Source organism: Streptococcus hyovaginalis DSM 12219 (genome assembly GCF_000420785.1).
GTDB lineage: Bacteria > Bacillota > Bacilli > Lactobacillales > Streptococcaceae > Streptococcus > Streptococcus hyovaginalis.
The window spans coordinates 1-57,671 of sequence record NZ_ATVP01000005.1 but is presented as its reverse complement, the minus strand read 5'-3'; the positions used below and the strand labels follow the sequence as shown (position 1 = coordinate 57,671).

The window sequence follows — 57,671 nt, the reverse complement described above, 5'->3', positions numbered from 1 at the left end:
CCTTTCCTTTCCATTTCTGCTATCAACTGACTTCCATAATTTAGGGTCATTATACTGCTTTTCACAGGAAGTTTCAAGCCCAAACTAATAGACCAACTCATTTGAAGCAAGCAACAGCTGCTAAAAATCAGTTGGTCTATCTTTAATCATTTGCCTTTATCAAAAACTCTCCAGCACTTAGCGCTTGAATTTTTCAGCTACATCTTTTGCAAGGGCAAAATTCCCTAGAGTTGCTGAACCGTTTTCAGCGACTGCTGGAGTAACAATATACTCTGTAACATCAGGAACAGGTAAGTAACCATTAAGCAGCGCTGTGAATTTTTCACGAACACGACGTAGCATATGTTCTTGAGCCATAACTCCACCACCAAAAACAATCACTTGCGGGCGATAAAGAACAGTAGCTTGAACAGCTGCCTGAGCAATGTAGTAAGCTTGAATATCCCAAACATCAGAGTTTTGTTCAATCAACTCCCCACGAATTCCTGTACGGGCTTCAAGTGACGGACCAGCTGCCAGTCCCTCTAAACAACCATTATGGAATGGACAAGTTCCTTGAAATTCATTGGCATAGTCGCGCGGATGACGAGACACATAAACGTGTCCTGCTTCAGTATGGCCAACACCGCCAACAAACTCGCCACGTTGAATAGCTCCAGCTCCGATACCAGTACCAATCGTATAGTAAACCAAACTATCAATACCCTTACGAGACATCACTTCTCCATAAGCAGAGCTGTTAACATCCGTTGTGAAATAAAATGGCACGCTGAATTCTTTCGAAATTAGACCAACCAAGTCAACATTAGCCCAATGTTCTTTTGGTGTTGTTGTAATGAAGCCATAAGTGTCTGAATTTTGATCGATATCAATTGGTCCAAAAGAGCCAATAGCAATTCCTTGCAAATCAGCTTCATAACGCTTAAAGAATTCAACCGTTCGTTCAATGGTTTCATACGGGGTTGTTGTCGGAAATTGTGTTTTCTCAACAACTTGAAAATGCTCATCACCAACAGCACAAACAAACTTTGTCCCACCAGCCTCTAAGCTTCCATATAGTTTTGGCATCTTATCTCCTTTATCTTGACCTTATTTTTATTCATTATAAGAGAAAGTTGTCCTTTGGGCAAGGATCTTTTCGCTTTTTCACCCTACAAAAGAAAATACCCTAATCAAGGAGCGACTAGAGTATTTTAAAATAGTAACGCTTATTTAACAGCAATTAAAGCATCACCCTTAGCAACACTTCCTGTTGCCACTGGACTTACTTCAGCATAATCTGCTGTATTGGTTACAATGATCATCGTTGTGCTATCAAGACCAGCTGCTGCAATTTCATTAAGATCAAATGTACCAAGCACATCACCTTTTTTAACAGTTTGGTTGGCTGTTACTTTTTGATCGAATCCTTTACCATCCATCGATACAGTATCAATTCCGATGTGGATCAAAATTTCAGCACCATCATTAGACTTGATACCATAAGCATGGCCTGTTTCAAAAGCAATCTGGATAGTACCATCCACTGGTGAATAGACTGTATTGTCGCTTGGTTTAACAGCAATACCGTTACCCATCGCTCCTGATGAGAAAACAGGATCGTTAACATCAGATAAAGCTACCACCTCACCGTTAAGAGGTGAGACAATTGTTTCTTCTGAAAGTGTTGCAGGTGCTGCTGCCACTACAGGTTCTGTTTTGACATTTTCATTAGCAGGTGCTGCTGCTTGAGCAACAGGCTCTTCATCTTTGTAACCAAAGAAGTAAGTAAGAACAAAGGCAAGAGCTGTAGTTGCTACAACCATAATCACATACTTAAGTACTTGACCATTGAGATACAAAAGTGTACCTGGGATAATTGTGATACCAAAACCAGTACCAGCAAGTTTGAACATTGATGCTAACCAACCACCGGCTGCACCAGCGATAAGACCCATGATAAATGGTTTACCAAAACGAAGGTTAACCCCGAAAATGGCAGGTTCGGTAATTCCAAGACCAGCTGACAATGCTGCTGGGAAAGCTAAGGCTTTCAATTTTTTATTTTTGGTTTTAACACCGACAGCAAGCGTTGCACCGGCTTGTGCTGTCATAGCTGCTGTGATCAATGCGTTAAAAGCATCTTTACCATCAGCTGCGATTAACTGTGCTTCAAGAAGGTTAAAAATGTGGTGAACACCAGTAACAACGACAACTTGGTGAAGACCACCGATAACAAGACCTGACAAACCAAATGGAAGGGCAAGCAAGAACTCAGTCGCAGCAAGTACATACTCTTCAACCACGTGGAAGACTGGACCAATCACAAAAAGGGCCAAGATAGACATGATCAAGAAAGTCAAGAATGGCACAACAAGCAAATCAAGAACATCTGGAATGACCTTATGAAGTTTCTTCTCAAGTTTTGCTCCCAATAGACCTACAAAGAAAGCTGGGAGAACAGAGTTTTGATAACCAACTACCGGAATGAAGCCAAAGAATTTCATTGGCTCTGCATCACCTGAAGCAACTGCCCAGGCATTTGGTAGTGCTGAGTTAACCATCATTAGTCCTAAAACCAGACCAATAACCGGATTACCACCAAAGACACGGAAAGCAGACCATGAAATCAAGGCTGGGAAGAAGGCAAAGGCTGTATCTGTCAGAACAACCGTGTAAGTATAGAAGTTAGAAGCAGAAAATTCTGCTGATGTTGTCCCAAAAAGACCTAAAATGGTATCGTTGTTGATGGCACCACGAATACCCATGAAGAGACCTGTCGCAACAATCGCTGGAAGTAATGGTACAAAGACGTCACCAAACGTACGAATGGCACGTTGGAAAGCGTTTCCTTGTTTAGCGGCTTCTTCTTTTTGTTCACCAGTTGATGATGTTGGAAGTCCCAAAGCAACAACTTCATCATAAATTTTATTAACAGTACCTGTACCAAAGATAATTTGATACTGACCTGAGTTAAAGAAGGCACCTTGAACCTTATCAATTTCTTCTGTTTTGGCTTTATCGATTTTTTCTTCATCATTAACCATTACACGAAGACGTGTCGCACAGTGAGCAACACTTTTAACGTTTTCACGACCACCTAGGGCCGCGATCACTTCTTCTGCAATTTGTTTGTTATCCATTTGCAAAAAGACTCCTTTATCCATAATTTCAACTTAAGTTACGTGAAAGCGTTTCACATCACACTATCTATCTTAACACGAAAAACGAATATGTCAAGCGTTTTGCAGAAATTGCTAAAAAACATGGTTAAACATTGCATTTTTAAGAGAAAACGTTTACTATAATAATGACATCATTTGACATAAAGAAATGAGGCAAAAAATGAATTTACCTACTGAAGTGCGTTATCGCCGCTACGAAGATTGGACAGAAGCTGACGTTCAGCGACTCATCGACAATAAAGCCAAGTCCCCTTGGTTAACAACCTTTCATATTGAACCTCAAACAGGACTTTTAAACGATCCTAATGGGTTTTCTTATTTCAATGGGCAGTTTCATCTCTTTTACCAAAACTGGCCATATGGGCCTGCTCATGGTCTAAAACAATGGGTTCACACAGTTTCAGATGATCTGGTTCATTTTAATGAAACTGACACACGCCTACTCCCCGACCATAAACATGACAGCCACGGTGCCTATTCAGGATCTGCCTATGCGGTAGATGACAAACTCTTTATTTTTTATACTGGGAATGTTCGCGATGAGAACTGGGTCCGTGATCCACTTCAAGTTGGAGCCTGGATGGATGAAGAGGGGCATATTGAAAAATTCAACAAGGTTTTAATCCAACAACCTGACGATGTCACTGAGCACTTCCGCGATCCTCAGATTTTTGATTATCAGGGGCAATTCTACGCTATTGTTGGCGCTCAGAACCTTGATAAAAAAGGATTTATTAAACTTTATAAAGCAGTGAATAATCAAGTGTCCAACTGGGAATTTGTAGGGGACCTGGACTTTGGTGGAACAGGATCAGAGTATATGATTGAATGTCCTAACCTGGTCTTCGTGGATGATCAACCCGTTCTCTTATATAGCCCGCAAGGATTGGATAAATCTGAATTAGATTATGACAACATCTATCCTAATACCTATAAAATCTATCAATCGTTTGATACAAATAAGGCAAAACTTCTTGATGGTACGCCAATTCAAAACTTAGACTACGGCTTCGAGGCCTATGCTACCCAAGGCTTCAACGCACCAGACGGAAAGGTCTACACGATAAGTTGGATTGGACTTCCTGATGTTGATTACCCTACTGATCAGTATGATTATCAGGGAGCTATGAGTTTGGTTAAAGAATTACACATCAAAAATGGTAAGCTCTATCAGTATCCAGTAGAAGCTATTCAAAATTTACGAACTAGCCAAGAACCACTGGCATCTAAAACAAGCACGCAAAATACTTATGAATTAGAAATCACAGTACCTGCGGGTGATAAAAGTGAATTATTACTTTTATCAGATGCTGAAGGAAATGGTCTAAACATTACTATAGATACTCAAGACGGACAAATCATCGTAGATCGTTCAACAGTCGGTGAACAGTATGCCATTGATTTCGGTCGAACTCGAAACTGTTCTATTGATAAAACCGATACTACCTTGAATATTTTCATCGATAAATCTATCTTTGAAATTTTTGTTAATAAAGGTGAAAAAGTCTTCACTGGGCGCGTTTTCCCAAATGAAAACCAAACTGGCATCACAGTTAAGAAAGGCCAAATTAGCGGTAGCTACTTTGAGTTGACATACTAATATGGTTGCAAAATTAACTGATGTTGCCCGTCTGGCTGGTGTCAGCCCAACAACTGTTTCACGAGTAATTAATAAAAAAGGCTATTTATCCCAAAAAACCATTGATAAAGTGCATCACGCTATGCGAGAGTTAGGGTATAAACCCAATAATTTAGCGAGGAGTTTGCAAGGAAAATCACCCCAACTTGTCGGTCTTATCTTCCCTAACATTTCAAATATTTTCTACGCGCAACTAATTGAGCACTTGGAAATTCAGCTTTTTGAAAAAGGCTATAAAACGATTATCTGCAATAGCCAAAACAACCCTATCAAAGAAAAAGAATACCTCGAAATGCTTGCTGCTAATCAGGTCGATGGGATTATTTCATCCAGTCATAATCTTGGCATTGAAGATTACGAAAAAGTTGAAGCTCCAGTAGTTGCCTTTGACCGTAACCTAGCTCCCAATATTCCCATTGTTTCATCTGATAATTTTCAAGGTGGGCGATTAGCTGCTGAAACCTTGCGAAAATCTGGCTGTCAAAATATCATTATGATTACCGGAAATGACCACTCAAACTCTCCAACGGGTCTTAGACAACTAGGTTTTACCTATGAGCTTGGCAAGCAAACAACCGTTTGCCATGTCCCAAGTGAACTTTCTACCCTTCGCAGAGAGATGGAAATTCGATCTATTATCGGTCGTGAAAATCCCGATGGTATCTTTACTTCAGATGATCAAACTGCACTTTTAACCCTCAATGTCATTAACAATCTAGGTAAAAAAATTCCCGAAGAAATTAAAGTAATAGGCTATGATGGCACAGCATTTATTGAAAATCATTATCCCCAATTAACAACAATTAAACAACCCATTGATGATCTAGCTGGGCTTATGATCGATGTGCTGTTAAAAAAAATAGCTGGTCAACCAACTAGTAAAGACTATATTTTGCCCATCAGTTTGATCAGTGGTAAAACTGTCTAAATTATTCTCTTTCACCTACCAAAGTTTGTATAGAACATCCATAGATATAGTATCAGGTACTCCACAAAGATCAAAATTTCTCCGCTAGATTTTCAGAGCCTCAGTAGGTCAACTTAATCGAGTAGGGACTAATTTCTTGTCCCTCTCACACCACCGTGCGTGCCGTTCGGCACACGGCGGTTCAACTAACTTTTAACGCATGTCGTTTTAGATAATAATCTAGGCAAGAAACCAGTCCACGTTTAGCGAGGACTGGTTTTGATATGGCACGTTTCAGTACAGACCTCTGAGCCACTAATTGATAATGGTCTCCCCAGCCAGATACTTTATCGCTATCCACTTCGGTACTCATAGTTTGAGAAGCCCCCATAGTCGTCTAGATTTCTTCTTCCATTGTTTCCAGATAACAACTCTTATTCGAGTTCTTAGTCGTTCATCAATGCTTTCCATGACTGATTTCATGTACGTCATAGAAAAGTAGTTTATCCAACCTCGGATTGATATACTCCCCATATAGTGGACAGTGAAAAAACAAAAATTTTCACTAGAAACTATATGGGGAGTTTTATTATGTCCAAAAGAAGTCCAAAATCTGTATCTGATAAACTATAGGTTATGACTACCTTTTTCTGAGCCACCTTGTCCGCTATATACGCCTTCGTATCACGTTTCTATTCGTAGTGCCACGATTTCGCTATCCCTTCCTCTGACGGTCTTGGTTTCTAGCGTCAGACTTAAAACAGTCTCTCCCCAGACCGTTTTAATCCACTACCTCACGATAGTCAGGCTTGGGAGTCGCTATTGGGTTCACCGGTAGCGGGTGCCCGCAGAGGACTTTCACCTCAGATGTACGACATGCCCGTCGTACTAAAAAACAAGTTGGCACAAGACCAACTTGTTTTTTAGTATTTAATTAAAAATCGATGTTCTGAAGTCATTTGTAGAGTTCATCAAGGCTTGATAAACTTTCACTTTGAGTGCATGAACACGACTGTTGTTCAAGTTGAGGCTGTTCGCTTGGATATCTGCGTCCATAGCTTCTTTCATCAAGGATTGCAACTGTTCAAAGCTTGTTACAGTAACTTCCTTGGTTGAGTCAGCAACACCAAGTTCATACTGCATGGTAAACGGTTTGAGTTGGCCTGCTGCTGCTTTTTCCAAACGCTCAGTAAACATGGCTTTCTTGAAGTCAGCCCATGAAGCGTATTGACCTTGGTAGATATATTCAAGAACATGATCATCTGTAATCAAACCAGTGTCCTTCTTATTCCAAGTATCATAGATAATTGAACCATTAGCCATTGCATAATCTGAAAGTTGCGCTGAAGCATACGGTACAAAGCCATCTGTATATCCCTTATCAGCAATCAATTCATAAGCCATACGACGGAACATGATGTCACCTGGTGAACCGTTTGAGTTTGAAAGGGCTGAGAAGTTAGCCGCAAACATCGGAACGCTGACATAACTGTTTCGATCCCACTTCTTGCTTGTGTTAGTTGGATTGTTGACATATTGGCGTTGAACAATAATGCTCTGATCAATCAAATCATTGAAGGTCTTCAAGCTTGCAACTTCGTCATCTGTCAATGCACGCGCAGAGTTTCCAGCATGGGTATCAACACCATTATTTTGGACATAGTAGTTTTCAATCTTACGCAACCATGCTTTCTTCGCTGCATCCGATTGAGCCAAGATGTTTGTACCTTCTAGGTAATCCAGCAAGTAAAGCACATCGAACTGGTTATGGTAATACTCATTGAAATCAGCTTCGCTATTGAAACGTGCAACTGGGTCTCCGACATGGACACGGTTGGCATCATCGCTATTATAGACAGCGTTGAATCCAAGGTTCATCTCAGTAACATTGAAGACATTTTGCAGAAGACCTTGAGCGTAAACTTCCATACCTTGACCAATACGGCGACCATAGCCTTTCAGATAAATATCGCCATCTTGATTATGGACCATTTCGTGTGTATAAAGAGCTGTTCCGTAATCCGTCAACATATCGTAAGTAATATAGTAGGTCTCACTACCATCTGCAAAGGCAGTCTTGATAGATGGATGCTCACGATACAACTTGTTGACAGGACCGTAGAAGTCTTGGATAGCATCAACATCAGCAGTTAAGTTACGATAAGCCTTGGTACCATCTGGACCATACATCACATAACCTTCGTTATTGAGGACAGATCTGAAGAGCTTGTCACGGTTGGTTTCATCCAAAATCTTGTACCAGAAGTCCGCATTATCACGTTGTCGTTCTGCCGCCAAATCAACCATCTGACGAACCTTATCACGATTTTCCACTGTCGAATAATCATCTACGTAGTGTTCGTATGAACCAATTGCGATGGTATTCATGTTAGTGATAATAAAGATATTTTCTTGTGGCAGGGTCAAGAGTGGCAAGAGCATATGGTTGTACTTCCAAGTAGGGTTGGATACAGTATCATTTACAATCTTGCTATAAGCTCCAACATTGTACTTGCTATATGTATCTGTCGTTTCCTGCTTGGCAGCTACTTCTGGAATCAAGGATTTACCTTCAACAACATAAGCCTTGGTTGTTTGCTTGAACCATTCATTGTTGGTCATTTCTGGCAAGAAGAGCTGACGATAATCTTCCAGCATATCGAAAAGATTGGTCTGATTATTTTGTTTACCAATGATAGATGCAAAAGTGGTCACGTTGTTGTGGGCACGAAGAACATCATAGCCACCATTACCAATTGCAAGAATCATATCAAGGGCAGATGCCGCATCATTTCCGAAGAAATCAGGTTCAAAGATGGTCAAATCTTTGGTATTCATCTCTCCGAAGTTGATGTCATACCAACGGTTCAAGTAAGTCAAACCGAGTACAAAGGCTTCTTTGTTATTGGTGATTTTCTCTTTGATGTAGTCTTCAGAAGCCTGACCTTGACCATTTAGACTAGCCACTAAAATCTTACGAACGTTGCTTTCTAGGTTGGCCATCACTTGGTTATAGCTTTCACCAAAGTAGAAGTCTTTAGCTGTGCCAGTCTGAGTATTAGCATCCAAAGTCATTGGATAATTGATAACCGCCTTCATAGCACCCGAGTCGAGGACAACAGAAGAAAGGCTGTTTACCAAGTCATTGACAAGGGCACTTTTGTCATTCAAGAATGATTCTGGCGTGTAAATCAAGTCCGTACCTGAAATGGTGTACTCGACCACATGATTGTTCTTGAAGTCTTCTAGATAAGAAACAGTCTTGTAATCAACCGTGCCATCTGCATAGTGAAGCATAATCTTATTGATTGTAGCCTTCTCTGCGTAAACATCTACAACAACATCCTTATCCTTCATTGGTACAACATCAAGCAGGCGAACTGTATTTAGCTTATCGTCTGTCGCAATCTTATTTCCATAATAGACAAGAAGTTCCTTGTTGTAGAATGGAAGGATTTTCTCCATGTTGTAGTAGGCGATTTCATGATCAACCTGCGCCTTATCCAAGGTTAGATAATCTACTGAATATTGATTGAGATTAAGTGAAACAGAATCATCAATTGTCGCTTGAATAGCCATAGCTTCCACTTTTGCTTGCGCTTCTTCATCGGTGATAACAGTGACATTGGTCAAGCTATCAGATGTTGTAGTGAAACCGTCCTTAATCTTACCAGTTGGGTTATCTGGTAGTCCGATTATGCTCGTGGTACCAGTCATATCGCTGATAACATTATTAACATTACCACTATATGGAGCATAGGCACCCGTTACTTGGTTGGCACCTGCGATTCCGCCGACTATACCACCTGTTTCTGTCTTCACTATAGAGCCCGTTGCGTATGCATTATAGACACTTCCTGGTACATCGTAGACAAGCATGGTACGTCCGACAATACCTCCAGCTACTTGGTTTTCTGTACCTGGAAGAGTAATGGCCGCATCAACCTTGGCATTTCCAACACTTGCCATCGTACCGTTACCCAAGATACCACCAGTGAGGCTTGCATCAGTTCCAGTTACTTCAATACTACCCTTGAAGGATACATCCTTGATAGTAGAGTTGGTTGCAGAATGAACTAAACCAGATACGTTTTGCGTTCCTTTAAGTGACGCTTCTACTGCTACGTTCGTGATAGTTGCATTGTTGGCATGAATCGCAATTGTAGCAAGTGGGTTCTTAGACGTTGTATTTAGACTAGCATTCTTGATATCCAAGTTTTGAACCTTACCGTTGAGGTTAAAGAATAATGGTGCCTTCAAGTTGCTGATTGAGAAGGCATAACCGTCATTTACCCCATCCAAGGTACCACTAAATCCAGTCACATAAGATGGAATATCTCCAACAGGGACTTCACTTGCGTCCAAATGTGCACCTAGTTTGAAGGTACCACTTGGATTTGCCTTCATAGCGTCGATCAAGGCTTTAAATGAAGTATAGGTATTTGCATCAGTCGCCATCTTAGGAATGTAGAATTCACGGTTGGCAACGTATTGGGCATTCTTGTCCTGTACCAATTCATCAAAGGATGAAACTAGTTTGAAGACTGCCTTGCCATTCAAGGTTGTTTCTTCAATACTTGACACAGGTAGGTATACTTCCTTGAAGCGGTCTGAAGTCACCTTGATAAACAATTCATCGGTGGATGCTGGCAGTTCTTCCAAGAATTCTTGACCGATGTATTTACCATTCTTACGACGGTAAGCAGTCACCGCATCAAAATCCTTGATTTCAATCTTCTTGTAGACCAAATCAAATTTGCGCATGCTTTCAAGAATAGCTTCTTGTTCGGAACTTTGTTCCTGTTCTGCCATTGTGTAGAAAATCTTCGTCTTAACAGTGTAATCTGTGTAGAAATCAAGATTTTCAAGTATCAACTGGCCATTTGGATCCGTAATTGCCTGGTCCTGTACCAAGGCACCTGTATTATCATAGAGGAGAGCAACAGCTCGTTGGAAGTTAGCAGTTTCGTCTGTTAACTTGTAGCTGACCGTCGCTGATTTTGCATCATCATTTTCCACTAAATCTGTGATAATCACTTGTGGTACTTTCTCAACTTTTGTACCACGTGCAATCACTTCATTTACAGGTTGCTTAGTAATTTCTTCTGTTACAGTAGGATTTGCCTGACGAACACCCTTGATGGTTTGATAAGTTGTGGTTACTGTCTTAGAACCATTTACACCGGTAGTCACAACCTTAGTCTTACCAACCAAGAGTGTTGGATCGTCTACATATTCTGTCTCAAATGGTATTTCAACTGGAGTTGGGGTAGCCGTTTTCGTACCACGTGCAACTACTTGAGTCACAGGCTGAGTCGTCACAGTTTCAGTCACTGTTGGATTTTCTTGACGAACGCCATTTACAAGAGTGTAGGTTGTTGTAACAGTAGCAAGTCCATTTTGACCAGCCGTAATAATTTTTTCTTCACCAACTGGAAGGGTCGCATCGTCTTGGTAGCTGATTTCAAATGGAATGACTTTTGTAGCTGATTCCGTCTCAGTTGTGACTGTATCAGCTGTCTTTGTTCCAATACGAACAATTTCAGTTACTGGTGAGCTTGTCACTGAGCTTGAAACCTGCTCAGACTTGATCAAGACACCGTCAGCATAGTAATTCTTGGTAACTGTCGTCTGAACCCCCGCTTTACCAACTTGATCTACATTTCGAGTTCCCTCAGCCAGAGTAGCATCATAGATAATTTGGCTTTCAAAAGGAATGGACTCGGCGTTGGTCATCGTATCTTCTGTCAAGGCAACTTCTGGTACTTCATGCGTCGGAGCTGTATTTGGAAGAGCAGTAATTTGTTTTGTACCAATTTTTACGATTTGATTAACAGGAGCTTGGCTAACCGCTTCGGACACAACCTCAGACTTCACCAAGACATCACCGATAAATGTTTGTTTGGTTTCAATTGTCTTTTGACCTGCTTGTCCAGACTGCACAGTCAATCTAGTCCCATCTGGAAGAGTATCATCATAGACTTCCTCAGTTTCAAAGGCAATCGATTCTGTATGCAAAACAACTTTCTCTGTAACCTCCAAGGCTGGATTTTCGTGCGTTGGTGCTGTATCTGGAAGACCAGTTACGATAGACTCTTCAGCCTTCTTTGTCCCAATTTCAATAATTTTTGGAGTAGCAGTTTTTGTAATTTCGGATGAAACTTCCTCTTCCTTCAGAACCTGACCGTCTATAAGTGTTTGCTTGATGGTAATGGTCCGCTCGCCATTTTGACCTTCTTGAACAATTTTTTCTGTTCCCTCGGCCAAGGCTGGATTTTCAACCGTTTGAGTCTCAAAGGCGATGATTTCCATCTTTGTGATAGTCTTCTCAGTAATATCAGCTGCTGGTAGCTCATGACTTGGAGCAGTATTTGGAACTTCGGTTACGATTTCTTGGTTCCCATTATCAGCTGGTTTCCCCTCCTCTGCTGGAAGCTCTTCTACCGCCTTGCTATCTTTAAAATAGCCCACATAAACATAGCCTTCAATCTCAGCTGGAGCTGGTAAGACCTGACCTGCAGAACGTTCCACCGCATGGTTGAATTGAGCCAGAATATGGCTAGTTAATGCTGAACCTGTCGGTGCCAAGAAACTTGCACCCGTTGCGGCAAGAATGATTACTCCCGCAAATTCTTTCTTCCCTTTTTTGCCTAATTTTACAGCAATAACCAGGAGAGATAGACCTGCAACAACCATCGCACTATTTTCCAAGACACCTGTTTCAGGTAAGATTTTTGAATCAGAACCTGTAGACACTACAGGACGATAAACCAAATAGTAGGTAGAATCCGTTGCTTGTGCCAAACCTGGCAAGTCGCGAATAATCAATTCTTTTTCCGCAGCAGTCAACTCTTCTTCGGTCACATAGGTGTAATTGATAGACTGCGCACTGACTGAAGAGGCAGTAGCAATAGAAGTCAAAAAAAATAGACTTGCTATGGTTGCAGAAACAAGTCCAATTGATAATTTACGGAAAGCAAATCGTTCTCGCTTTTCACTAAAAATGTTTTTCATATTTTCTCCAATTATCGCTAATTATACATACAATTATACCGTCTCATAATAGTTCGTACAATTTTTTTGTTTATTTCTTTTTCTCTTAAGAACTTTAAAAATTTTGAGGCTGGGCATAAAGCCCAGGGTCGCTTCTCAGAGTTCGCGTCAACATCTCAGCGCAGTGGTTGATTGGCTTTAACAGTCTGGGAGACTGTTAAAGGTAGGAGATAAGATTTGCACAGCAAATCTCAGCAGTTCGTATTTTACACTCCAAATCTAACCTAATCAACTGTGCGGGGTGGGAGTGAAACAGTCTGGGGATAGACTGTTTCAGCTCAACAACTGGAAATAAGGACTTGTTGACGAACTCTTTTTATCTTGGTCGAGTTCTTTCCCACTCCCAATCGAGATTATTGACCTCGATTAACAAGTAGTCGTATTATACCATCCATTACAATTTTTTACCTTTTGAAAAATACTGCCGTGTTTCCTTGATAATAACTGGTGATAAGACTAACAAAGCAATCAAGTTAGGTAGGGCCATGAGACCATTAACAATATCTGCAATCGTCCAAATCAAGTCCAACTTCAGGAAACCACCGAGAGCTACCATCAATACCTTGTTATTGGGCGGTTACAAAAGACTATATTAGAAAATAATAACAAAAGTAAGTCTTTGTATCACGTTTCTGTTCGTAGTGCCACGATTTCGCTATCCCTTCCTCTGACGATCTTGGTTTCTAGCATCAGACTTAAAACGGTCTCTCCCCAGACCGTTTTAATCCGCTACCTCACGATAGTCAGGCTTGGAAGTCGCTATTGGGTTCACCGGTAGCGGGTGTCCACGGAGGACTTTCACCTCAGATGTACGACATGCCCGTCGTACTCAAAAAAGGTAGCTGCGCAAAAGCGCAGCTACCTTTTCTAGCCTTCTATAAATTGACTCAATAAGCCATTAATAAATTTAGCTGAAGTTTCATCCGAATACTTCTTAGCGATTTCAATAATCTCATTAAGTGCTACGCGATCAGGGGTCTCATCAAAAAATTTGATTTCATACAACCCTAATCTCAGCATCGTACGATCAGACAAGGTTAAGCGATCCAAGGTCCAGCCTGGTCTCAGTTTTTGAGAAATCAATTGATCTAATTCTGACTGATTATCTTTAACACCGTTAACCAAGTTTAAAAGGAAAAGAGGGAGCTGAACGGCTTCTCCAGCAGGATCACTTTCTTTATCATGTAAATAAGCAGATTCTGAAGCTTGCAGTAACTCACCACCAAACTCCATACTAAACAAAGCCTGGTAAGCACGCTCACGTAAATCGCGTCTTGAGCCACTAAAACTATTATTCTTGCTCATTCAAAAAATCCTCACTAAAGAGACTATTTAAATCTGGTTTTGGTGTCTTCTCAGGAACAATTCCCACAACATGAACATTAACCTGAGATACCGACACCTCTGCCATATCATGAACAGCCGCTTTGACTGCCTTTTGAACAGCGATAGATACTACAGGAACATTGACACCATACTGCAAGTAAACATAAATATCTGCAATAACATCGCCATTTTCATCGTTCTTGAGATAAACACCACGACCGAGACTAGCCTTGCTCAAGGTATCAGCTGCTTTTTTGTTGTGCAATGAATAAACGCCTTCAACCTTTGCAGCAGCAATCCCTGTAATAACTTCCAATACGCGGGGAGAAATTACAATTTCACCAATATTTTCAGTTGTCATAACATATCCTTTCTGTCAATACTTCGTTTTTAGGAAGCCATCTGCTCCTTACAAAGTACTACAATTAATGATTAGGCGCGTGAAACATAAGTCCCTTCAGCTGTATTAACAACTAATTTTTGACCAACTTCGATAAAGTCAGGAACGTTAACAACAAGACCAGTTTCAAGTGTTGCAGGTTTACCTGAACCAGTAACTGTCGCACCTTTGATAGATGGTTGTGTTTCAACGACCGTCAACTCAACTGTCGTTGGTACTGTCACACCAATAACCTCTGAGCCGTAAAATTGAATCTTAACTTCTTCGTTTTCTAAGACGTAAAGCAATTCATTTTCAACATTTGCTACTGGAATTTCGTATTGATCATAACTTTCAGTATCCATGAAGAAAGCTGTGTCATCCATTTTGTATAGATACTGAGCAGGGCGTGTTTCAATGATCGCTTGTTCAAATTTTTCATCTGGACGGTAAGTAGTGTCAAAGGTTGATCCTGAACGAACATCACGCAACTTCATACGCATGATTGTGTTTCCTTTACCAGGTTTATGGTGGCTAGCGTCTAAAACTTTGATTAATTTACCATCAGTTGTCACAAAAGTCATACCAGCTCTGAGCTTGCTTGCTTCAATCATTCTTTAATTACCTCTTTGTAAAAATATTTATCATCTCATTTTATCATAAGACAGCCATATCCTCAAATCTTTTTACAATTCTTTCAACCCCATCAAGGCTCCAAGACAAATAGCAAAACCATATAAAATGTTAAATTGCTACGAAACCGTTTCAGCTTTCATGCCACTAACTGTCATAACGGACAGTACGCCGCTAAGGGCTACTAGCAGAGATACTTTCAGCAAATACCACTTCTTTTCAACTCTCTCCTAAATGCAGACCTGGCACATCATGTTGGATATAAGCGACACCTTTTTTCTCTAATAGTTCAATGGCAAAAGCATGGGGACGATAATTAGCTTTATAAGTAATTTTCTTGATACCAGCCTGAAGCAGCGCCTTGGTACAGTTGAGACAGGGAAAGTGGGTCACATAAATTTCCGTTCCATCCGTCGATATGCCTTCTTTAGCACACTGAATCAAAGCATTCATCTCTGCGTGTACCGTACGAATACAGTGACCATCCTCCATATAATGACCAACTTCATTACAATTATCAGTCTCTGAAACGCCACCATTATAGCCTGTTGCAATGATGCGGTTATTTTTAACTAAAACCGCACCGACAAAAGCCCTATCACAGGTTGATCGTTTTGAAATCAACTCCGCATTTGCCATAAAATAATCTTGCCACGATAAACGTTCCATCCTATTCTCCTAGTTCAATACAATCAATTCCTTAGGTGCCTTGGTCAGCACCTCACATCCCGTTTCTGTAATAACCAGGTCATCTTCAATACGAAGCCCATATTTATTAGGAAGGTAAATTCCTGGTTCATCTGTTACCACCATACCTGGTTTCAATGTTTCTTCTGACCCACGGAAAAATGGGTTTTCATGAATATCCAATCCTATCCCATGCCCAATGCCGTGTGTGAAGTATTGGCCATACCCCGCATTCTCTAACACTTGGCGAGGAATTGCATCAAAGTCTTTATGAGTCATGCCAGCTCTAGCTTGATTAATCAAGGTTTGGTTTGCATCAAGTACCAAGTCATAAATCTCACGCTCTTCATCTGTGACATGGCCAATGTGAACGGTGCGCGTCATATCGCTAACATAATGCTTGTAATAACAGCCGAAATCAAGCGTTAAAGATTCTCCCTTTTCAATCACTTTATGGCTCGCCACACCATGTGGCATGGCTGAGCGATAGCCAGAGGCAACAATCGGTTCAAACGAAAGTCCTGACGCACCATATTCCCTCATTCGAAAATCTAGAAAATTAGCTACTTGTAACTCCGTCGTCTGACCAGGTTTGATAAAATCCAAAACATCGATAAATGCTTGATCAGAAATCTGACATGCCTGACGAATCGTAGCAATCTCTGCCTCATCCTTAATCACGCGTAAGTCTTCCACAAAATCCGTTTGGGCCGACCAATCTAGACCAGGGAGCAAGGTCGTCAATTGTTGGTAAAAATGATATGAAACCTGGGCATCAAATCCCACTTTAGTTAAGCCATCTGCTTTCACCGCTTTAGATACTTCTTCTAGTGGCGTCCGTGTCTCAACAATGTCAAAATCTTTAACCACTTCCTTAGCAATCAAACTATACCTGGCATCCGTCATAAAAAGACGACGACTACGCGTTATAAGGACCGTACTCTCCGTTCCCCAAAAACCCGTTAGGTAATAGATATTATTCTGCCCTGTTACTAAAAAAGCATCCAAATCTGACTGCAATAACTTATCTTCAAAACGAACAACCCTAGACTCCATGAAAACCTCCTGAAATAAACTTACCTTATTTTAACAAAAAATCCCCGAAAAACGGGGAATAAATCGTTATTTTAATGTAGCTGTACGTTCTCGATAAGATTGCGCAAACTTATTGTCCACTTGCTTAATCTCATTCAATTTTTTAAAATTTTCGTTTGTCTTTTCTTACATGGCCTAGTCCTAGTAAGCTCAAAATACTCATTCCAGCTAGTAAAAAGACATTATTTTCTTTACTTCCTGTTTCTGGCAAGTATTTTTTCTCATCATTTACTCGTGATATGAGACCGTGACTTCGCGCTTTATCAGATGAAACAGTAAGTAATGTTGGATTTTTCTGTTGACCGTGGTTTGGCAATACCTTAATAGAATCAAGCTTTGATGGGGTTAAGATAGGGTTTACAACAATATCTTCACCAAACATCCCTAAATAGCTTTTAGCCAAAACAAGGTTATCTTTAGCTAGTTTTAACTCAAAGTCAGCTGATACCTTTTGTTTCTTAGCTAATTCGTAGTCTGATCGCAATGTTGCTAATTGAGCTCTTAATTCCGATAACTTACCATCTGATGTTACCTTTTTAGCCGTCAAAGAAAGCAGGCGCTTTTTCGCATTCTCTAAATTAGTTGATGCATCTTCTGCTGCTTTCTTAGCAGTATTTAATGCTGTTAAAGCATCAGAAAGACTTGAATATTTGGCACTAACAAGTTCCAGATTATTTTGAACATCCTGTTTTTCACTTACTGCTTTTTGTAAATCAGCTTTTGCAGCCAGTAATGAAGCACCTGCATCCTTAACTTTCTGTTCAGCAGTTGGAACTAAAGTTGGATCTACATTGTCCTTAGCTGTTGCCAACTCTGCTTTAGCAGCTGTCAATTCTGTTTGTGCGTTTGCCAATGCGGTTTTCGCTGCTTGAACTTTAGCTGCTGACGCATCAAGTTGTTTTGCTGATGATGTTTTATAATCATCCAATGCTTTTTGTGCAGCTGCTTTTGATGGGTTAGCCTTCACCGTTGTTGTGGTGTTAACCATATTAAACGTATAATCAGGAAGGAACACTGGTTTTTTACCGTTAATTGTCGTATTAAGCTGACCATTAGCGTCTTTAACCTCATCATAGTTATAAGTTGTCACCATGTAACCAAAATCTTTGTTTTTATCAAGATTGATGAGATCATATGCAAAATAACCATATGATTTAGTCTCGTTCAAATCGACAGCCACACCAATTTCCCCATTATCAAACAATAATGAGTTACGGTGACCATAACCACCCGATGTTGCATCATCAAACCAACCATATACCATGAAATAAGCCATAGCCTGATCACTAAGGATCAGTGGGACCATACCCGTTTCAACATCACCCTTTTCGGCCGTGGTATCAAGCATTCCAGCCCCAATATTTTCACTTTCATATGGTAAATCAGACGCGTGAGACAATTGGTTATTGCGCTCCATCTCAGCAGTACGAGCTACAGCAATTTTGATCGCTTCTGAACTTGCTGTGACACGTTCAGAAATACCATTCAAACGACGTAATTCATTGACATAAGTTACAACCCATTTAGTGATTTCTTCACTGTTAGGCGTGTATGTAAATTCACCTGTTCGTGCCAATTCTTCTTTTTGAGCTTTTGTCAATTCGATGTCAATAGTTTCTGAACCTGATAATGTAAGAGGCTCGTGTTTAACACTGTAGTCATTGAAATATTTGATAAGGTCAGTGAAATTTGAAGTTGCTACGACCTCAGATTTGGTTTCTGTAATACTTGTACCAGTATTATTAACGGCATCTTGAAGTTCAGCAGTTTTAGCAGTTACCTCAGATTTCAAAGCCGCGTCTTTAGTTTCTGCACTATCAAGAGCTGTTTGAGCCGCATTAACATCAGTTGTTTTAGTTGCCACTTTAGTCTCAGCATTTTTCACATCTTGTTGCTGTTTAAGAGCTGTTGCTTTCGCTGCATCTAATTCTGTATTCGCCGTATCGACTGCGGTTTGAGCATCTGAAACCTTTTGATTAGCTGCCGTTTCCGCTGCTGTTTTAGTAGCTACCGCATCTTGGGCTAATTGAATATCCTGAGCTGCTGTTGGATTTTCAGCTGCTACTTTATCGTAATTTGCCTGAGCAGTTGTTACTGCTGCATCATTATTAGCCACTTGTTCTGATAAATTAGAAATATTTTGTTGTTCCGTTGAAATGTCGGAAGCTAATTGAACATTTTGATTTTGTTCTGCTGACAAGTCCTGATTTGCTGCAGTTACTTGATTTTGCAAAGTTGTCTGATTAGTTGTTGCCTCATCAGCTGCTGTTTGAGCTGCATTAACTTTAGTTGACATCTTGTCAACCTGATTTGTTGCTTCTGCTTGATTTGTTGGCACAACAACCGCAGTCGTGCTATTCACCTGTGTATTTGCAGCTGTTTCAGTCACTTGAGTGTTCTCTTCGGCTGAAACACTATTAGTTGCTAAAATGGCAACTGTCGCCAGCGATGTTGCTGAAATGATTTTTACTTGTTTGTTCATGGCATTTCCCTCTTAATAAAATTAATGGTAATCTACATAATTACTCTATTTTCAGTATAAAAAATAAACAGACATATCCTGTCCGTTTATTAATTTTTTTAAAAATTCAACTAATTATTTTTTAGTGTAAGTAACTGATAGATTGACTGTTGAATAATCTACACTACCACTACCTTGCCAGTATTGCGGTATCAATGTTCCGTTTTTATAGACAAAACCTTTTTCTTCAATAAAATTTGGACCTGTTCCGCCAACTCCCATTACACCAAACGATGACCTTAAATCAACAAAAGCATAAGTATCTTCAGCAACTTTCTTTATAGTAGAAATATTACCTGACTCACTCATTGCATTGTAAGAACTAGAATAACTACCATCAGCATTAATGGTAATCGTATGTGGGTTAACCATGCCATCAGCATTCGTCGAAGCCCACTCGCCAACCAATTCCTCTGGAAAACTGATTGTTTCCCCAATAGAAAGGTTAGTTAATTCAGAATCAGATGAAGTCGTCTCGACTGCTTCAGTAGATTCTCCTGTCAGTGAATTCCAGGTCAAACTATTAAGATCTAAGGGTTGAGAATCACTACTATCAATTTCAGATAATTCCGAATCACCTTTTAAAATATCGTAGTATCTTTCCGATTGATCTGTTGCACCACTGCTACCTTTTAAGTAAAATGTTCCATCATCGAGTGGTGTCAAAATAGTTCTTTCTCCTATAAAGTCTAACTGATTAGTTTTATTTGTTAAGCGTACAACTGCTTTACTCTCATCAATGGTGTACAAATCAAGAATAGTATTGACAGGGTATTGTCCATCAAACTTAGAACCGACCACAAATTCATCAATACCATCGTTATTAAAATCAAATTGTGCTACTTCGATATCATTCTTAGTTAGAGCAAACATATTGATATCTGCTTGGTTATCCTTTGTTTCAATGGCACTTTGATATTTTTGAATAACACTTTGATATATTTTTTCTGCATCCTCAGATGATACACCTGTTTCTTTTGATGCTGAACTAACTGTACTTGAAGATTCTTGTGTCTTGCCTTTTTTATTTGAATACGACTTAGTTACTTTTTCTTTTTCAGAAGTTCCCTTCTGTGCTTTTGTATCTTCGTGACATGCTGATAAAATTAAAGTACTGATTAATAGTACGACTAGGGACTGTTTTAGTTTCATAATAATTCTCTCCTCTTCTCTTCTCTTCTCTTCTCTTCTCTTCTCTTCTCTTCTCTTCTCTTCTCTTCTCTTCTCTTCTCTTCTAATGGTAGACTATTTTGATAATATGACAAGGTTTTTTGTAGATTTTCTACTAACCAATTTTTTAGATAGACTGGACTAATGATTTTTAACATGTCACCTTGCATTGATAACCAAAGTTTTATTCCCTCACCATCATTCGATATAATTTCGATACGACTAACTCCATTCTTTGTCCAAAGTAACCTAGAATTTGGGAAACGATCTAGTACGTAAGCAGGCTCATGATAAAAATCAATAACAACTTTTATTTCTTTGCCAAAATAAGCAAAAGCTCCTGTTTGGTTTCTCATGACTCCTACTTGAAATCGATCATTATAATCTCTCTTTTTCCCTTGCCCTAGAACGGTTAGATTATCCATATTATTAACTCTAAACTTCGTGAGATTCTCCATATCGTCACGAGTTTGAGAGTACAAATGATTACTACTAGAAATATAAAAATACATATCAGAATAAAAAAGCATATCTGGTGTGAATTCAAAATGCTTTTTTTGAAATAGCTTTTTATAGTCGAAAGATATAATCAATCCATTTTCAATCGCCGTCATCAATGTGCTTATCTTATCAACTATAGAATTACTTGGTACTCCTTTATAGTGATATAACTCATTTTGAATGAATTTCTTAACCGAATTACTATCAGTTGATAAACTTAAAATTTTTTGACTTAATTGATTTACTTCCACATTAGATAATCCTCTTGTTGACATTATCATATCCAACAAGACGAGGGCTTCAGTCTTAGAAAAATGCGAATGCTCTTTTCTCTCAATAGCACTCTCTATAAAGTAGGTTCCTCTAACATCCCTATTTATCAGACTTTTAGCTACTGTATCATCATACTTTTGACTATAGTAATTCATATTTCCAAGATTTTCCGTCAATTTCTTATCAATAACTTTATCAATAATCTCCATATCTCTCTGTATGGATTTTCCAGAAACTCCAAATTCTTCTTCTAATTCTTTTTTTTTTAATTTTTGTCCATGTAATAAATTAATAAAAATACTAAGAACTCTCTCTTGACTATTCACTTTAGTAACTCCACACTAACATAAAAATAATAACTAAATAACAGTATACCTCAAACTTGGACGTATTATGTCTGTTTATAAGGCAATTTATTTAAAATTCTAAAAAATATTATCTTTTTTAGTGGATAGTATTAATCTAATTCTCTATAGTTATAAAAGCTACGTCGTTGAGAAATCATCTAAAGAACTACATTGCTCCAGTAACACCAGGATTAGACTAACGTACTTCAAAGAAATACCATATGAACTTATAAGCAAGGTAGTAAAAATGGCTCTAAATTCCTTTCACTGTAATTGAAAATATATTTTCTATGCATAATAAACAGTCTTCATCTCATCACTTTCGATATTGAGCTTACTTATTAAGATAAAACCGCAGACAATTACATGTACCCTATGACTCCTAAAATTTAAAAATCTGCTTCAAGTTATCATTTTTCTATTTTCTATAAAAACTATCCTCCGCTTACTCGGAGGTAAACGAAGGATAGTTTGAATATTTTATCAATATAGTCAAAAAGATTATTATTCAGCTTCTTGATATTTGAACACTACTTGTGTCTGATAAAGGTTGATTAATTTATCAAACACAACGTAGGAAACAAATGATGCAACCGCTGGGATAACAAGCCAAGCTAAGACAGTTACCACAAGTGAGTTCCCTGCTTTGAGACCAGCCAATGGTCCAACCAAGCCGACTAAGCCAAAACCTGCAGAAGCTGGTGTTCCTGTAATGTTAAAGATTGGAATAGAGAGACTTGAGACGATGGCTGTTGTTACAACCGGAAAGAGAATGACCGGATATTTGAATAGATTAGGCATCATCATTTTCATAGATCCCATCGCTATACCAAGAGTCACACCTGAATTGTTGGTTTTCCACGAATGAACAATGAGTACAAGCGTTGTACTAGCAACTCCCATAGCTGAAGCTCCAGCAGAGAGCCCGAAAAGTCCGACTGCAATTCCAATTGACACCGTTGAAACAGGTGAGATGATCAAAATAGCAAATGTCGTTGCTATAAGCATACTCATCAAGTAAGGCTGAAGTGTCGTAAAGTAGTTGATCATCGTGCCAATCGCTAAGGTCGCTGAACTAACTGTTGGAAGGATGTAGAGACCAATAAGACCTGCGACACTCCCGATAACAAGCGGTGTCAAAACCAGTTCTGCCGACCCAAACCGCTTTTTGATCACTTTAACCATCACTATTGCAATAGCTGCTGTCAACATGGTATTGGTAATATTCCCTTGACCATTACCAATCAAAAGCGTCGCAGCTTCTCCTGTTTTATCAAAATAAGTTTGACTATCTTGCGTAATAACACCTGACCCAACAAAAGCTGTTCCAGCAACGGTCATGCTTCTAAGGGAATCCAATTGAAACTGATGAGAAATAATGGCACCGATAATAAGCGGTGTTGCCAGTTGAAAAATTTTGACAACAGTCACTAAACTAGCACCCAGGGCAAATCCAGGAAAATATTGCAGAATGGTCGCTAAAATAGCGTTGGGAATCAGACCAATGATAATACCTAGCGCTGTACCATTCAAGACTCTAAAAAAGAAATCTTTGGGCGAAACTTGAGAAAACTGTGCATCCATATGCATACCTCCTTTTGCCCCATTTCCTGGGATGTGATATACATTATAGCTTCCGAATTTGTTAAAGTCAACACAATTTTCTGACTTTTTTGTCTATTTAGACAACTTAATGAAATGTAAACGTTTTAAAATAAAATAAACAAGAGACCAACAAATAAAACGAGAGAGCGTTCTGTTCTTTCCCGCTCCAAACCACTCGATAGGGCATTACGTTATTCTTTATACCCCTATAAAAAGAGACCAGACTTTATGTCCAATCTCCTCAGTTTACAATTTTGTTTTTAAATAGTGACCTGTGTAAGAAGCATCAACTTGCGCCACTTCTTCTGGAGTGCCTGTAGCGATGATTTGACCACCTCCGACACCACCTTCTGGACCTAGGTCTATGATATGATCCGCAGTTTTAATGACATCAAGATTGTGCTCAATCACAAGAACGGTGTTGCCCTCGTCAACAAAGCGATTCAAAACCATAATCAAACGGGCAATATCGTCCGTATGCAGTCCAGTTGTTGGCTCATCCAAGATATAAAAAGATTTACCAGTTGATCGTTTATGAAGCTCACTGGCTAATTTCATCCGTTGCGCTTCTCCACCTGAAAGCGTTGTCGCTGGTTGCCCTAAAGTGACATAACCTAGGCCAACATCCTTGATGGTTTGCAACTTACGTGCAATCTTTGGAATCGCAGCAAAGAATTCAACAGCATCGTCAACGGTCATTTCAAGCACATCAGCGATATTTTTGCCCTTATAATGCACTTCCAAAGTTTCTGAATTATAGCGCGTGCCATGACAAACTTCACATGGCACATAGACATCGGGTAAGAAATGCATCTCTATCTTGATGATTCCATCTCCCGAGCAGGCTTCACAACGTCCACCCTTGACATTAAAGGAGAAACGCCCTTTTTTGTAACCCCGAATTTTGGCTTCATTGGTCTGCGCAAAAAGGTCACGGATATCATCAAAGACGCCCGTATAAGTCGCTGGATTAGATCGTGGCGTTCGACCAATTGGGCTTTGGTCAATGTCAATCAAACGTTCGATATACTCGATCCCTTGAACTGACTGGTGCTTGCCTGGTTTGTCAGTATTGCGATTCAGCTTTTGAGCGATAGCTTTCTTGAGAATGCTATTAACCAAGGTTGATTTCCCAGAACCAGAAACTCCTGTCACAGCAATGAATTTCCCAAGAGGAAACTTGGCATCAATCTTCTGGAGATTGTGCTCACTGGCGCCTTTGACTTCGATAAAACGCCCATTTCCTTGACGGCGTTCCTCTGGGACAGGAATAGTTTTACGCCCAGATAAATACTGGCCTGTGATGGATTTCTTAGATTTTGCCACTTGCTTAGGCGTTCCCGAAGCAACAATCTCACCACCAAGGGCACCTGCTCCTGGTCCCACATCAATTAGCCAGTCGGCTTCCATCATAGTGTCTTCATCATGCTCTACCACAATGAGCGTATTGCCTAAATCACGCATTTTTTTCAAACTAGCAATCAGACGGTCATTATCCCTCTGGTGAAGTCCAATTGACGGCTCATCAAGGACGTAAAGAACCCCACTTAAATTGGAACCAATTTGTGTCGCCAAACGAATTCGCTGACTTTCGCCGCCCGATAGGGTCCCTGCCATACGTGACAAGGTCAAGTAATTGAGACCGACGTTATTTAAGAAGGTCAAGCGATCCGTGATTTCTTTGAGAATGGGACGCGCAATCATTTCCTCATTTTGCCCAAGACTTAAGCTTGAAACCTGCTTAAGATGATCTTCAATAGAGAGCTCTGAAATCTGTCCGATATTCATTCCATCTGGTCCACCCACGCGAACAGACAGTGCCGCATCATTAAGACGATAGCCATGGCAGGTAGAGCAAGTCAATTCATTCATGTATTCACGCATGACGCTACGTGTGTACTCAGAATTGGTTTCATGGTAACGACGGTTGACATTGGTCACGACACCCTCAAAAGGGAGATCAATATCACGTACGCCACCAAAATCATTTTTGTAATGGAAATGGAACTCGCGGTCACCAGAGCCATAGAGAACCAGGTCTCTATCCTCATCAGATAAATCTTTCCAAGGCTTATCCATATCAACACCAAAACTTGTCATAGCCTGCTCTAACATGGTTGGGTAGTAATTTGATGAAATGGGGTTCCACGGGGCAAGCGTGCCTTCTCTGAGTGTTTTTGAGTCATCCGGAACAATTAAATCTAGATCGACGACCAATTTCATGCCCAAACCATCGCAAGTCGGACAGGAGCCAAATGGCGCGTTAAAGGAGAAGAGACGCGGTTCTAACTCAGGAACTGTAAAACCACAAACAGGACACGAATAGTGCTCAGAATAGAGCAGCTCATTATCATCCATAGTATCAATCATGAGGTAACCATCTCCTAGGCGCAGAGCGGCTTCAACCGAGTCAAAGAGCCGCGAACGAATGCCCTCTTTGTTGACCAAGCGGTCAATAACCACCTCAATGTCATGCATCCTGCTTTTTGACAATTCTGGAACTTCAGTCACATCATAAATCTCACCATCAACGCGCACCCGGACATAGCCATCCTTTTGAATACGTTCAAAAATAGTCTTATGTTGCCCTTTTTTACGCCTTACGATAGGAGCCAGAATCTGCATTCGCGTACGCTCAGGCAAAGCCAATACCTCATCTACAATTTGCTCCACCGAGGAAGCCGAGATAGCACCGTGACCATTGATACAGTAAGGCGTCCCAACACGCGCATAGAGCAGACGGAGATAATCATTGATCTCCGTTGCCGTACCAACTGTGGAACGAGGATTTTTACTAGTGGTTTTTTGGTCAATGGAAATAGCTGGGCTAAGACCATCAATAGAATCCACATCAGGTTTTTCCATATTTCCCAAAAACTGACGAGCGTATGCTGATAAACTTTCCACATAACGCCGTTGCCCTTCTGCATAAATGGTATCAAAAGCCAGTGATGACTTCCCAGAGCCAGATAATCCAGTCACCACAACCAACTTATCTCGCGGAATCTCCACATCAATATTTTTTAAATTATGGGCACGCGCCCCATGAATCACTAATTTATCTTGCATAATATAAGATACTGGTACTTTCCCAAGTCCAGCTCAATCCTTTCATAATACCTAACGAAAAGGAAAATAGCCGTTTGCTGTAACATTAAAAAGTTTCAATCTCAGTCATTTTCTCTTTTGTTGTAGTAGGCCCTCCGCCAACAAATCTTATCCCAACATTTAAATACTGATTTGTTTTGATCCGCCTAAACGTTACTCTATTATAACAAAATCAGAATTTTTTACGGTAAAAACAATCGTCAAGCCCCACTTTTTTTTAAGGCTAAAATAGTTTATAATAGACAGGTATGACTAGATTCTAATACAAGGAGGGTTCTCGTATGAAACAAATGTTTCTGTCAACAGGCATTGACTTCAAAGAAATTGATACATTCGAGCCAGGTGCTTGGATAAATTTGGTTAACCCTTCCCAGGAAGAATCTCATCAAATCGCTGAACGCTTCAATATCGACATTGCCGATTTGCGTGCACCACTTGATATTGAAGAAACCTCACGTATTACGGTTGAAGATGATTACACTCTGATCATCGTCGACGTTCCTACCTATGAAGAGCGTAACAATAAAAATTACTACATGACTATTCCGCTTGGCATTGTGGTCGCAGAAAATGCTGTTATCACTACTTGCTTGGAAGACTTGTCTATTTTTGACCCATTCAAAGCCAGTCGTGTCAAGAATTTTTACACCTTTATGAAGACACGTTTCATCTTCCAACTCTTGTACCGAAACGCTATGCTCTACCTAACAGCCCTTCGCTCCATCGACCGTCAAAGTGACCGAATTGAAGCTCAATTAGAAGATGCGACCCGTAATGAACAACTGATTGACATGATGGAATTGGAAAAATCTATCGTCTACCTTAAAGCATCCCTCAAGATGAATGAGAGGATTGTCAAAAAGCTATCCAGTAATACATCAAGTCTCAAGAAATATGTCGAGGACGAAGACCTTTTGGAAGATACCCTTATCGAGACCCAACAGGCCATTGAGATGGCTGGTATTTACGAAAATGTCTTGAATGCTATGGCAGAAACCTCTGCTGCTATCATCAATAACAACCAGAATACCATTATGAAAACCTTGGCGCTTATGACCATGGCACTTGATATCCCGACAGTAATCTTTTCTGCCTATGGTATGAACTTTCAAAATAACTGGCTCCCTCTAAATGGACTGCCACACGCTTTCTGGTATGTTGTTTTCATCGCTTCAGTCCTCAGTATGATGGTTGTGGTTTACTTCATCCGAAAAAAATGGTTCTAATCTACTCTAGGCATTATTACCTAATCACGACACACAGCTCTTACACTCTTTTATAACATAATCAATATTAACCTTACTTGAAAGGACTATTATGAACTTACATCAGTTAACCAATAAGAACCAAGAATTCATTCACATTGCGACCAAGCAACTGATTCAAGACGGCAAATCTGATGCCGAAATCAAGGAGATTCTGGAAGGGATCTTACCAAGCATCGAAGAGAATCAAAAAAATGGAATTCCTGCTCGCTCTTTTTTAGGAGCCCCAACAACTTGGGCAGCGCAGTTCACCCAGTCTCCTGAACAAATCAAAGAAGCAGCCGCAGCCAATAAAAATACCAATCCTTGGTTAATGTGGGCAGATTCCTCGCTCTTCTGGTTTGGCCTTTTGGGATTAATCACTGGAATTTTATCTTTAACAAACAGCAATTACCCCTCTTATGGTCTATTGTCCTTGATTGTCATTGGACTCGGCGGTGGTGCTATTCTCTACGCCACCTATTATTTTGTCTATCGTCATATTGGCAAGGAAAAATCGCAACGCCCAAATATGTGGAAAAGCATCGCCATTTTGGCCGCTCTCATGATTGTATGGTTGGCTCTCTTTAGTGCTTCATCATTCTTACCTGCTGCTATTAATCCTTTGCTGCCACCACTAGTTCTTGTTATTATTGGAGCTATTGCATTAGCAATTCGTTACTATCTCAAAAAGAAATACAACATTTTGAGTGCCATGTCAGCACAGGCTGCTCGCAAAGCATAAGTGTCCAAGAATCCTTCCTAGTAAGAAAAGTCGGTAATTTAAGGATATTATTAGTAATATTCAGGGAGAAGCGTTTAGCTTCTCCCTTTTTCATATACAAAATCTCTCAGCTAAAAAACATTTCTTTCCTCAACGAATAAGTATCACAGTGATGCTTCGCACAAAATATACCAATCACTTTAAATACAAAAAGAGAGTAGGCTCAAGTCGACAGATTTAAAATAACTTCGTCATCAAGTCTTAAGAGTTGTTATTGACTTAAAATGGTCTATACCCAGACTGTTGGTAATAGGAGATAAGGCGAGCCTTGTTTGCACCAAAAAGAATCACTTAACCTTTTTAACCAATCAACCACTGCGTTGGTAAATTCTTCTAATCAAAAAGTGAGAGGTTAAAGTTTATGCCTAACCTCAAGGCATTAGTAACAAATCACCGCCACAGCTGAAAATAAAGCAATTAAACAAGCAACATTATAAAAGGCTGGGCATAAAATGCCCAACCTTTTTCATATTAATCTTCGTTGACGTAAGGCATAAGAGCCATAACGCGAGCACGTTTGATAGCTGTTGTTACTTTACGTTGGTTTTTAGCTGACGTTCCTGTTACACGACGAGGAAGAATTTTCCCACGTTCTGAAACGAAACGGCTAAGAAGTTCAGTATCTTTGTAGTCAACGTATTCAATTTTATTAGCTGCGATGTAATCAACTTTTTTACGGCGTTTGAATCCGCCACGACGTTGTTGAGCCATGTTAATTTCTCCTTATATTATTTTATAATGTTCATCCTAGAACGGTAGATCGTCATCTGAGATATCCATTGGGTTCGAATTGCCAAATGGGCTCTCATCGCGACCAAAGTTTGGTGTTTGTGATGAAGATGAAAAAGTGTCATTTGATGATTGGTTATTATAACCACCATTATATGAACTTTGTGAACCACCTTCACGTGTAGCACGACTTTCCAACATTTGGAAATTGTCTGCAACAACCTCTGTTACATAAACACGTTGGCCTTGTTGATTTTCATAATGACGTGTCTGAATACGACCAGTAATTCCAACTAGTGCACCTTTTTTAGCCCAGTTAGCAAGATTTTCAGCCGGTTGACGCCAGATCACACAATTAATAAAATCAGCTTCACGTTCACCATTTTGACTCTTGAAATTACGATTAACTGCTAGAGTAAATGTTGCTACAGCAACTTGATTAGGTGTGTAACGAAGTTCTGCATCTTTGGTCATGCGACCAACAAGTACTACATTATTTATCATAAACTACCTTCTTACGCTTCGAGGTTAACGATCATATGACGAAGAATGTCAGTGTTGATTTTTGAAAGACGGTCAAACTCATTAAGAGCAACTGCGTCTTCAGCTTCAACAGTAACGATGTGGTAAAGACCTTCGCGGAAATCTTTGATTTCGTATGCAAGGCGACGTTTTTCCCAATCTTTTGACTCAACGATAGTTGCACCGTTGTCAGTCAAGATAGCGTCAAAGCGTTCTACCAAAGCTGTCTTTGCTTCTTCTTCAATGTTTGGACGAATAATATAAAGAATTTCGTATTTAGCCATTGATATTTCCTCCTTTTGGACTAATGACCCCTAACCTTCATTAGGAGTAAGTGAGGTATGCTCACAAGATATAATTATATCAGATACAAGGCAACATGACAAGGATTTTCTTCAAATTAGAAGCTCTGCCTCTCTCAGTCCCTGACAAAGTTGATTTATTGAGCTAAAAAAGAAGGGCTACCTGCCCTTCTTCTCTTATCACTAAGTGAGTCACGTGACTAATTTCTAGCTTCTTTTCGATATTGCTCTGCTTCCGCTTCTGTAGCAAGTACAAAATGTCCTGGAGTAATTTCATGCATAGTGCGTTCTTGACCATCAAGTTCTGCAGATGGATCGTACATCTGATGGACACGGGCACGCTCTTTCTCAGGATCTGGTTCTGGAATCGCTGATAGCAAGCTCTTGGTATAAGGATGAATGGGATTATTATAGACATCTTCAGATGTTCCAATTTCCAACATTTTACCCCAATGCATAACCCCTATACGATCAGAAATGTATTTCACCATAGAGAGGTCATGTGCAATGAAAAGATATGTCAATCCTTGCTCATGCTGTAATTTTTGCATCAAATTCACAACTTGAGCTTGGATAGATACATCCAATGCTGAAATCGGTTCATCGGCAATGATAAATTTAGGTTCTACAGCCAAGGCACGAGCAATACCAATCCGTTGTCTTTGACCACCTGAAAACTCATGCGGATACCGCGTCAAATGGTCCTTATTCAAACCAACTAAATCAAGTAAATGCTGTACCTTTTCATCACGTTCAGCCTTTGAAGACACCAATTTGTGGATATCCAAACCTTCGGCAACAATATCCCTAATTTTCATACGGCCATTTAAACTGGCTTGAGGATCCTGGAAAATCATCTGAGCCTGTTTTCGGAAGTCATGTTGTGCCTTACCTTTAAGATGAGATACCTTCTCACCATTAAAAATAATCTCACCTTCATTGATATCATAAAGTTTTAAAATAGCACGTCCGACAGTTGTCTTTCCTGAACCAGACTCCCCAACCAAACCAAATACTTCGCCTTCATAAATATCAAAACTAACATTGTTGATGGCTTTTACTTCGTTTGATTTCCCTTTATTGAAGGTTAGGGAAACATTTTTTAATTCAACTAATTTTTTCCTGTTTTCCACTAGGCATCTCCTCCGTTAATTGCTCTCCATTTATTCCAACGTTTTAGAATTTGTGGTGGAGGTGTCACTTCCGGAGCCCTTTCATCTAACAACCATGTAGCCGCATAATGCGTCTCAGAGACTTTAAACATCGGTGGTTCTTCTTCATGGTCAATATCGAGCGCAAACTCGTTACGAGCAGCAAAGGCATCACCTTTAGGTGGATTTAATAAATCTGGAGGTGTCCCCGGAATGGATTGCAAACTACCTGAAGCTGTATCTGTTGTTGGCATCGAATTTAGAAGTCCCCAAGTATAAGGATGTTGTGGATTGTAAAAGACTTCATCAACTGTACCATACTCTACAATTTTACCAGCATACATGACCGCTACACGGTCTGCCATACCAGCTACAACACCTAAATCGTGTGTGATAAAGATGATAGAGCTCGACCGTTCCTCTTGAATTTTTTTCATCAAATTCAAGATCTGTGCCTGAATGGTCACATCAAGAGCTGTTGTAGGTTCATCAGCAATTAAAATTTCAGGATTGCCTGCAAGGGCAACTGCGATAACAGCACGTTGACGCATCCCACCTGACCATTGATGAGGGTAATCATTAATGTGTTCTTCAGCATTCGGGATACCAACGCTTTTCATCAACTCTAAAGCACGATCCAAGGCTTCCTTCTTGGAAATTTTCTCATGGAGCATAATAGGTTCAGCAATCTGCATCCCAATCTTCATGGTAGGGTCCAAGCTGGTCATTGGATCTTGGAAGATCATAGCAATTTCGTTACCACGAATCTTAACCCACTCTTCTTCTTTGAGTTCGTTAAGGTTGCGATCTTTGAATAAAATTTCACCGGAAATATCAGCATTCTTAGCTGATAAGCCCATCAAGGTTTTGGTTGTTACCGATTTACCAGACCCTGATTCCCCTACAATAGCTAATGTTTCACCTTTTTTAAGATCAAAATTGACTTCACGAATCGCTTTGACTTCGCCTGCGTAAGTATGGAAATCAACATGAAGATTCTTGACTTGTAAAATAGTTTCTTGTGTCATCTTAATTTCCTCCTTTAATCATTACTTGATTTTGGATCAAATGCATCACGCAAACCATCACCGAGCAAGATAAATGCTAATGAGATGACAACAAGGGCAAGTGCTGGGAGCAATACTTGATATGGATAGTATTGTAAATTCTCTTGAGCATCTGAAATGAGTGATCCTAGAGAAGCTGTTGGCGGCTTCACACCCAAGTTAATGGCAGAAAGCACTGCTTCATACATGATCGCACTTGGAACAGTCATCATAATTTGAACAATGATGATCCCTGAAATATTAGGGAAAATATGTTTAAAAGCAATTTTTCTACCACTTTCACCGAGGGAACGAGCCGCGAGAACAAATTCACGCTCCCTGTAGGACAAGGTCAAGTTTCGGACTTGTCTCGCCATTGATGTCCATCCCACAAGACCAATTGAAATGATAATAGATAAAATACCATTTCCAAGTAAAAGGCCGAGCATGGTTACAATAACCAAGTTAGGAATTGATGACACCACTTCGATAATCCGTTGCATAACTGTATCGACCTTACCACCAACGTAACCTGAAATCAGACCATAAGTAACACCAATAACCAAGTCAATCATAGTTGCAGCCAAGGCCACCAACAAGGAAATTCGAATACCAACAATGATCCGTTTTCCTAAACTACGTCCCAAAGTATCTGTTCCCAAAGTAAATTTTTCTCCTTTAGGGACACTCTGATCAGCGTAAGCATCATTAGGTTCCGTATTACCAGCATAGGTGATTTCACCGTTCCAAAAAGGAAGACTATCACTAATCTTAGGTGGTAGATTACGGTAAATGGTCACTTCTTTAGAATTAAAAGAATTTGCATCTTTTTGTTTTACAAATAAGGTTGAAGCAAGTGAAAAAATCATCAAAAAGATAAGGAACCACATTGCAACTACAGCTAATTTATTTTGCTTAAGTCGGCGCCAAGCGTCCTGGAAGAAGGACAGCGCTGGCTTTTCAATTTTCTCTTGGGCGCTAGATGATCCAGCACCAACAAGTTTAAATGTTCTATTTTTGTCTGCCATTTTGCTCTCCTTACTGCAAGCGAACACGAGGGTCAACAATACTAATGATAATATCCGTTGCCAAGATTGCCACCATCAACATCACTGAATAAACAATTGTTGTTCCCATAATAACAGGATAATCCTTTGTAGGGATAGCTGTCACAAACAACTGACCAATTCCTGGAATTGAGAAAATACGCTCCATCAGTGCAGATCCTGTTAAAACACCTGCTGCCAATGGTCCTACTAGGGTTAAAACAGGAATCATTGAGTTACGATAAGCATGTTTTGCTGTCACTTGACGAACAGTAAGCCCTTTGGCACGAGCCAATTGGATGTAATCTGAGTTTAACGTTTCGATCATTTCGCTTCGGAAAAAACGCGTTACTTGGGCGAAGATTGGGATTGCTAGACCAAGAGTTGGCAAGATGGACTGTGCGAATGTTCCCCAACCAGAAAGTGGTAAGAGTTGCCATTTAAAACCAAGGTAATCGAGCAATAACAAACCGATGATGAAAGATGGTACAGAAATTCCTAACGTTGAAACAACACTAAGAAAACCATCAATTTTGTTGTTCTTATTACGTGCAGAGATGGCTCCGACAATCAAACCACTTCCAATCCCGATAACGAGGGCCTGTAAACCAAGTTGGATAGATACGCCCAAACGTTGACTGAGCATACGAGCAACGGGTTGATTGATAGATTGGTAACTTGTTCCAAAATCTCCTTGAATAATATCGAAGAGGTATTTGAGATACTGTTGCCAAATCGGCTTATCCAAACCATATTGTTTATTCATCAATGCGATCATCTCGTCTGTAAGGCGAGGGTTATTATACGGTGTCCCTGGCATAACTTGCATCAGGAAGAAAGACAAGGTAATAACGACCCACAGAGTGACAAGCAGGATAGCAAGACGTTTTAGAATGTATTTAATCATAATAGTTCCTTTTAATACTTTTGCTTTTATTGCAGGAAAAAATTTTTCCTGCAATAAAAGCAAGAATTGGGGTTGCCAATTCTTGCTGCTATATAGGCATTCTAGTGTTCTAAATTACTTTTTGTAAGCATGTGTAAAGTCTGTACTCAAACCAGTTGAATTACGAACAAGTCCTGTAAGATCTGGATTTTGCAATGACTCTGTGCTACGGAAGTATAGAGGATTGTAGTATGCATTATCGTAAAGAGCTTTTTCTGCAGCTTTATAATTATCAGCAGCTGCTTCTTTATCTAAAGCATTTTCTCCGATAGCTTGGTTGTAAGCATCATCGTATTCTTTACTTGTAAATTTACCATAGTTGTATGAAGCATCTGAAGTGAACATACCGTAGAACGTTGAACCTTCTGGATAGTCACCACCCCAAAGCGCAATAGCTACGTCATAGTTTTGATTTTTCGTATCTTCCAAACGTTGTTTAAATGGTACAAATTTTTCTTCAACTGTAAGACCTGGTAGGGCTTCTTCCCAAGTTGACTTGATGTAGTCAACTGTATTTTTAGCTGCTGGACTATCCGCATCAGAAGTAATCGTCAAAGTAAGTTTTTCTTCTCCGATTTCTTTCAAACCTGCTTCAAAGAGTTTTTTAGCTTCGTCAGCATCATATGAATAACCTGGAGCAACGTATTCTGTCAAGTCTGTTCCGTCCGGAAGAGTTGCTAAACCAGTTGGTGCCAAGGCTGTGGCAGCTTTTGATCCAGTATCAACAGCGGCTTTTACAACACCTTCACGATCAGTTGCCAAGTTAAGAGCTTTACGAATGTTAGTGTTAGCCAAAGCTTTGTTTTCACCTGTTTGGTTATAAACCATATAAGCAGTTGTTGCTTCAGGAACGGTTACAAGCTCATCGCTGTTTTTGTTAGCGTTGTAGATGGCAGTTGTGTTTGAGATATTAGCAGCATCCAAATCACCTTGTTTATACATTTGAACAGCTGTGTCTGGTTTTTTGACAACTTGAATGTTTACAGTATCTGTCTTGACGTTATCAGCATCCCAATACTCCTCGTTTTTAACCAACTTGAATTTGTTGTTTGAGCCATTCCAGCCTTCAACTTTGTATGGTCCTGAATAAAGGGCTGAGTCAGAGTTTGTTCCGTAATCTTTACCAGTTTTTTCAACAAATTCTTTTTTCTGTGGCATGAAGTTTGTGAAAGCAAGATACTCCATAAACTGTGGCGTTGGACTTGTCAATGTGAAAATAACTTTGTTGCCATCTGCTTTAACACCAAGTTTACTGAAATCTTTTTCTTCACCTGAGTTGATCTTCTCAGCATTTTCCAAGTGAGATTCCACTGCAAGGTAAGCATATTCTGATGCTGTCGCAGGATCAACCATACGTTGCCAAGAATAAACAAAATCTTCAGCAGTCAAATCACTACCATCCGACCATTTTAAACCATCACGTAAGGTTGCAGTATAAGTCAAACCGTCTTCAGAAACATCAACTTTTTCAGCAAGATCTGGTTCTGTACCACCTTTACCATCTAAGCGAAGCAAGTTACTTCCTGAGTTACCGATCGCAATGTTTGAGTAACTATCAGTATTTTTTGATAAGTCTAAGGTGTTGATTTCAGTTGGAATTGACCAATTAATGACATTCTTATCTGAAGAAGATGAAGATGAGCCACCTCCACTACATGCAACTAATACAGCTGTTGAGGTTAGAGCTACCGCTCCTAGACCAACACGCTTCCAATTACGTTTCGAAAACATTGACATATGATGTCCTCCTATACGAAGCATTTTTTATAAAGAAAATTATACCATAACTTTTAAAAAAATGGAAAGCGCTATATAAAAAAATTTTCAGAATTTTTTGCTTTTTGGTTATGTTATAATGTTTAGAAGATAGAAAACATCTAATATTTCAGGAGTGTAAAGACTAAATTGTTAAAAAAAGGAATACTAGGACTAGTAGTGCTTTTAGCCTTATCATCTAACCATGTGCAAGCTGCCGAAGAATTTGAGGCCAAGGCAGAACATGCTATTGCTGTAGAAGCTGACACAGGTAAAATACTGTATGCGAAGGACGCTAAAAAACCTGATGCGATTGCCTCGATCACCAAAATTTTAACCGTCTACATGGTCTATAAAGAAATTGACCAAGGTAATCTCACTTGGGATACCAAAGTGGATATCTCCGATTATCCCTACCAGCTAACAGTCAACCCAGACGCTAGTAATGTTCCAATGGAAGATCGTAAATATACTGTCAAGCAACTAGTCGATGCTGCAATGATTGCTAGTGCCAATAGTGCAGCTATTGCCCTTGCAGAGCATATCGGCGGTAGCGAACCAAAGTTTGTCGATATGATGACTAAGCAGCTAAAGGAATGGGGAATCACAGACGCTAAGCTGGTCAATGCCTCTGGGTTAAATAACGCTACCTTGGGAGATAATATCTATCCTGGCTCCAAAAAAGATGAGGAAAATATGATGAGTGCCCAAGATGTTGCTATCATCACTCGCCATATTATCGAAGAATATCCAGAATTAGTAAAAGTCAGCCAGCAGACTAGCGCTAGCTTTGGGGACACCCTCATGACAACCTATAATTATATGCTAGAGGGTATGCCTTTCTACAGAGCAAGTGTAGATGGTTTAAAAACAGGAACAACTGTAAAAGCTGGTGCCTCCTTTGTAGCAACTTCAACAGAAAATGGCATGCGGATCATCACGGTTGTGCTGAATGCTGACAAAGGTGAGGAGGACGTTTTAGCTCGCTTTATTGCAACTAACGAAATCCTCAATTACGTGACGGCTAATTATGAAAAAGTGGATATCTTGAAAAAAGGAAAGGGAACCACAAAGAGCAAAGTCACTGTTTCTGATGGCAAAGAGACATCTGTCAAGGCGGTCGCAAGTAAGAAGTTAACGGTCATTCGTCCTATTGCTGAGAAATCAGCCGTGCGTTTTAAAGCTAATAAGAACGAACTGACTGCACCGATTCAAAAGAAAGATAAGATCGGTACCTTTACTTATGAAGATAATCACCTGGTAGGTGATGGCTACTTAAACAGCGAACCAAGCGTTTCAGCACAGGCATCCCAGGATGTCGAACGTAGCTTTTTCTTAAAAGTTTGGTGGAATCATTTCGTTGATTTTGTTAACACTGAACTTTAACACGTTTCCTGTTAACAGACTTTTCCAAATCTACAAAACAATATTGCCTTCAACTAAGCTGGAGAGGTGAGACTACTGTCGTCACTTTGATAGAAATAATCCCTGTGCAAAATCTCACTTCTGAAACCTTATAACTTCTTTATCTCCTCCTGTCAGTACATCCACTTCTTTTCTTTTTTTGATAATAAAGATGAATCACCAAGTAGCCTAATAAGACGGAAAGCTATCAACAACCTAATTAAGAGATACATACAGACTATTCTAAACCAGCAAAAACTAAACAAGAACTGAACATCAAAACGGATAAGCTACCTTTCCCAACAACAGGGAGATGGCTTATCCGTTTTCTTTTTTGAGTGCGTGTTTCCGAGCAAACCTACAGGTTATTCAAAAACAAACTGGTTGTGGTAGAGTTCAGCATAGAAGCCATTGAGCTTCAAGAGCTCATGATGGTTGCCCTGCTCGATGACCTGACCATCTTTGAGGACAATGATTTCATCTGCATTGAGGATGGTTTTGAGGCGGTGGGCAATGACAAAACTAGTTCGTCCAGCGATAATAGCTTCCATAGCCTTCTGGATTTTTGCCTCTGTTACCGTATCAACGTTTGACGTTGCCTCGTCCAAGATGAGAACTTGCGGATCCGTCAAGAGAGTACGCGCAATCGAGATCAGCTGTTTCTGACCAGTTGAAAAGACATTTTCATCATCGGTCACATAGGTTTCATAGCCGTCTGGCAAGCTCATGATAAAGTCATGGATATGAGTTGCACGCGCAGCCGTTTCTACCATTTCCTGTGAAATAGTCTCGTCACCAAAGCGAATATTGTCCGCAATGGTACCTGAAAAGAGAACGGATTCCTGCAAGACGATACCGACCTTGTCACGCAAGCTATCCAAGTCATAGTCGCGAATATCGCGACCATCAAATGCCACGCTGCCCGCATCCACGTCATAGAAACGGTTGATTAAATTCATGATGGTCGTCTTACCAGAGCCAGTCGGACCAGCGACGGCCACCATCTTGCCTTTCGGAGCTGAAATAGACACATTATTTAAGACTTTTTGACCCGGTAAATAACCAAAGTCGATATTCTTGATTTCCACGCCTTCTTTCAATTCCGTGAACAATGGCGCATTTTGTGGACGAACTTCCTCTGGCTCATCAAACATTTCCTGTACGCGGTGGGCGCCAGTAAAGGCCAGCTGCAATTCTGCCCAGCTAGAGGCAATTTGCATCATGGGCTGATAATATTGTTGTGAATATTGAACAAAGGTTACGACCAGACCTAATGCAACTGCTGTGTCTAAGGATTTGTCATTGAGAACGATAGACGAACCAGCGAAGATAACGATAGCGGTGTTGACTAAGCTCATACCGTTCATAAATGGGAAGAGAATTCCGCCGAAGAGGCGTCCCTTGAAGGTTGTCCGACGCACTTCCTCATTGAGCTCCAAAAAGCCGTCAATCGTTTCTTCCTGTACGCCTTGGACAATGATGGCTTTCTGACCAGAGATTTTCTCATCCATGTAGGCATTGAGCTTAGAAACAGCTGCTTGCTGGAGATTGGTGTACTTGCGTGCTAGATGAATAATAATCACTAAGGCAATCAAAGCAACTGGTGTCGACGCGATCGTAACCAATGCCAAGCGCACATCTTGACGGAACATCATCCAAATCATCCCGATATAGAGGGCGACGTTGGTTACGACCTGGGTCATGGATTGATTAAAGGTGTTTTGAATATTATCCAAATCCGAAGTGAAACGCGATAGAATGTCCCCATCCTTATGACGGTCAAAAAAGGCGATGGTCAACCGTTCCAGCTTACCAAAGAGCCCCTTGCGCATCCTACTGGTTGAATTAGCAATGATTCGCGTAAATAGCAAGCTGTAAATCAAATTGGCAATGACCGTAGAAGCGTAAGCTAGGAACAATTTGAGCATGACGCTATTGAAATCCGCTAAATCTGGTTTAAAGCTAGTCTGTCCCATCTGCTTGGCTACCATGTAAGATTGACCAACTTTCCCCATCTCAGCAATGGCATCTCCCAAGAGGACAGGCGTTTTCACCTGCAAATAGGTCGCTGTCACAATGGCCACAAAAATCACAGTAAAGGATAGTTTATAGCGTTTAAAATAGAACCAAAAGAAACGTAATGTTTTCATTTTAATCTTCTCTTCCTTTCTGTGTTTCATAAATTTCGCGGTAGACGTCATTGGTCGCTACCAACTCTGCATGGGTACCTTGTCCAATCAAGCGTCCTTCATCGAGTACCAAAATCTTATCTGCTTTGACCACGGATGAAATCTTCTGAGCAACGATGACCGTCGTTGTATCTTTTAGGTCATTGTTCAAAGCCTCTTGCACCAATTTCTCAGACTTTGCATCCAAGGCCGAGGTCGAATCGTCCAACACCAAGACTTTAGGATCACCGATAACCCCACGTGCAATAGACATCCGCTGTTTCTGACCACCAGAAAAGTTATTACCCCGCTCTTCGACTTGGCTTTCATAAGTATCATTCAAACGGTCGATAAATTCCTTGGCTTGAGCAATACCTGCGGCCCACTCCAGACGTGTCAAATCCGCCCCAGACGCTCCTTGACGTAGGTTATCTGCGATAGTTCCTGAGAAGAGAATAGCCTTCTGCAAGACGATAGAGACTGTGTTGCGAAGGGTATTTTGATTGACCTCCTTCAAATCGCGACCGCCAATTGAAACTGTCCCTTCCTGTGGGTCAAACAAGCGCGGAATCAGCTGCGCCAGAGTCGATTTCCCTGCCCCTGTCGCTCCAACCACTCCGACCATTTGACCAGGCTCAATCTCAAATGAAATCTGTTTTAGGGTAGCCTCTGTATCGTTTGGATAGGTAAAGCTAACATTGTCAAAGACAATCCGGCCGTCGAGTTCTTCATCGGCAACATCTTCAAAGGCCATGGCCGGCTCCGTATCCAAAATTTCGCTGATACGCTTGATAGAAATGGCTGCACGAGAGGCTTGCATACCCATAAAGCTAGTCATAACGATAGCAAACATGATTTGCATGAGGTAACTCATGAAAGAGGTAAAACTCCCCACCACTTCGACATCTGACTTGACCATTCCAGTAACCAAGTAAAGCGATACAAAAATCGCCATGTAAGAAATAAACATCATCAAGGGTTGCAAAATTGAGAAGCCGTAGCCGATAAAGAGATTCAAATCCAGCAATTCGTTGGAGACTTCTTTAAACTTGTTGTACTGAGTTTTTTCCTGCACAAAAGATTTGACCACGCGGATACCACGCAAATTTTCCTTGGCAATACTGTTCATTTTTTCCATTAGGGTTTGAAATTTACCAAAACGAGGTCCCATTTGGCCCATCACAACTGCCATAATAGCGACAATTAATACAACCATAACGATAATCATCCACCAGAGTTCTGGCAAAGTACGAACGGCCATGATAAAAGCTCCGATAAAAAGCAAGGGAACCCGCATTAAGATAGTGAAGAGCATCATGGTCAAGTTTTGAATTTGCGTCACATCGTTAGTCATACGGACGACCAAGTTCCCCGCATTGAACTCCTCAATATTGGCATAGGAGAAACTTTGAATTTTGCGGAAGGTATCCTCACGCACATCCGCAGAAACTCCCTGCGCAATTTTGGCAGCATTGACAGTATTGGCAAGCCCAGCCAAGAGACCGATTCCTGCGATAATCAAAAGAATTTTTCCGACTCGAAAAATCTCATCCTGGTCATTTAAAAGCACAGCTGTCAGCACATCTTTTAAATAACTAGGTTGTAATAAAGTTGTCAAAACAACTATTGAAGTGAAAACAACCGACGTTAAAGCATGCCACTTATAGCGCAAAATTGCTTTTTTATACATCATTTTTCTCCTTAACATCAAGATATAAAAACCATAAGAAAAGTAGAAGATAGTGGTTTGATACCCTATACCAACACTCCTTCTTTTCAGAACTTGCAACATTATGGTGACACAACCGTTTAAGCTTTCCTACTAGATAACAGCAGTCTCCCACTATTTAACACACATTTTAAAGCTCATCTATGCTTGGGTTCTACAGCATAGCGACATTACAGATTGTAGTCAACCCTCTTTCCATATTCAAGAAGAAGGAACTTAGAACAAGCCACAGCCCCTCACCTCCAACAAAGCCTCCTCTGCCAAAACGATGTCACCTTATCATTTTGTAAAAGATAAGCTACACTTGACGCTTAACTCTATTATTCAGGGCTGATTGAAGGGTACTCGCTTAGTAACTTGTCATTAAAATGGTGTAAACATGAAAGCTATTATAGTTTTCTAGAGAACTACTGTCAAGTGACGCGTTTACTTTCTAATATCTAATCAACCATTTCTGTATCAATCGCTCCAAACTAAAAGAAGGAGAGCCCTGCTCAACTTCTTGTTTACAATCCATTAGAATAAGTTTTTCTGAAAGATAATAAGATTCGCTGACCTGCAAGACTCTCCCAGATTGTATTTAGATGTGAAATTATCATAACTAAATATCTTAGAGCACTCCTCAACTTTTATCTATTGAGGATATTTTTCTACTCTAGCCAACAGATCCTTCCATTTCATAAGAAATCAATCGGTTCAATTCGACGGCGTATTCCATTGGAAGCTCTTTAGTGAAAGGTTCGACAAATCCCATGACAATCATTTCCGTCGCTTCACTTTCAGATAAGCCTCGGCTCATTAAATAAAAGAGTTGTTCTTCTGAAATCTTTGAAACTTTAGCTTCATGTTCTAGAGCCACTTGAGAATTATGAATTTCATTAAATGGAATCGTATCTGATTTAGATAAATCATCCATCAAAATCGTGTCACACTCAATATGGCTGACAGACTTTTTAGATTTTTTATTGAAAGTAACCTGTCCACGATAATTAACGGCTCCCCCACCTTTAGCAATGGATTTGGAAACAATCGAGGATGAGGTATGAGGAGCATTGTGAATCATTTTAGCACCTGTGTCCTGGTGTTGACCTTTATTGGCAAAGGCAATGGATAACATAGTCCCACGCGCACCTTCTCCATCCAAGTATACGGATGGGTATTTCATGGTGGTCTTAGCACCAAGGTTACCATCAATCCATTCAACTGTTGCGTTCTTAAGGGCTTTGGCACGTTTTGTCACTAAGTTATAAACATTATCAGACCAATTTTGAATAGTTGTATAACGCATATAGGCGCCTTCAAGAGAAAAGATTTCAACAATCGCGGCATGAAGGCTATTTGACGAATAGGTCGGTGCTGTACAACCTTCAACGTAATGTACGCTAGCCCCTTCATCAACGATAATCAACGTACGTTCAAATTGTCCAGTATTTTCGTTATTGATACGGAAATAGGTTTGAAGAGGAATGTCACATTTGACCCCTTTAGGAACATAGATAAAAGTACCTCCTGACCATACTGCTGAATTTAAAGCAGCCAATTTATTATCAGTCGGTGGAACGAGTTTAGCAAAATACTGTTTGAAAAGATCAGGGTACTCTTTCAAAGCAGAATCAGTATCCGTAAAGATGATACCCAACTTTTCAAACTCTTCTTTCATATTATGATAAACGACCTCAGATTCATACTGCGCTGCAGCTCCTGCGAGATAAGCACGTTCTGCCTCAGGAATACCAATTCGATCAAAAGTTTCTTTGATTTTTTCAGGCACATCATCCCAAGAACGGGCCGGCTTATCTGATGGTTTTTGATAATAAATAATATCATCAAAATCAATATCTGATAAATCAGGTCCCCAATCTTGCATTGGCATGTTATTGAAAGTTTCCAGTGATTTGAGACGGAATTCTAACATCCATTCTGGTTCACCTTTGGCGGCAGATAATGCTCTTACCACTGCTTCACTAAGACCTTTCCCCGTTGACAAGATAGGTTCCACATCATCGTGAAAGCCAAATTTATAGTCACCTAAGTCAATCGGTTTGGGTTGTACGGTTTCATTTTTTTCTGACATAAAAATACCAATCTTCTCTTTTGTTTTACTCTTAAGCCTAACACTTTATGACGGATTCACCCTATTCTTCAGATAGGACTTCTGTTAAGGCATTCCAAGATAAGGTAGCACACTTAATCCGTTGAGGAAATTTGGATACCCCGGCTAAAAAAGCGGCATCTCCTAATGCTTTTTGACGATCATCTTGTTGTCCTTGAACCATTTCTGAAAAAATATGAGCAAGCTCTAACGCCTCTTGCTTCGTCTTATGCAAGACAAGATCTGTCATCATACTCGACGATGCCACTGAAATACTACAGCCATGTCCTTCAAAAGCAATGTCACTGATGACGTCCTGATCGTATTTCAGCGATAGGAAAATCACATCTCCGCAGGTCGGATTGTGTAGGGAAATAGTTTCCCCCTCAACCTTACCATAATGGTGAGGTGCTTTTGAATGTTCTGTTACAACAGCCATATAAAGATTCTGTAGTTTAGAAAGTCCCATTAAAAAACTCCTTTGTTGCTCTAATCGCTTGAATCAACTTATCGCAATCTTCCTTAGTGTTGTAACAATATAAACTAGCTCTTACCGCTGATTCAATGCCCAGGTAATGAAGCAAGGGTTGCGCACAGTGATGGCCTGCTCTGACTGCAATCCCTTGGTAATCTAAGGCCGTCGCCACATCATGTGGGTGTAAGCCTTTGAGATTAAAGGAAAATACAGCTACACGTCCCTGGCTGTTATTTGGACCATAGAGTTCTAAGCCGTCAATAGCTTTTAATTGTGGCAAAAGATAATCTACCAGTTCTTGCTCATGCTTTTGAATAGCAGACATACCCAAATGCTCGAGATAGCTTATTGCTTGCGCTAAGCCTATCGCTCCTGAAATATTGGGAGTTCCGGCTTCAAACTTCCACGGCAAAGCTTTCCAACTGGCTTCTTGCTCCCCTACAAAATCAATCATTTCACCACCAAATTCTATCGGAGGCATTTTTTCTAAAATAGCTTCTTTACCATATAGAACACCAATACCTGTTGGCCCTAACATCTTATGACCAGAAAAAGCTAGAAAATCACAATTGATGTCTTGAACATCAACCGCTAGATGCGGAACAGATTGAGCACCGTCGACGACGACATAAGCCCCAAATTGATGAGCCAAGGCTGCGATGTCTTTTATGGGATTGACACAGCCCAATACGTTAGACACATGAGTCAAACTGACAAATTTCGTCTGTTCTGTCAGTTTATTCTTCAAGTCCGCTAAATCAAGCGCATCATCTTTGAGATAGATGTAGCGTAACTCCGCCCCCGTTTGCCGACAAGCTTCTTGCCAAGGTATGATATTGGAATGATGCTCCATAATAGAGATAATGACGTTATCACCAGGTTGTAAAACTGTTTTCGCAAATTGTGCCACCCAATTTAAAGCTGTCGTAGTCCCCCGCGTAAATAAAACTTCCTTGGACGATTTCGCACCAATGAAGTCAGCAACTCGTTGACGACTTGCCTCATACTTGCGAGTAGCTCTTTCTGCTAAGGTGTGAACTCCTCTGTGAACATTGGCATTATCCCATTGATAGTAATGAGACAGACGATCAATAACCACTTGAGGTTTTTGGCTTGTCGCTGCACTATCTAGATAGACCAAGGATTCATCATTAACGCGTTGATTTAATATCGGAAAATCCTGACGTAGGCCATTAAAATCTATCAAAATATTTCCTCCTTGCGCGCTAGGCGCTTCTATCTCTTCAAAAACGATATTCTTCACTTCGGGTTATAGACTAACTTTTATCCAGTTTTTTATCTAAGACGACAATTAGGTCTCGGCGTACCTCTTTACTTGGAATCTCTGTAATCACTGCCCCTAGGAAACCACGAATTACTAAACGCTCAGCCGTTTCTTTATCGATACCTCTACTCATGAGATAATACATATCTTCGGCATCTACTTGACCAATTGATGCCGCATGACCAGCTGATACCTCATTTTCATCAATCAAAAGAATAGGATTAGCATCTGAGCGTGCCTTATCAGACAACATCAAGACGCGACTTTCTTGTTGAGCATCAGCGCCTTTAGCCCCTTTGACAATATGGCCAATGCCATTAAAAGTCAACGTGCCACGTTCTAAAATAACACCATGTTGCAGGATATGACCAACAGAATACTTGCCGTAGTTGGTCACACGTGTATCGATCCCTTGAATTTGACGTCCTGACGAGACTGCAATAACCTTAAGATTGGCATGACTTCCCTCACCATAAAGATCTGAATCAAAATCACCAATAACCATTCCTTCATTCATAACCCCCATAGCCCAATCAACCGAACTATTATGGTCATGTTTAACACGACGACTGATATAGGCGGTAACGTTTTCACCAAGTCTATCAATAGCCGAATAGGAGATTTGGCTACCACTACCTGCGATAATTTCGACAGAAATATTGGCACTTGCCTTTTCCGAGTATTCTCCGATACTTTCAAAGCGTTCAATGTAACTAAATTTGGTATTCTTACCTGCGATGATTAGCACATGCTTGTTAAAGGGTACGTCACTGTCACTATCCTGGAGATAAATTCCTTCTAGAGGCTTCTCAATTTCCATATTATCGGGAACATAGAGAACAGCAGCACTATTAAAATAGGCATAGTTGTAAGCTGACAATTTATCTTCGTCATAAGCCAAAGCCGATCCAAAATATTTTTCCACAACTTGAGGAATCTCCTCCAAAGCCGACTGCAAATCTGTAAAGACTAAACCTTGTTTAATCAAATCTGCCGGAAGTTGTTCAAGAAGCGTTTGCGTCCCTACTTGAACTAGTTTAGGATTGTTCCCTAAGGCTGTAAAATCAGGAATATTAGCCGTAGCATCATTTTCTGAAATAGTGGCATCACCCAAATTCCAACGATGAAATCGCACCCTTTCAATGGAAGGTAAAGGTAAGGTTTCGATTTTATCAAAGGCAGCTAGGCGACGTTCTTGTAACCAAATAGGCTCTGCTTTTGCTTGAGAAAAGTTTAGAATCGCTTGTTTACTCATAAGAACTCCTTAATCTAACTCTTCGTGGTACTCGATACCTAGCTCGTCTGCAACTTTGACATATCCTTCTTTTTCCAAACGTTCTGCCAACTCAGGTCCACCTGAAAGCACAATACGGCCGTCCATCATGACATGAACAATATCTGGCGTAATGTAGTTAAGAAGGCGTTGATAGTGCGTGATAATCATAGCACCAAAGCCTTCGCCACGCATTTCATTGACACCTTTTGAAACAACTTTTAGGGCATCAATATCAAGACCAGAGTCAATCTCATCAAGAAGAGCAAATTTAGGTTCAAGCATGAGCAGTTGTAAAATCTCATTACGCTTTTTCTCGCCACCTGAGAAGCCTTCGTTGAGGTAACGCTCTGCCATTTCCTCTTTCATTCCCAGAAGCTCCATCTTTTGATCCAATTTAGTGATAAAATCACGGACAGAAATTTTATTCTCATCTTCTTTACCAGCATTCATAGCCGCACGGATAAACTCTGCATTGGTGATTCCTGGAATTTCAGATGGATACTGCATAGCTAAAAATAAGCCTAGCTGGGCACGCTCGTCCACTTCAAGATCCAAAATATTTTGGCCATCAAAGAGGACTTCACCCTCTGTAACGTCATAATTGGGGTTTCCCATAATAGCAGCTGATAGGGTCGATTTCCCCGTTCCGTTGGGCCCCATAATTGCAGCAATTTCTCCTGTTTTTAAGGTCAAATTGAGCCCTTTTAAGATTTCCTTATCTTCGATAGACACATGAAGGTTTTTAATTTCAAGTACAGACATGGTTGCTCCTTTTTGTATACTTTTAATGCTCAGCTAAGAAAACTAAACATCATTTTCAATCCATTTTATTGTAACAAAAAAAGCCAATAAAGGGCTTTCTTCGAGATTTATTTTTTCTTTTTATCCTGCCACTCTTTCAGAGTTGTTTGTCGATAATCACTATTACCAATGAATTTAAGCACGTTAAACAAGGGCGTGCGATGTTCTCCCCATATTTCCAAACTTTCAATCAGAACTTCTAAGGCAAATAGGAGACCTGTTATCAATAAAATACCACCTAATCTACTTGAAATATTCAATAAGAGTGCAATCAAAGAAAAAATAATGGCAATCCCATAGACCACAAGAACAGCCCCACGATGGGTAAAACCCATCGCTAATAAACGATGATGGAGATGCATCTTATCAGCATCTGTGATCTTTCGACCCGATAGTTTGCGACGTACGATAGCCACCGCGGTGTCAACAATAGGAACCCCTAAAATAATTACAGGAGTCACAACCGCTACGGCCGTTGCATTTTTCAATCCTTGTAAGGACAAGACTCCTACCATAAAACCAAGAAAAAGGGCACCGGTATCCCCACCATATATGATCGCAGGATGATAATTGTAAGGAAAGAAACCTAAGATCGCCGCGATTAACAGGAAGATTGTCATGGTCAAAAACAAATCAACTTGTGGCAAGAAGAAATAGGAGACAAGCCCCATTGTTCCTAAAGAAATCATGGAGACACCTGTCACTAAACCATCTAAACCATCAATTAAATTAATCGCATTGGTGATGGAAATGATCCAAAGTAGTGTCAAGATAAAAGTCACTATCGGTCCAAAAGACAGCATAGGGCCCCCAAAAGGAATCTTGAAACTATCAAAATGAAAATCTGTAAAAACCCAAATAATAAGCGCTCCGACAACAATACCTAACATTTTCGTTTTAGGTGATATTTCGAAAATATCATCAAAATAACCCGTTAGAGTGACAACTGTTGCACCAGCAAGAACGGGGAAAATATAGTCAAAGTAAGGGATCTCGCTCTTTACACTGACTGTGAGTCTCGGCAAGACGAATAAAGCAATGATCAAAAAAGCTAAAAAAATAGCCAATCCACCCGCACTAGGCATGGTTACCTTATTAATCCGCCTTGCATTAGGCTCATCAACAGCACCTACACGAAACGATATAAAACGGACCAATGGTGTTAAAATTAAGGATAACAAAAAGGCGCCAATAAGGGCTAGAACAAATTCCAATGTAAATGGTAACATTAGTTCACCCTAACACCCTCTAATATTTGGATAGCAGTCCCTTCCAATAAACGAACACCATGTTCTTGGAGGTAAGCACGTGTTTTTAAACCTTCGCGACTATATTCTAACAATCTTGAATGAATCAAGTCAGCATAATAAGCAGGTTTGTCCTCGAGACCAACTAATACTGTCATATAATACTGCCCAAAAAGTTTATACAATTCAGAAGCTTCAACCTCAAAATCAATCGCTTTTGAAAATCTAACAGCCTCTTTAACTGTTGAAAATATCAGAACATAGTGAGTATACTCCGGTGTATCCAAAGCATCGTCCTCTTCGGATACGGGATCAGAGGTTTGTTCAGATGCTGCCATAGCATCTGTCATTGCTGACTCAACCATATCTTCCATTTGTTTTAGTTTTTTATGGGCATCTACATCCCCTTTCTCCAACATCGACTTTTCCAATGTCTTAAAAAATTCTTCCGGTGACATTTGCGAAACATCGCCAAGATCCGCCAAATCTTCAAAATTAAGGTCTTTATCAATCTCAGACTTTGTCACAAAAACATCTAAGCGATCCTTTTTGGGCGTCACCCTGAAACTGAGCATGCCACTGTTTTTAAAATTATCGGGCAAATCCAACTCATCCATAACGGTATAAAAAAATTCTTCCGTTTTTTCTTGTGGAATCAAGAAATCTTTCAACTCCATTCCCCGTTCTTCTAAGTCTTCCATACTAATTGTAATTTTTAGCGTCGTTTCGCTAATTTGTTTCATTTCCATTTAAGATACCTCATACGTGTATTGCTATCTATTATACTAAAAATAAGCACTCTTTTCAATTTTCCTCCAGACACAAAAAGAATTCGAAACAAAAGCTGTTCCAAATTCTTCATTTAATATGTGGCATAACTAGTCCCTAGCAACAGCACACCTTACAGTATGGTGCGTACAAGGACATAAGCAATGAGAACCAAGCCCAAAACAATCCGATATTTCCCAAATACAGTGAAATCATGTTTCTTAACATAGTCTGTTAAAAATTTAATCGCATACAAACTCACTAGAAAGGCAGTAACACTAGCGACAAGTAAAATCAGAACTTGCGACCAATTCAAAACGTTGCCGTCTAGGAAAAATTTAACCGCTTTGAGTCCACTATACCCAAACATGGTAGGAATTGCTAAGAAAAAGGTAAAATCAGCTGCTACAGATCGACTCATTCCTAAAATAATGGCACCTAGAATCGTCGCCCCTGATCGACTGGTTCCAGGCACAATGGCCAAAACCTGAAACAAACCAATAAAGAGAGCCGTTTGGTAGGTCATGGCAGAAAGATCTGTCACCTTAGGAGTGAGCCCGTGATTGCGACGTTCAATAACAATAAAGGCAATCCCGTAAACAATAAGTGCCATTGCCACGGGCACCATTTTATTAAAATGCGCTTCAAACCAGTCGTCAAAAGGTAGTGCCACCGCTACAGATGGGATACAGGCAATTGCAACTTTCAACCATAACTGCCAAGTACTCTGTACCTGTTTAGCTGTTTTTCCGGGTTGAAAAGGATTCAATCTTTCAAAATAGATTACAATAACAGCTAGAATCGCACCCAATTGGATAACGATATTAAACATGTCAATAAAGTCTTTAGACTGATTAAATGTAATGAATTCTTGAACGAGAATCAAGTGCCCCGTACTTGAAACAGGTAACCATTCCGTTAACCCTTCTACAATACCATAAAAAATAGCTTTTAGTAATTCAATAAATAACATGATAACTCCTTTTAGGATAATTTCCTTATCATTATATCAAAACTTGGAAAAAATAGAGTAAACCATTCTATTTCTTAATCACATCTTTGCATATTTATTCCGAATCTAAAGCACTTTCATATTGAAATAGGGTCTTCTTTCTTGTAAAATAGGTAGATACAAATAAAAAAATAGGAGTCTTTTATGAAAAAGATCTTTTTAGTTTGCTTTGCAACGCTGCTCCTCTTATTTACAGGAGCTACTCAAGCACAAGCAGATGAATACCTACGTGTCGGCATGGAGGCTGCCTATGCTCCTTTTAACTGGACACAAGAAGATGACTCAAATGGTGCTGCCCCTATCGAGGGAACCAATCAATACGCCAATGGTTACGACGTCCAAGTGGCGCAAAAAATTGCCGACAAGATGGGGAAAAAACTCCTAGTCGTTAAAACCAAGTGGGAAGGACTCGTTCCAGCTCTTACTTCAGGTAAAATTGACATGATTGCTGCTGGGATGAGCCCTACAGAAGAGCGTAAAAAAGAAATCGCCTTCTCTGATAGCTATTACACTAGCGAACCTGTTATCGTTGTTTCTAAAGATGGTAAGTACGCTAATGCTAAAACACTCAACGATTTCAAAGGGGCAAAAGTAACAGCCCAGCAAGGTGTTTGGCACGTTGATTTACTTCCTGCACTAGAGGGAGCTGATCCTCAAACACCGATGGGAGATTTCTCTCAAATGCGCCAAGCCCTATCATCAGGGGTTATCGATGCTTACATTTCTGAACGTCCAGAAGCCCTAACTGCCGAGGAAGCCAATAGCAACTTCAAAATGCTCGTTCCTAAGCCAGGTTTCGAAGTCGAGGAGTCCAATGCTGCTACCGCTGTCGGTATGCGCAAAGGGGACGATCGCATCGTACAGGTCAATCAAGTTTTAGCAACAATCTCTGAAGAAGAACGTATCCAACTCATGGATCGTATGATTGCTGAACAACCCTCTGAAACATCGGATGCACAAGCGCCAAAAAGTTTCTTTGCTCAAGTTGCTGACATTGTCAAAAACAACTGGAAACAACTTCTTCGAGGAACTGGCATTACTCTCTTAATTTCAATTCTGGGGACCATTATCGGGACTATTATTGGACTTCTAATTGGTGTTTATCGTACGGCTCCTAAAGCTAGCAATAAAGCATTAGCTATCCTCCAAAAACTCTTTGGTTGGTTACTAAATGTCTATATTGAAGTTTTCCGTGGTACGCCAATGATTGTACAAGCCATGGTTATCTACTACGGTACTGCCCAAGCTTTCGGAGTTTCACTTGACCGTACCCTAGCAGCTATTTTCATCGTCTCTATCAATACAGGTGCCTACATGAGTGAGATTGTTCGCGGTGGTATCTTTGCTGTTGATAAGGGACAGTTTGAGGCAGCTACAGCCCTTGGTTTTAATCATAACCAAACCATGCGTAAAATTGTATTGCCTCAGGTTGTCCGCAATATCTTGCCTGCAACTGGTAATGAGTTTGTTATTAATATCAAGGACACCTCTGTCCTCAACGTTATCTCTGTAGTTGAGCTTTACTTCTCAGGTAATACTGTCGCTACACAAACTTATCAATATTTCCAAACCTTCACAGTGATAGCTGTCATCTACTTCGTATTAACCTTCACTGTGACACGTATCCTCCGTTTCATCGAAAGACGAATGGATGTCGATACCTATACAACAGGTGCCAACCAAATGCAAATCGAGGAGGTCTCTCATGACTAATCCCATTTTAGAAATCAGACATCTTAAAAAATCCTTTGGTCATAATGAAGTATTAAAAGATATTTCTCTAAGTATCAATAAGGGCGAAGTCATTTCGATTATCGGATCATCAGGATCAGGAAAATCTACTTTTCTACGCTCAATCAATCTCCTTGAAGAACCAACTGAAGGTCATATCCTTTATCACGGCGAAAATGTCCTTAAAAAAGGATACGATCTTACAACCTACCGTGAAAAACTTGGTATGGTCTTTCAATCCTTTAATTTATTTGAAAATCTGAACGTTCTTGAAAATGCTATTGTAGCACAAACAACCGTTCTCAAACGCAACCGCACCGAAGCTGAGACCATCGCTAAAACTAACCTTGAAAAAGTTGGCATGGGAGAACGTTACTGGAAAGCACGCCCTAGTCAATTATCAGGTGGGCAAAAACAGCGTGTCGCCATCGCTCGTGCCCTCTCAGTTGACCCAGAAGCCATCCTCTTTGATGAACCAACATCTGCTCTTGACCCAGAGATGGTCGGAGAGGTTCTTAGAACCATGCAAGACCTAGCCAAATCAGGATTAACCATGATTATCGTTACCCACGAGATGGAATTTGCTAAGGAAGTTTCTGACCGCGTCATCTTTATGGACAAAGGTATCATCGCTGAAGAGGGAACCCCTCAACAAATTTTTGAAAACCCACAAGAAGAGCGAACCAAGGAATTCTTAAAACGTTTCTTAAAATAAATGATCAAAAAATGGCTTACCTTTACGTGAGAGATAAACCCTTCTTAAAAGCAGTATCGAAGCTCTTAGAAGCGACTACATTTGTCGCTTCTAAGAGCTTTTTGTTATGACATGATACTACTCAAAAATTTGCAGTAGTAGCAAAACTACTTTACTAGTGAAACGATTCCCCATCAAAAAAGACTGAAAAGCCTTAAGCATTTTCAGTCTTTGAACGTAGATAAGCTACATTTTGACAACATATTCTCAGCAGTTCTGTTAAAAATGGTATCTAGAAAGCCAGAAATTAAAGAAAAGCCCTAAACGACCACTTATTCAATCTTCGCGAGACTAATAGCATTTCTACTTATTCTTAGTAGCTTTCAAAGCAGACAATATTTGAGTTCTGATATCATCAACACCGTTTGGTGTATTCGGTAAGAAAATGGTCTGATTGCCACTTGATGCAAATGTATTTAAAGTATCAAGGTATTGGTTCGTTAAAAGAATAGACATAATTTCTTCTTCACTCAAACTAATATTGGCATCTTTTAATTCTTGGATAGATTCTGCCAACCCATCCACAATCGCCTTACGTTGTTGAGCAATACCAACACCATGCAAGCGATCCTTTTCTGCTTCTGCCGATGCGGCTGTCACGATCTTGATTTTATCAGCTTCAGCTAACTCCTGAGCAGCCACGCGTTTACGTTGGGCAGCATTAATTTCATTCATGGATTGCTTAACTTCAGCGTCCGGTTCCACCTTAGTGATCAAAGTTTTGACAATGATATATCCGTAGGTTGACATTTCCTCTGCCACTTGATGTTGTACTTCCAAGGCAATTTCATCTTTTTTCTCAAATAACTCATCTAAAGTTAATTTTGGTACTGATGAACGCAGAGCGTCTTCGATATATGACTTAATTTGTGCTTCTGGCTTCATTAATTTATAATAAGCATCAATCACATTTTGTTCATTCACACGATATTGCGTGGCAACGTTTAAGGTAACAAAAACATTATCTTTAGTCTTTGTCTCAACAACGATATCACTCTGCAATAAGCGTAGTTGCACACGCGCGGCAATCTTATCAATTCCAAAAGGGAGCCTCACATGAATACCGCTAGTCGCAATTTTTTGGTATTTCCCAAAGCGTTCAATGATAGCAACCGACTGCTGTCGAACCACATATAATGTACTCACTATAATGGTAACAATAACAATAAGAAGAATCAGATTAAATACTAGTGCTAAAGCCATTATAAAAACCTCCTAAAAACAAATTCATACTGTCATTATACCAATTGTGAAAATAGTGTCAATCATTACTTTATCGTCTCAAGTATTTATTAAACGTGGAAACGCAACTCTGCTTAACTATATTACAATACTTGAAAGAACGAGAGAGATAAGTTCTACAGTCTTTTGATCTCAAAAGACTTATCAGATGTTCTTTTTAAAAATGATAGGGGAAAAAATATTTATTTACCAGTCTTTCAAAAATGAAACAATAAAAGAGAGAACCGATAAGATTCTCCCTTTTTGTTAAGATTAGGTAATACTTCGTTACTCAACACTCATAAGGTATGGATAAACTGGCTGGTCACCTTGATGAATTTCGACTTCGACATCCTCATGAGTTTCCTCAAGTTTCTCAGCAATAGTATCCGCTAACGCTTGATCACCATCTTCACCAATATAGATAGTCACAATCTCGCTATCTTCATCTAACATCTTTTCAAAAGTTGACAGAAGGGCAACTTCCATATCTGGCGTCGATACTAAAATCTTACCATCGACCATCCCCAAAACATCATTTTCATGAATTTCAAGTCCATCAATGGTCGTATCTCGAACGGCTAAAGTCACGCTTCCGCTGACAACATCTGAAAGACTCGCCGACATGGCTACTGTGTTATCTTTCAAAGTTTTTGACGGATCAAAAGCTAACAAGCTCGTCAACCCTTGAGGAACTGTACGTGTCTCAACAACCGCTGCTGGAATATCCACGACATCCGCCGCTGACTGTGCTGCCATAAAAATATTTTTATTATTTGGTAAAATAATGACATTCTTGGCATTCACTTGCTCAATGGCTTTGACAATATCCTCAGTAGAAGGATTCATTGTCTGGCCACCAGAAATCACGTGATCAACACCTTGAGCTTTGAAAATCTCTGCCAATCCTTCACCGGCAACAACTGCAATTAAGCCAAATTCTTTTTCTTCTTTAGATGTTTCAGGAACCGTTGGAGCAGCTGTTTTTTCAAGCACCTCGTCGTGCTGATTACGCATATTATCAACTTTAACCTTAACTAAAGAACCATATTTGAGTCCTTCTTGCATTACCAGACCAGGATCTTCTGTATGAACATGGACTTTCACGATTTCATCATCGTTGACCACTAACAAGGAATCTCCCAAGCCACTCAAATAGCCCTGGAACTCTTCATAGTTAAACTCTTTGACATAAGTCGGACCTTTACCTAGGGCTACCATGATTTCAGTACAGTAGCCAAAGGTAATGTCTTCTGTAGCTACATGTCCAGCAACTGACTTATGATGCTCTGCATTAATCATTTCAGTCATAGTAGCAGGAGTTGCTTGGAAGTCATCTGAAGCCAAATACTCACCTGTCAAAGCAGATAAAAAGCCTTCATATATATATACCAAACCTTGACCACCCGAATCTACAACACCAACTTCTTTAAGAACAGGTAATAAGTCCGGTGTTTTAGCAAGAGCAGCCTTTGCTCCTTCCAAAGCAGCACGCATAACTTCTGTCGCATCATTGGAGGTTTCAGCTTTTTTGAGTGCTGCTGTTGCAGCGCCACGAGAGACTGTAAGAATTGTACCTTCTACCGGTTTCATGACCGCTTTATAGGCAACTTCAACACCTGATTGGAAGGCATTGGCCAAAGCTTGACCATCTAGTTCATCCAATTCTTTGATGCTTTGCCCAAAACCTCTAAAGAGTTGTGACGTAATGACACCAGAATTACCGCGAGCTCCCATCAAAAGTCCCTTAGATAAGATTTGACCGACCTGTCCGACAGTCGTTGCAGGTTTGTCTGCAACTTCTTTTGCACCATTATCCATTGTCATTCCCATATTGGTACCTGTATCACCATCTGGAACAGGGAAGACGTTTAGGGAATTAACATACTCAGTTTGTTTACCAAGTCTCGTGGCTGCTGCTTGAACCATCTCTTGGAATAAACTTGTTGTAATATTTGACACTACTCTTCTCCTACAACCTTAATATTTTGAACATAAACATTCACTGTCTCAGCCGAGATCCCTAGCTGATTTTCTAAATTAAACTTAACTCGTTCTTGAATATTTTTAGAAACCTCACTGATCTTGACACCATAGCTCATCACAGTATAAACATCCACAGAAATACCTGCTTCCGTAGATTTGACAACCACTCCTTTTGAATAGTTTTCTTTACGAAGCAAAGCTTGAAAATTATCTTTTATAGCACTTTTACTGGCCATACCGACAACACCAAAAATCTCAGTTGCCGAACCTCCAACGACTGTCGCAATAACATCGTCTAGGAGTTCAATTTGACCATCTTTTGTATTGATTTTTACAGTCATAGTTGACTACCTCTCAAGTTTTTATCACTTCATTCTACCACAATCACAACACTTTGTAAAAAGGATACCGTTTCACTCATCAATAAAAAAGACCGGACTTTGATATCCAGTCTCTTCATTTATTAAACGCGCTCAACTTTACCTGATTTAAGGGCACGAGCTGAAGCCCAAACTTTTTTAGGTTTACCGTCAATAAGAACAGTAACTTTTTGAAGATTTGGTTTTGCAGTACGTTTTGTTTTGTTCATCGCGTGTGAACGGTTGTTAGCTGACATAGTCTTACGACCTGTAAAATAACATACTTTAGCCATTTCGTGTTTTCCTCCTACGTAGAATATGTTTGGATGTGCTAGCACCACATACCTTACTATTATAGCAGAACTCCTCATCCAAGACAAGTCTTTCTTACCTATTCCTTCTAAAAAAAGGAGTTCTGAACTTTGAGGAGAGCACTTCGTCCTTAGAATCAATCATAAGTAGGGCACAACCTTTGTCTATTAACTGAGATAAGTGTGATTGTCTACCGATGCTATTATCAAAGCACCTCAAGATTTTCTTACAACTTCATGCTTCACATTGGTTCCAACTAGCTCAACTTACTGTCGGTAAGTCTCATTCCAAATTCATTAGCAATATCATTGAGACACTCCAGAAATAGAGCCCTAGTCTTATGAAAATAGCTACGTTTTCTGTTACAACATTGAATCCCAAAGTTAGCCTAACTAAATTTAATATGATGTTCAAAACGTCTGATTTCAAGTTTTGTATCTTATGATAAAAAAAACAGAAGACAGTTTGACGAAGACTATTATTCAATCGTCAATTTCTCTTCTCGGTTCCCTTTACGTTTTTATTTATGCCGATTGCAGTCAATTTTGCGTTAAAATAAGTAAAAATATAAAACATAAATGGCGTTAAATCAAGGTTTTTCCATATAGTCGGGTGTATGAAAATAATTGTTTTTGAACAAATTTTGAACAAATATTAAGGCTAAAAAAATCTTCCTACAATTAAGTAAGAAGATTTTTTATGTGGCTTGTAAGAAATCGCTATACTCAGATCCTAGAACTTTTCAATTAGAAAAACGCCATCAACATATTTTAACGTATAATATCTTGTAAATGAGTCAGTAGTACTTGGTCTACCATCAGTATAATTTGTTGTCGTTGTATAATTCAATGTAAATGTTATGGTATCGTTTGTATACTGAAAGTCTGTTATACTGTCGGTTGTGGAATCATAAGATTTTATACCGTCTTTTGCCGATTGATTAAGAATGTAGTCTACTGTCTCTAAGTAATAACTATTATCCTTAGAAGTAAAACTATCAGCAATATAATCTTTTCTCTCTGCCAGTGATCTATTGACATCCTTTCGATACTTTTCAATAGTATCAACAGCATAAGCCATCATGTAATCTTTTTCAGTTGCTATACCCATCGGATTTT

General features: G+C 39.9%; 43 protein-coding genes and 2 pseudogenes. 7 read left to right on the top strand and 38 right to left on the bottom strand.

Going from position 1 to position 57,671, the window contains the following annotated elements; all coding sequences use genetic code 11:
- Window positions 1-177: 177 nt before the first annotated feature.
- Window positions 178-1,068 carry a fructokinase ScrK gene (gene scrK, locus G574_RS0104520; RefSeq protein WP_029691152.1) on the bottom strand — a complete coding sequence of 297 codons (891 nt, stop codon included), beginning with the start codon at window positions 1,066-1,068 and terminating at the stop codon, window positions 178-180.
- A gap of 140 nt (window positions 1,069-1,208) precedes the next feature.
- Window positions 1,209-3,122 carry a sucrose-specific PTS transporter subunit IIBC gene (locus tag G574_RS0104515; protein ID WP_029691151.1) on the bottom strand — a complete coding sequence of 638 codons (1,914 nt, stop codon included), beginning with the start codon at window positions 3,120-3,122 and terminating at the stop codon, window positions 1,209-1,211.
- A gap of 202 nt (window positions 3,123-3,324) precedes the next feature.
- Between G574_RS0104515 and G574_RS0104510 the strand changes: the two genes are divergently transcribed.
- Together G574_RS0104510 and G574_RS0104505 are read left to right on the top strand one after the other, a co-directional pair.
- Entirely contained in the window at window positions 3,325-4,764 is a 1,440-nt protein-coding gene (locus G574_RS0104510) for a sucrose-6-phosphate hydrolase (RefSeq protein WP_017770702.1), read from the top strand.
- 1 nt (window position 4,765) lies between these two features.
- Window positions 4,766-5,731, top strand: a complete 966-nt coding sequence (locus G574_RS0104505; RefSeq protein ID WP_029691150.1) for a LacI family DNA-binding transcriptional regulator — start codon at window positions 4,766-4,768, stop codon at window positions 5,729-5,731.
- 181 nt (window positions 5,732-5,912) lie between these two features.
- Here the strand turns inward: G574_RS0104505 and G574_RS11510 are convergent.
- The 13 genes and pseudogenes from G574_RS11510 to uvrA form a co-directional block, all read right to left on the bottom strand.
- A pseudogene (locus G574_RS11510) lies at window positions 5,913-6,229 on the bottom strand (group II intron maturase-specific domain-containing protein); the annotation flags it as partial.
- Between the two features lie 411 nt (window positions 6,230-6,640).
- Complete coding sequence (locus G574_RS0104495) at window positions 6,641-12,724, bottom strand: ZmpA/ZmpB/ZmpC family metallo-endopeptidase (protein WP_029691149.1); 6,084 nt, start codon at window positions 12,722-12,724, stop codon at window positions 6,641-6,643.
- 433 nt (window positions 12,725-13,157) lie between these two features.
- Window positions 13,158-13,325 (bottom strand): annotated as a pseudogene (locus G574_RS11290) (alanine:cation symporter family protein); the annotation flags it as partial.
- 305 nt (window positions 13,326-13,630) lie between these two features.
- Complete coding sequence (gene nusB / locus G574_RS0104485; RefSeq protein ID WP_029691148.1) at window positions 13,631-14,068, bottom strand: transcription antitermination factor NusB; 438 nt, start codon at window positions 14,066-14,068, stop codon at window positions 13,631-13,633.
- Window positions 14,055-14,450, bottom strand: a complete 396-nt coding sequence (locus G574_RS0104480; protein WP_017768813.1) for an Asp23/Gls24 family envelope stress response protein — start codon at window positions 14,448-14,450, stop codon at window positions 14,055-14,057. The genes nusB and G574_RS0104480 overlap by 14 nt, the downstream gene beginning before the upstream one ends.
- 71 nt (window positions 14,451-14,521) lie before the next feature.
- Window positions 14,522-15,082 (bottom strand): elongation factor P, encoded by a 561-nt coding sequence (gene efp, locus G574_RS0104475; protein ID WP_017768814.1) that lies wholly within the window; start codon window positions 15,080-15,082, stop codon window positions 14,522-14,524.
- Window positions 15,083-15,320: 238 nt separating this feature from the next.
- Window positions 15,321-15,770, bottom strand: a complete 450-nt coding sequence (locus G574_RS0104470; protein WP_029691147.1) for a deoxycytidylate deaminase — start codon at window positions 15,768-15,770, stop codon at window positions 15,321-15,323.
- 9 nt (window positions 15,771-15,779) lie between these two features.
- Window positions 15,780-16,844: a M24 family metallopeptidase gene (locus G574_RS0104465; protein ID WP_029691146.1), complete on the bottom strand. Its 1,065-nt coding sequence runs from the start codon at window positions 16,842-16,844 to the stop codon at window positions 15,780-15,782.
- 142 nt (window positions 16,845-16,986) lie between these two features.
- A complete protein-coding gene (locus tag G574_RS0104460) occupies window positions 16,987-19,365 on the bottom strand; it encodes an LPXTG cell wall anchor domain-containing protein (protein ID WP_029691145.1) in 2,379 nt (792 codons plus the stop codon).
- 114 nt (window positions 19,366-19,479) lie between these two features.
- The gene (locus G574_RS11095; RefSeq protein ID WP_029691144.1) at window positions 19,480-20,556 is read right to left on the bottom strand and encodes a hypothetical protein; all 1,077 of its coding nucleotides are present in this window, start codon (window positions 20,554-20,556) and stop codon (window positions 19,480-19,482) included.
- On the bottom strand, window positions 20,553-21,674 hold the full coding sequence (locus G574_RS0104450) for a helix-turn-helix transcriptional regulator (RefSeq protein WP_029691143.1): 1,122 nt from the start codon (window positions 21,672-21,674) through the stop codon (window positions 20,553-20,555). The genes G574_RS11095 and G574_RS0104450 overlap by 4 nt, the downstream gene beginning before the upstream one ends.
- 525 nt (window positions 21,675-22,199) lie before the next feature.
- Entirely contained in the window at window positions 22,200-23,279 is a 1,080-nt protein-coding gene (locus tag G574_RS0104445) for a PTS sugar transporter subunit IIC (RefSeq protein ID WP_029691142.1), read from the bottom strand.
- A 267-nt stretch (window positions 23,280-23,546) separates the two neighbouring features.
- Window positions 23,547-26,369, bottom strand: a complete 2,823-nt coding sequence (gene uvrA, locus G574_RS0104440; RefSeq protein WP_029691141.1) for an excinuclease ABC subunit UvrA — start codon at window positions 26,367-26,369, stop codon at window positions 23,547-23,549.
- 320 nt (window positions 26,370-26,689) lie between these two features.
- On the opposite strand from uvrA, the gene G574_RS0104435 reads away from it, so the two are divergent.
- Both G574_RS0104435 and G574_RS0104430 read left to right on the top strand, forming a co-directional pair.
- A complete protein-coding gene (locus G574_RS0104435) occupies window positions 26,690-27,634 on the top strand; it encodes a magnesium transporter CorA family protein (RefSeq protein WP_017768819.1) in 945 nt (314 codons plus the stop codon).
- Between the two features lie 91 nt (window positions 27,635-27,725).
- Window positions 27,726-28,397, top strand: a complete 672-nt coding sequence (locus tag G574_RS0104430; RefSeq protein WP_029691140.1) for a DUF1129 domain-containing protein — start codon at window positions 27,726-27,728, stop codon at window positions 28,395-28,397.
- Window positions 28,398-28,907: 510 nt separating this feature from the next.
- Here G574_RS0104430 and rpsR read toward each other — a convergent pair.
- The 8 genes from rpsR to G574_RS0104390 all read right to left on the bottom strand — a co-directional run bounded on the left by rpsR (window position 28,908) and on the right by G574_RS0104390 (window position 35,915).
- Window positions 28,908-29,147, bottom strand: coding sequence for a 30S ribosomal protein S18 (gene rpsR, locus G574_RS0104425; RefSeq protein ID WP_000068665.1), 240 nt, complete (start codon window positions 29,145-29,147; stop codon window positions 28,908-28,910).
- 36 nt (window positions 29,148-29,183) lie between these two features.
- A complete protein-coding gene (locus tag G574_RS0104420; protein WP_029691139.1) occupies window positions 29,184-29,669 on the bottom strand; it encodes a single-stranded DNA-binding protein in 486 nt (161 codons plus the stop codon).
- 11 nt (window positions 29,670-29,680) lie between these two features.
- A complete protein-coding gene (gene rpsF, locus G574_RS0104415; RefSeq protein WP_017770045.1) occupies window positions 29,681-29,971 on the bottom strand; it encodes a 30S ribosomal protein S6 in 291 nt (96 codons plus the stop codon).
- Window positions 29,972-30,189: 218 nt separating this feature from the next.
- Window positions 30,190-31,122: an ABC transporter ATP-binding protein gene (locus G574_RS0104410; protein ID WP_029691138.1), complete on the bottom strand. Its 933-nt coding sequence runs from the start codon at window positions 31,120-31,122 to the stop codon at window positions 30,190-30,192.
- Window positions 31,122-32,168 carry an ABC transporter ATP-binding protein gene (locus G574_RS0104405; RefSeq protein ID WP_029691137.1) on the bottom strand — a complete coding sequence of 349 codons (1,047 nt, stop codon included), beginning with the start codon at window positions 32,166-32,168 and terminating at the stop codon, window positions 31,122-31,124. The genes G574_RS0104410 and G574_RS0104405 overlap by 1 nt, the downstream gene beginning before the upstream one ends.
- 14 nt (window positions 32,169-32,182) lie before the next feature.
- A complete protein-coding gene (locus G574_RS0104400; protein WP_029691136.1) occupies window positions 32,183-33,214 on the bottom strand; it encodes an ABC transporter permease in 1,032 nt (343 codons plus the stop codon).
- Window positions 33,215-33,224: 10 nt separating this feature from the next.
- The gene (locus G574_RS0104395; RefSeq protein ID WP_029691135.1) at window positions 33,225-34,139 is read right to left on the bottom strand and encodes an ABC transporter permease; all 915 of its coding nucleotides are present in this window, start codon (window positions 34,137-34,139) and stop codon (window positions 33,225-33,227) included.
- Between the two features lie 114 nt (window positions 34,140-34,253).
- Window positions 34,254-35,915: a peptide ABC transporter substrate-binding protein gene (locus G574_RS0104390; protein ID WP_029691134.1), complete on the bottom strand. Its 1,662-nt coding sequence runs from the start codon at window positions 35,913-35,915 to the stop codon at window positions 34,254-34,256.
- A 168-nt stretch (window positions 35,916-36,083) separates the two neighbouring features.
- On the opposite strand from G574_RS0104390, the gene pbp3 reads away from it, so the two are divergent.
- Window positions 36,084-37,319, top strand: coding sequence for a D-alanyl-D-alanine carboxypeptidase PBP3 (pbp3, locus tag G574_RS0104385; RefSeq protein WP_051130535.1), 1,236 nt, complete (start codon window positions 36,084-36,086; stop codon window positions 37,317-37,319).
- A 383-nt stretch (window positions 37,320-37,702) separates the two neighbouring features.
- Here the strand turns inward: pbp3 and G574_RS0104380 are convergent, their stop codons facing one another.
- The 10 genes from G574_RS0104380 to G574_RS0104335 form a co-directional block, all read right to left on the bottom strand.
- Window positions 37,703-39,487, bottom strand: a complete 1,785-nt coding sequence (locus G574_RS0104380) for an ABC transporter ATP-binding protein (RefSeq protein WP_029691132.1) — start codon at window positions 39,485-39,487, stop codon at window positions 37,703-37,705.
- A gap of 1 nt (window position 39,488) precedes the next feature.
- Window positions 39,489-41,195, bottom strand: a complete 1,707-nt coding sequence (locus G574_RS0104375) for an ABC transporter ATP-binding protein (RefSeq protein WP_029691131.1) — start codon at window positions 41,193-41,195, stop codon at window positions 39,489-39,491.
- A gap of 694 nt (window positions 41,196-41,889) precedes the next feature.
- The gene (gene sufB, locus G574_RS0104370) at window positions 41,890-43,308 is read right to left on the bottom strand and encodes a Fe-S cluster assembly protein SufB (RefSeq protein ID WP_029691130.1); all 1,419 of its coding nucleotides are present in this window, start codon (window positions 43,306-43,308) and stop codon (window positions 41,890-41,892) included.
- Between the two features lie 61 nt (window positions 43,309-43,369).
- Window positions 43,370-43,795, bottom strand: a complete 426-nt coding sequence (gene sufU / locus G574_RS0104365) for a Fe-S cluster assembly sulfur transfer protein SufU (RefSeq protein ID WP_029691129.1) — start codon at window positions 43,793-43,795, stop codon at window positions 43,370-43,372.
- Complete coding sequence (locus G574_RS0104360) at window positions 43,782-45,008, bottom strand: cysteine desulfurase (protein ID WP_029691128.1); 1,227 nt, start codon at window positions 45,006-45,008, stop codon at window positions 43,782-43,784. The genes sufU and G574_RS0104360 overlap by 14 nt, the downstream gene beginning before the upstream one ends.
- A gap of 70 nt (window positions 45,009-45,078) precedes the next feature.
- On the bottom strand, window positions 45,079-46,341 hold the full coding sequence (gene sufD / locus G574_RS0104355) for a Fe-S cluster assembly protein SufD (RefSeq protein ID WP_029691127.1): 1,263 nt from the start codon (window positions 46,339-46,341) through the stop codon (window positions 45,079-45,081).
- A 9-nt stretch (window positions 46,342-46,350) separates the two neighbouring features.
- A complete protein-coding gene (gene sufC / locus G574_RS0104350) occupies window positions 46,351-47,124 on the bottom strand; it encodes a Fe-S cluster assembly ATPase SufC (protein WP_029691126.1) in 774 nt (257 codons plus the stop codon).
- Window positions 47,125-47,231: 107 nt separating this feature from the next.
- On the bottom strand, window positions 47,232-48,392 hold the full coding sequence (locus G574_RS0104345) for a glycosyltransferase family 4 protein (protein WP_029691125.1): 1,161 nt from the start codon (window positions 48,390-48,392) through the stop codon (window positions 47,232-47,234).
- On the bottom strand, window positions 48,392-49,159 hold the full coding sequence (mecA, locus tag G574_RS0104340) for an adaptor protein MecA (protein ID WP_029691124.1): 768 nt from the start codon (window positions 49,157-49,159) through the stop codon (window positions 48,392-48,394). The genes G574_RS0104345 and mecA overlap by 1 nt, the downstream gene beginning before the upstream one ends.
- A 152-nt stretch (window positions 49,160-49,311) precedes the next feature.
- On the bottom strand, window positions 49,312-50,151 hold the full coding sequence (locus G574_RS0104335) for an undecaprenyl-diphosphate phosphatase (RefSeq protein ID WP_029691123.1): 840 nt from the start codon (window positions 50,149-50,151) through the stop codon (window positions 49,312-49,314).
- Window positions 50,152-50,334: 183 nt separating this feature from the next.
- On the opposite strand from G574_RS0104335, the gene G574_RS0104330 reads away from it, so the two are divergent.
- Window positions 50,335-51,903 carry an ABC transporter substrate-binding protein/permease gene (locus G574_RS0104330; RefSeq protein ID WP_029691122.1) on the top strand — a complete coding sequence of 523 codons (1,569 nt, stop codon included), beginning with the start codon at window positions 50,335-50,337 and terminating at the stop codon, window positions 51,901-51,903.
- The gene (locus tag G574_RS0104325) at window positions 51,896-52,636 is read left to right on the top strand and encodes an amino acid ABC transporter ATP-binding protein (protein ID WP_029691121.1); all 741 of its coding nucleotides are present in this window, start codon (window positions 51,896-51,898) and stop codon (window positions 52,634-52,636) included. The genes G574_RS0104330 and G574_RS0104325 overlap by 8 nt, the downstream gene beginning before the upstream one ends.
- A 342-nt stretch (window positions 52,637-52,978) precedes the next feature.
- Here the strand turns inward: G574_RS0104325 and G574_RS0104320 are convergent, their stop codons facing one another.
- From G574_RS0104320 to G574_RS11640, 5 genes are all read right to left on the bottom strand, one after another.
- Window positions 52,979-53,878, bottom strand: coding sequence for an SPFH domain-containing protein (locus G574_RS0104320; RefSeq protein ID WP_029691120.1), 900 nt, complete (start codon window positions 53,876-53,878; stop codon window positions 52,979-52,981).
- Between the two features lie 306 nt (window positions 53,879-54,184).
- Window positions 54,185-55,858 (bottom strand): DAK2 domain-containing protein, encoded by a 1,674-nt coding sequence (locus tag G574_RS0104315; protein WP_029691119.1) that lies wholly within the window; start codon window positions 55,856-55,858, stop codon window positions 54,185-54,187.
- On the bottom strand, window positions 55,858-56,223 hold the full coding sequence (locus tag G574_RS0104310) for an Asp23/Gls24 family envelope stress response protein (protein ID WP_017769205.1): 366 nt from the start codon (window positions 56,221-56,223) through the stop codon (window positions 55,858-55,860). The genes G574_RS0104315 and G574_RS0104310 overlap by 1 nt, the downstream gene beginning before the upstream one ends.
- Before the next feature lie 122 nt (window positions 56,224-56,345).
- Window positions 56,346-56,534: a 50S ribosomal protein L28 gene (gene rpmB / locus G574_RS0104305; protein WP_017769206.1), complete on the bottom strand. Its 189-nt coding sequence runs from the start codon at window positions 56,532-56,534 to the stop codon at window positions 56,346-56,348.
- Between the two features lie 751 nt (window positions 56,535-57,285).
- Window positions 57,286-57,671, bottom strand: a 386-nt coding sequence (locus G574_RS11640) for a hypothetical protein (protein ID WP_029691501.1), incomplete at its 5' end; no start/stop codon positions are given.

What these genes read in the sequence shown, in the direction of transcription:
- G574_RS0104515 (WP_029691151.1), bottom strand. Translation starts at nt 3,122, where the DNA reads ATGGATAACAAACAAATTGCAGAAGAAGTGATCGCGGCCCTAGGTGGT.
- scrK (WP_029691152.1), bottom strand. Translation starts at nt 1,068, where the DNA reads ATGCCAAAACTATATGGAAGCTTAGAGGCTGGTGGGACAAAGTTTGTT.
- G574_RS0104320 (WP_029691120.1), bottom strand. Translation starts at nt 53,878, where the DNA reads ATGGCTTTAGCACTAGTATTTAATCTGATTCTTCTTATTGTTATTGTT.
- G574_RS0104345 (WP_029691125.1), bottom strand. Translation starts at nt 48,392, where the DNA reads ATGTTACCATTTACATTGGAATTTGTTCTAGCCCTTATTGGCGCCTTT.
- G574_RS0104310 (WP_017769205.1), bottom strand. Translation starts at nt 56,223, where the DNA reads ATGACTGTAAAAATCAATACAAAAGATGGTCAAATTGAACTCCTAGAC.
- mecA (WP_029691124.1), bottom strand. Translation starts at nt 49,159, where the DNA reads ATGGAAATGAAACAAATTAGCGAAACGACGCTAAAAATTACAATTAGT.
- sufC (WP_029691126.1), bottom strand. Translation starts at nt 47,124, where the DNA reads ATGTCTGTACTTGAAATTAAAAACCTTCATGTGTCTATCGAAGATAAG.
- G574_RS0104395 (WP_029691135.1), bottom strand. Translation starts at nt 34,139, where the DNA reads ATGATTAAATACATTCTAAAACGTCTTGCTATCCTGCTTGTCACTCTG.
- G574_RS0104390 (WP_029691134.1), bottom strand. Translation starts at nt 35,915, where the DNA reads ATGTCAATGTTTTCGAAACGTAATTGGAAGCGTGTTGGTCTAGGAGCG.
- sufB (WP_029691130.1), bottom strand. Translation starts at nt 43,308, where the DNA reads ATGTCAGAAAAAAATGAAACCGTACAACCCAAACCGATTGACTTAGGT.
- efp (WP_017768814.1), bottom strand. Translation starts at nt 15,082, where the DNA reads ATGATTGAAGCAAGCAAGCTCAGAGCTGGTATGACTTTTGTGACAACT.
- G574_RS0104400 (WP_029691136.1), bottom strand. Translation starts at nt 33,214, where the DNA reads ATGGCAGACAAAAATAGAACATTTAAACTTGTTGGTGCTGGATCATCT.
- G574_RS0104325 (WP_029691121.1), top strand. Translation starts at nt 51,896, where the DNA reads ATGACTAATCCCATTTTAGAAATCAGACATCTTAAAAAATCCTTTGGT.
- G574_RS0104420 (WP_029691139.1), bottom strand. Translation starts at nt 29,669, where the DNA reads ATGATAAATAATGTAGTACTTGTTGGTCGCATGACCAAAGATGCAGAA.
- rpsF (WP_017770045.1), bottom strand. Translation starts at nt 29,971, where the DNA reads ATGGCTAAATACGAAATTCTTTATATTATTCGTCCAAACATTGAAGAA.
- sufD (WP_029691127.1), bottom strand. Translation starts at nt 46,341, where the DNA reads ATGAGTAAACAAGCGATTCTAAACTTTTCTCAAGCAAAAGCAGAGCCT.
- G574_RS0104330 (WP_029691122.1), top strand. Translation starts at nt 50,335, where the DNA reads ATGAAAAAGATCTTTTTAGTTTGCTTTGCAACGCTGCTCCTCTTATTT.
- G574_RS0104375 (WP_029691131.1), bottom strand. Translation starts at nt 41,195, where the DNA reads ATGTATAAAAAAGCAATTTTGCGCTATAAGTGGCATGCTTTAACGTCG.
- G574_RS0104430 (WP_029691140.1), top strand. Translation starts at nt 27,726, where the DNA reads ATGAACTTACATCAGTTAACCAATAAGAACCAAGAATTCATTCACATT.
- uvrA (WP_029691141.1), bottom strand. Translation starts at nt 26,369, where the DNA reads ATGCAAGATAAATTAGTGATTCATGGGGCGCGTGCCCATAATTTAAAA.
- G574_RS0104495 (WP_029691149.1), bottom strand. Translation starts at nt 12,724, where the DNA reads ATGAAAAACATTTTTAGTGAAAAGCGAGAACGATTTGCTTTCCGTAAA.
- G574_RS0104435 (WP_017768819.1), top strand. Translation starts at nt 26,690, where the DNA reads ATGAAACAAATGTTTCTGTCAACAGGCATTGACTTCAAAGAAATTGAT.
- G574_RS0104505 (WP_029691150.1), top strand. Translation starts at nt 4,766, where the DNA reads ATGGTTGCAAAATTAACTGATGTTGCCCGTCTGGCTGGTGTCAGCCCA.
- G574_RS0104465 (WP_029691146.1), bottom strand. Translation starts at nt 16,844, where the DNA reads ATGGAGTCTAGGGTTGTTCGTTTTGAAGATAAGTTATTGCAGTCAGAT.
- G574_RS0104470 (WP_029691147.1), bottom strand. Translation starts at nt 15,770, where the DNA reads ATGGAACGTTTATCGTGGCAAGATTATTTTATGGCAAATGCGGAGTTG.
- G574_RS0104380 (WP_029691132.1), bottom strand. Translation starts at nt 39,487, where the DNA reads ATGAAAACATTACGTTTCTTTTGGTTCTATTTTAAACGCTATAAACTA.
- rpmB (WP_017769206.1), bottom strand. Translation starts at nt 56,534, where the DNA reads ATGGCTAAAGTATGTTATTTTACAGGTCGTAAGACTATGTCAGCTAAC.
- G574_RS0104405 (WP_029691137.1), bottom strand. Translation starts at nt 32,168, where the DNA reads ATGACACAAGAAACTATTTTACAAGTCAAGAATCTTCATGTTGATTTC.
- G574_RS0104510 (WP_017770702.1), top strand. Translation starts at nt 3,325, where the DNA reads ATGAATTTACCTACTGAAGTGCGTTATCGCCGCTACGAAGATTGGACA.
- G574_RS0104335 (WP_029691123.1), bottom strand. Translation starts at nt 50,151, where the DNA reads ATGTTATTTATTGAATTACTAAAAGCTATTTTTTATGGTATTGTAGAA.
- G574_RS0104460 (WP_029691145.1), bottom strand. Translation starts at nt 19,365, where the DNA reads ATGAACAAACAAGTAAAAATCATTTCAGCAACATCGCTGGCGACAGTT.
- rpsR (WP_000068665.1), bottom strand. Translation starts at nt 29,147, where the DNA reads ATGGCTCAACAACGTCGTGGCGGATTCAAACGCCGTAAAAAAGTTGAT.
- G574_RS0104480 (WP_017768813.1), bottom strand. Translation starts at nt 14,450, where the DNA reads ATGACAACTGAAAATATTGGTGAAATTGTAATTTCTCCCCGCGTATTG.
- G574_RS0104445 (WP_029691142.1), bottom strand. Translation starts at nt 23,279, where the DNA reads ATGGATGCACAGTTTTCTCAAGTTTCGCCCAAAGATTTCTTTTTTAGA.
- G574_RS11095 (WP_029691144.1), bottom strand. Translation starts at nt 20,556, where the DNA reads ATGAAACTAAAACAGTCCCTAGTCGTACTATTAATCAGTACTTTAATT.
- sufU (WP_029691129.1), bottom strand. Translation starts at nt 43,795, where the DNA reads ATGGGACTTTCTAAACTACAGAATCTTTATATGGCTGTTGTAACAGAA.
- nusB (WP_029691148.1), bottom strand. Translation starts at nt 14,068, where the DNA reads ATGAGCAAGAATAATAGTTTTAGTGGCTCAAGACGCGATTTACGTGAG.